This is a genomic window from Motilibacter deserti (genome assembly GCF_011250635.1).
GTDB classification, from domain to species: Bacteria; Actinomycetota; Actinomycetes; order Motilibacterales; family Motilibacteraceae; genus Motilibacter_A; species Motilibacter_A deserti.
Map to the genome: position 1 here is coordinate 92,748 of NZ_JAANNP010000001.1, position 56,799 is coordinate 149,546.

General features: G+C 73.1%; 53 protein-coding genes (1 of these 53 cut by a window edge). 19 read left to right on the plus strand and 34 right to left on the minus strand.

Annotated elements, in window-relative coordinates; all coding sequences use genetic code 11:
- Positions 1-776: GNAT family N-acetyltransferase (locus G9H71_RS00395; RefSeq protein ID WP_231133960.1), on the plus strand; the 776-nt coding region annotated here is incomplete at its 5' end.
- A gap of 30 nt (positions 777-806) precedes the next feature.
- On the opposite strand, the gene G9H71_RS00400 is transcribed toward G9H71_RS00395, so the two are convergent.
- From G9H71_RS00400 to hisI, 3 genes are all read right to left on the minus strand, one after another.
- Positions 807-1,418: a Trp biosynthesis-associated membrane protein gene (locus tag G9H71_RS00400; RefSeq protein WP_166276287.1), complete on the minus strand. Its 612-nt coding sequence runs from the start codon at positions 1,416-1,418 to the stop codon at positions 807-809.
- Positions 1,415-2,938, minus strand: coding sequence for an anthranilate synthase component I (locus G9H71_RS00405; RefSeq protein ID WP_407939663.1), 1,524 nt, complete (start codon positions 2,936-2,938; stop codon positions 1,415-1,417). The genes G9H71_RS00400 and G9H71_RS00405 overlap by 4 nt, the downstream gene beginning before the upstream one ends.
- A gap of 80 nt (positions 2,939-3,018) precedes the next feature.
- Positions 3,019-3,420 carry a phosphoribosyl-AMP cyclohydrolase gene (gene hisI, locus G9H71_RS00410; RefSeq protein WP_166278766.1) on the minus strand — a complete coding sequence of 134 codons (402 nt, stop codon included), beginning with the start codon at positions 3,418-3,420 and terminating at the stop codon, positions 3,019-3,021.
- Positions 3,421-3,687: 267 nt separating this feature from the next.
- Between hisI and G9H71_RS24305 the strand changes: the two genes are divergently transcribed.
- Both G9H71_RS24305 and G9H71_RS00420 read left to right on the plus strand, forming a co-directional pair.
- Complete coding sequence (locus G9H71_RS24305; protein WP_166276290.1) at positions 3,688-4,719, plus strand: DUF3152 domain-containing protein; 1,032 nt, start codon at positions 3,688-3,690, stop codon at positions 4,717-4,719.
- A gap of 120 nt (positions 4,720-4,839) precedes the next feature.
- Entirely contained in the window at positions 4,840-5,469 is a 630-nt protein-coding gene (locus G9H71_RS00420; protein ID WP_166276293.1) for a TIGR03085 family metal-binding protein, read from the plus strand.
- 15 nt (positions 5,470-5,484) lie between these two features.
- On the opposite strand, the gene hisF is transcribed toward G9H71_RS00420, so the two are convergent.
- From hisF to hisD, 8 genes are all read right to left on the minus strand, one after another.
- Entirely contained in the window at positions 5,485-6,258 is a 774-nt protein-coding gene (gene hisF / locus G9H71_RS00425) for an imidazole glycerol phosphate synthase subunit HisF (protein ID WP_166276296.1), read from the minus strand.
- Between the two features lie 23 nt (positions 6,259-6,281).
- Positions 6,282-8,018: a S1 family peptidase gene (locus G9H71_RS00430; protein WP_166276299.1), complete on the minus strand. Its 1,737-nt coding sequence runs from the start codon at positions 8,016-8,018 to the stop codon at positions 6,282-6,284.
- 199 nt (positions 8,019-8,217) lie between these two features.
- Positions 8,218-8,952 carry a bifunctional 1-(5-phosphoribosyl)-5-((5-phosphoribosylamino)methylideneamino)imidazole-4-carboxamide isomerase/phosphoribosylanthranilate isomerase PriA gene (gene priA, locus G9H71_RS00435; RefSeq protein WP_166276302.1) on the minus strand — a complete coding sequence of 245 codons (735 nt, stop codon included), beginning with the start codon at positions 8,950-8,952 and terminating at the stop codon, positions 8,218-8,220.
- 5 nt (positions 8,953-8,957) lie between these two features.
- Positions 8,958-9,302, minus strand: a complete 345-nt coding sequence (locus tag G9H71_RS00440) for a hypothetical protein (protein ID WP_166276305.1) — start codon at positions 9,300-9,302, stop codon at positions 8,958-8,960.
- A 130-nt stretch (positions 9,303-9,432) separates the two neighbouring features.
- Positions 9,433-10,077, minus strand: a complete 645-nt coding sequence (hisH, locus tag G9H71_RS00445) for an imidazole glycerol phosphate synthase subunit HisH (RefSeq protein ID WP_166276308.1) — start codon at positions 10,075-10,077, stop codon at positions 9,433-9,435.
- Positions 10,077-10,709: an imidazoleglycerol-phosphate dehydratase HisB gene (gene hisB / locus G9H71_RS00450; RefSeq protein ID WP_331272631.1), complete on the minus strand. Its 633-nt coding sequence runs from the start codon at positions 10,707-10,709 to the stop codon at positions 10,077-10,079. The genes hisH and hisB overlap by 1 nt, the downstream gene beginning before the upstream one ends.
- Positions 10,706-11,812, minus strand: a complete 1,107-nt coding sequence (locus G9H71_RS00455) for a histidinol-phosphate transaminase (protein ID WP_166276313.1) — start codon at positions 11,810-11,812, stop codon at positions 10,706-10,708. The genes hisB and G9H71_RS00455 overlap by 4 nt, the downstream gene beginning before the upstream one ends.
- Positions 11,809-13,107 (minus strand): histidinol dehydrogenase, encoded by a 1,299-nt coding sequence (hisD, locus tag G9H71_RS00460; RefSeq protein ID WP_407939664.1) that lies wholly within the window; start codon positions 13,105-13,107, stop codon positions 11,809-11,811. Before hisD ends, G9H71_RS00455 begins: the two co-directional genes overlap by 4 nt.
- 166 nt (positions 13,108-13,273) lie before the next feature.
- Here hisD and G9H71_RS00465 point away from each other — a divergent pair, with 166 nt between their 5' ends.
- A complete protein-coding gene (locus G9H71_RS00465) occupies positions 13,274-13,975 on the plus strand; it encodes an LON peptidase substrate-binding domain-containing protein (protein ID WP_166276319.1) in 702 nt (233 codons plus the stop codon).
- Between the two features lie 65 nt (positions 13,976-14,040).
- Positions 14,041-14,538 carry a Cys-tRNA(Pro) deacylase gene (gene ybaK, locus G9H71_RS00470; protein WP_166276322.1) on the plus strand — a complete coding sequence of 166 codons (498 nt, stop codon included), beginning with the start codon at positions 14,041-14,043 and terminating at the stop codon, positions 14,536-14,538.
- Between the two features lie 44 nt (positions 14,539-14,582).
- Here ybaK and G9H71_RS00475 read toward each other — a convergent pair whose 3' ends face one another.
- The 3 genes from G9H71_RS00475 to G9H71_RS00485 form a co-directional block, all read right to left on the minus strand.
- Complete coding sequence (locus tag G9H71_RS00475) at positions 14,583-15,140, minus strand: DUF2567 domain-containing protein (RefSeq protein ID WP_166276325.1); 558 nt, start codon at positions 15,138-15,140, stop codon at positions 14,583-14,585.
- A gap of 183 nt (positions 15,141-15,323) precedes the next feature.
- Positions 15,324-18,833, minus strand: coding sequence for a DNA polymerase III subunit alpha (gene dnaE / locus G9H71_RS00480; protein ID WP_331272632.1), 3,510 nt, complete (start codon positions 18,831-18,833; stop codon positions 15,324-15,326).
- A gap of 228 nt (positions 18,834-19,061) precedes the next feature.
- Positions 19,062-19,610 (minus strand): helix-turn-helix domain-containing protein, encoded by a 549-nt coding sequence (locus tag G9H71_RS00485; RefSeq protein WP_166276329.1) that lies wholly within the window; start codon positions 19,608-19,610, stop codon positions 19,062-19,064.
- Positions 19,611-19,823: 213 nt separating this feature from the next.
- Between G9H71_RS00485 and G9H71_RS00490 the strand changes: the two genes are divergently transcribed.
- On the plus strand, positions 19,824-21,014 hold the full coding sequence (locus G9H71_RS00490) for a benzoate/H(+) symporter BenE family transporter (RefSeq protein ID WP_407939646.1): 1,191 nt from the start codon (positions 19,824-19,826) through the stop codon (positions 21,012-21,014).
- A gap of 226 nt (positions 21,015-21,240) precedes the next feature.
- Positions 21,241-22,242, plus strand: coding sequence for a phosphotransferase (locus tag G9H71_RS00495; RefSeq protein WP_166276332.1), 1,002 nt, complete (start codon positions 21,241-21,243; stop codon positions 22,240-22,242).
- Between the two features lie 7 nt (positions 22,243-22,249).
- On the opposite strand, the gene G9H71_RS00500 is transcribed toward G9H71_RS00495, so the two are convergent.
- Both G9H71_RS00500 and G9H71_RS00505 read right to left on the minus strand, forming a co-directional pair.
- Positions 22,250-22,747: a protein-tyrosine phosphatase family protein gene (locus G9H71_RS00500; protein ID WP_166276335.1), complete on the minus strand. Its 498-nt coding sequence runs from the start codon at positions 22,745-22,747 to the stop codon at positions 22,250-22,252.
- A gap of 86 nt (positions 22,748-22,833) precedes the next feature.
- On the minus strand, positions 22,834-24,804 hold the full coding sequence (locus tag G9H71_RS00505; protein ID WP_166276338.1) for an ABC transporter ATP-binding protein: 1,971 nt from the start codon (positions 24,802-24,804) through the stop codon (positions 22,834-22,836).
- A gap of 281 nt (positions 24,805-25,085) precedes the next feature.
- Here G9H71_RS00505 and soxR point away from each other — a divergent pair, with 281 nt between their 5' ends.
- Positions 25,086-25,574 (plus strand): redox-sensitive transcriptional activator SoxR, encoded by a 489-nt coding sequence (gene soxR / locus G9H71_RS00510; RefSeq protein ID WP_331272633.1) that lies wholly within the window; start codon positions 25,086-25,088, stop codon positions 25,572-25,574.
- Between the two features lie 7 nt (positions 25,575-25,581).
- On the opposite strand, the gene G9H71_RS00515 is transcribed toward soxR, so the two are convergent.
- From G9H71_RS00515 to G9H71_RS23010, 4 genes are read right to left on the minus strand one after another with little or no spacing between them, the layout of a single operon-like run.
- The gene (locus G9H71_RS00515; RefSeq protein WP_407939647.1) at positions 25,582-26,037 is read right to left on the minus strand and encodes a GNAT family N-acetyltransferase; all 456 of its coding nucleotides are present in this window, start codon (positions 26,035-26,037) and stop codon (positions 25,582-25,584) included.
- A complete protein-coding gene (locus G9H71_RS00520) occupies positions 26,034-26,963 on the minus strand; it encodes an RluA family pseudouridine synthase (RefSeq protein WP_166276344.1) in 930 nt (309 codons plus the stop codon). The genes G9H71_RS00515 and G9H71_RS00520 overlap by 4 nt, the downstream gene beginning before the upstream one ends.
- Positions 26,956-27,525, minus strand: a complete 570-nt coding sequence (lspA, locus tag G9H71_RS00525) for a signal peptidase II (RefSeq protein WP_331272635.1) — start codon at positions 27,523-27,525, stop codon at positions 26,956-26,958. The genes G9H71_RS00520 and lspA overlap by 8 nt, the downstream gene beginning before the upstream one ends.
- Before the next feature lie 50 nt (positions 27,526-27,575).
- A complete protein-coding gene (locus G9H71_RS23010; protein WP_196791501.1) occupies positions 27,576-28,778 on the minus strand; it encodes a DUF167 family protein in 1,203 nt (400 codons plus the stop codon).
- Positions 28,779-29,112: 334 nt separating this feature from the next.
- Here G9H71_RS23010 and ileS point away from each other — a divergent pair, with 334 nt between their 5' ends.
- Positions 29,113-32,277, plus strand: coding sequence for an isoleucine--tRNA ligase (gene ileS, locus G9H71_RS00540; RefSeq protein WP_166276347.1), 3,165 nt, complete (start codon positions 29,113-29,115; stop codon positions 32,275-32,277).
- A gap of 237 nt (positions 32,278-32,514) precedes the next feature.
- On the opposite strand, the gene G9H71_RS00545 is transcribed toward ileS, so the two are convergent.
- The 5 genes from G9H71_RS00545 to ftsZ form a co-directional block, all read right to left on the minus strand.
- Positions 32,515-33,279: a DivIVA domain-containing protein gene (locus G9H71_RS00545; protein WP_166276350.1), complete on the minus strand. Its 765-nt coding sequence runs from the start codon at positions 33,277-33,279 to the stop codon at positions 32,515-32,517.
- Between the two features lie 42 nt (positions 33,280-33,321).
- Complete coding sequence (locus G9H71_RS00550) at positions 33,322-33,615, minus strand: YggT family protein (RefSeq protein ID WP_166276353.1); 294 nt, start codon at positions 33,613-33,615, stop codon at positions 33,322-33,324.
- A 5-nt stretch (positions 33,616-33,620) separates the two neighbouring features.
- A complete protein-coding gene (locus tag G9H71_RS24830; RefSeq protein ID WP_166278783.1) occupies positions 33,621-34,292 on the minus strand; it encodes a cell division protein SepF in 672 nt (223 codons plus the stop codon).
- 217 nt (positions 34,293-34,509) lie between these two features.
- Positions 34,510-35,238 (minus strand): YggS family pyridoxal phosphate-dependent enzyme, encoded by a 729-nt coding sequence (locus tag G9H71_RS00560; protein WP_166276356.1) that lies wholly within the window; start codon positions 35,236-35,238, stop codon positions 34,510-34,512.
- Positions 35,239-35,251: 13 nt separating this feature from the next.
- Complete coding sequence (gene ftsZ, locus G9H71_RS00565) at positions 35,252-36,490, minus strand: cell division protein FtsZ (protein ID WP_166276359.1); 1,239 nt, start codon at positions 36,488-36,490, stop codon at positions 35,252-35,254.
- Between the two features lie 239 nt (positions 36,491-36,729).
- On the opposite strand from ftsZ, the gene G9H71_RS00570 reads away from it, so the two are divergent.
- Both G9H71_RS00570 and G9H71_RS00575 read left to right on the plus strand, forming a co-directional pair.
- Entirely contained in the window at positions 36,730-37,167 is a 438-nt protein-coding gene (locus G9H71_RS00570; protein ID WP_166276362.1) for a nitroreductase family deazaflavin-dependent oxidoreductase, read from the plus strand.
- A 112-nt stretch (positions 37,168-37,279) separates the two neighbouring features.
- Positions 37,280-38,299 carry an LLM class flavin-dependent oxidoreductase gene (locus G9H71_RS00575; RefSeq protein ID WP_166276365.1) on the plus strand — a complete coding sequence of 340 codons (1,020 nt, stop codon included), beginning with the start codon at positions 37,280-37,282 and terminating at the stop codon, positions 38,297-38,299.
- A 151-nt stretch (positions 38,300-38,450) separates the two neighbouring features.
- On the opposite strand, the gene G9H71_RS00580 is transcribed toward G9H71_RS00575, so the two are convergent.
- Positions 38,451-39,221: a CbtA family protein gene (locus G9H71_RS00580; RefSeq protein WP_331272637.1), complete on the minus strand. Its 771-nt coding sequence runs from the start codon at positions 39,219-39,221 to the stop codon at positions 38,451-38,453.
- Between the two features lie 10 nt (positions 39,222-39,231).
- Entirely contained in the window at positions 39,232-39,462 is a 231-nt protein-coding gene (locus tag G9H71_RS00585; RefSeq protein WP_166276368.1) for a CbtB domain-containing protein, read from the minus strand.
- A 216-nt stretch (positions 39,463-39,678) separates the two neighbouring features.
- Between G9H71_RS00585 and G9H71_RS00590 the strand changes: the two genes are divergently transcribed.
- From G9H71_RS00590 to G9H71_RS00615, 6 genes are all read left to right on the plus strand, one after another.
- The gene (locus tag G9H71_RS00590) at positions 39,679-40,389 is read left to right on the plus strand and encodes a (2Fe-2S)-binding protein (RefSeq protein ID WP_166276371.1); all 711 of its coding nucleotides are present in this window, start codon (positions 39,679-39,681) and stop codon (positions 40,387-40,389) included.
- Positions 40,380-41,513 carry a winged helix DNA-binding domain-containing protein gene (locus tag G9H71_RS00595; protein ID WP_166276374.1) on the plus strand — a complete coding sequence of 378 codons (1,134 nt, stop codon included), beginning with the start codon at positions 40,380-40,382 and terminating at the stop codon, positions 41,511-41,513. Before G9H71_RS00590 ends, G9H71_RS00595 begins: the two co-directional genes overlap by 10 nt.
- A 65-nt stretch (positions 41,514-41,578) precedes the next feature.
- Complete coding sequence (locus G9H71_RS00600; RefSeq protein ID WP_166276377.1) at positions 41,579-42,274, plus strand: hypothetical protein; 696 nt, start codon at positions 41,579-41,581, stop codon at positions 42,272-42,274.
- Between the two features lie 85 nt (positions 42,275-42,359).
- Positions 42,360-44,039, plus strand: a complete 1,680-nt coding sequence (locus tag G9H71_RS00605; RefSeq protein WP_166276380.1) for an alkaline phosphatase D family protein — start codon at positions 42,360-42,362, stop codon at positions 44,037-44,039.
- A 99-nt stretch (positions 44,040-44,138) separates the two neighbouring features.
- The gene (locus tag G9H71_RS00610) at positions 44,139-45,725 is read left to right on the plus strand and encodes a methyl-accepting chemotaxis protein (RefSeq protein WP_166276383.1); all 1,587 of its coding nucleotides are present in this window, start codon (positions 44,139-44,141) and stop codon (positions 45,723-45,725) included.
- Between the two features lie 82 nt (positions 45,726-45,807).
- Complete coding sequence (locus tag G9H71_RS00615) at positions 45,808-46,119, plus strand: hypothetical protein (RefSeq protein WP_196791502.1); 312 nt, start codon at positions 45,808-45,810, stop codon at positions 46,117-46,119.
- A gap of 24 nt (positions 46,120-46,143) precedes the next feature.
- On the opposite strand, the gene G9H71_RS00620 is transcribed toward G9H71_RS00615, so the two are convergent.
- The 5 genes from G9H71_RS00620 to G9H71_RS00640 form a co-directional block, all read right to left on the minus strand.
- Positions 46,144-47,382, minus strand: a complete 1,239-nt coding sequence (locus G9H71_RS00620; RefSeq protein WP_331272638.1) for an acetamidase/formamidase family protein — start codon at positions 47,380-47,382, stop codon at positions 46,144-46,146.
- Between the two features lie 211 nt (positions 47,383-47,593).
- Complete coding sequence (gene arfA, locus G9H71_RS00625) at positions 47,594-49,129, minus strand: arabinosylfuranosidase ArfA (protein ID WP_231133962.1); 1,536 nt, start codon at positions 49,127-49,129, stop codon at positions 47,594-47,596.
- 36 nt (positions 49,130-49,165) lie between these two features.
- Positions 49,166-50,056 carry a carbohydrate ABC transporter permease gene (locus tag G9H71_RS00630; RefSeq protein ID WP_166276392.1) on the minus strand — a complete coding sequence of 297 codons (891 nt, stop codon included), beginning with the start codon at positions 50,054-50,056 and terminating at the stop codon, positions 49,166-49,168.
- Complete coding sequence (locus tag G9H71_RS00635) at positions 50,053-50,997, minus strand: carbohydrate ABC transporter permease (protein ID WP_166276395.1); 945 nt, start codon at positions 50,995-50,997, stop codon at positions 50,053-50,055. The genes G9H71_RS00630 and G9H71_RS00635 overlap by 4 nt, the downstream gene beginning before the upstream one ends.
- Before the next feature lie 77 nt (positions 50,998-51,074).
- Entirely contained in the window at positions 51,075-52,418 is a 1,344-nt protein-coding gene (locus G9H71_RS00640) for an ABC transporter substrate-binding protein (protein WP_231133963.1), read from the minus strand.
- Positions 52,419-52,753: 335 nt separating this feature from the next.
- Between G9H71_RS00640 and G9H71_RS00645 the strand changes: the two genes are divergently transcribed.
- Entirely contained in the window at positions 52,754-53,824 is a 1,071-nt protein-coding gene (locus G9H71_RS00645) for a LacI family DNA-binding transcriptional regulator (RefSeq protein WP_166276401.1), read from the plus strand.
- A 107-nt stretch (positions 53,825-53,931) separates the two neighbouring features.
- Here the strand turns inward: G9H71_RS00645 and G9H71_RS00650 are convergent, their stop codons facing one another.
- Positions 53,932-55,356: an alpha/beta hydrolase-fold protein gene (locus tag G9H71_RS00650; protein ID WP_231133964.1), complete on the minus strand. Its 1,425-nt coding sequence runs from the start codon at positions 55,354-55,356 to the stop codon at positions 53,932-53,934.
- A gap of 403 nt (positions 55,357-55,759) precedes the next feature.
- Here G9H71_RS00650 and G9H71_RS23215 point away from each other — a divergent pair, with 403 nt between their 5' ends.
- On the plus strand, positions 55,760-56,593 hold the full coding sequence (locus G9H71_RS23215; protein WP_231133965.1) for an SRPBCC domain-containing protein: 834 nt from the start codon (positions 55,760-55,762) through the stop codon (positions 56,591-56,593).
- 84 nt (positions 56,594-56,677) lie between these two features.
- Here the strand turns inward: G9H71_RS23215 and G9H71_RS00660 are convergent, their stop codons facing one another.
- Positions 56,678-56,799 carry the 3' end of a DUF808 domain-containing protein gene (locus tag G9H71_RS00660; RefSeq protein ID WP_166276406.1) on the minus strand. It continues 820 nt past the right edge of the window, so the window shows 122 of its 942 coding nt (coding positions 821-942); the start codon falls outside the window, past its right edge — the gene reads right to left on this strand; the stop codon is at positions 56,678-56,680.

Below are 56,799 nucleotides of genomic sequence, written 5' to 3' on the forward strand. Positions count from 1 at the left end.
GGAGTCGCGTGGATCTCGACGTCTCCGACATCCGCCGGGGCGAGGCCCGGTCCGTCGCCGGGGTGCTGGCTGCTGCGCTGCAGGACGACCCCGGCTGGAGCGCGGTCGTCCCGAGTGCCGCCGCCCGGCGCCGCGTCCTGCAGTCCGTCCTTCGCGCGGCCGTCGCCGACGCGGCTCGCTCCGGCCGCGTGCTCGTCGCACGCCCACGCCCGGGCGGCGGCGGGTGCGGGGGCACTCAGGGGGGCACGCAGGAGGTCACCGACAGGCGCTTCGGCGGGCGCACAGGCGACGACACCGGCGACGACACCGGCGACGGCACCGGCGACGGCACCGGTGTGCTCGGCGCGGCCGTCTGGCTGCCCCCGGGCGCGTACCCGATGACCGCTGGGCGCAAGACGTGGGCGGCGCTGCGGCTGCTTCCTGCGGGGGTGCGCGACCCCGGTGGGCTGCGGGCCGCGGCGGCCTTCGGCTCCGCGGTCGACGCGGCCTTCCCGGCCCCGGCCGAAGGACCGGTCGCCTACCTGCAGGTGCTCGGCGTCCGGCCCTCGGCGGCGCGGCGCGGCGTCGGCCGTGCGCTGCTGGCACCGCTGCTCGCGCACCCCTGCGCGGTCTACCTCGAGACCTCCGCCCCCGGCAACGTCGCGTACTACGAGCGCGCCGGCTTCGCGGTGCTCCCCGGCAGCCCTGCGCCCATCGGCGGCCGCGGTCCGGTCATGTGGCGGATGGCCCGCCCCTCGCCGTCGGAACCCCCCGCCTCGCCGACCACGAGGCGATGACGCGCTAAGCAGCGCTCGCCCGTCGCGGCGTCAGTCCGTCGGGTCCTCGCCGCGGTCGAGCGCCGCCCACGCGTCCTTGGGAGCCGCCCGGCGGCCGCCGTCGGGAGCGTCGTAGCGCGCCCCGAGGGCCGCCCACCTGCCCGACCGCGCCACGGCCACGAAACCGGCCGCGGCCAGGACGAGGCCCGCGACGACGGCCACCCACGGCCACGCGGAGAAGGCCACCCCGATCGAGGTGCCGCCGGGCAGCGACTCGGAGGCCTCGCGTGCCGCAGCGGACTCCGAGGTGCCCGCGCGGCCCGCGACGACGGCGAGGCCTGCCCCGGACAGCAGGACCAGGACGGCGACGAGGCGGCGCAGCGGCCCGCGCGCGGCGAGCAGCCCCGCTGCGCCGGCCAGCGCGACGAGCCCCAGGGCGGAAACCGCCGGCGCGAGGTCGCCCGCGGTGAGCGGGACGGGCGGAGCGGCGACCGGTGTGCCGACCGCTCGGGCGGTCGCCCAGGTGCGGCCACCGGACAGCAGGGCGACCGCGCCGGCCGCGACGACGGCGGCCAGCACCAGCCCGCGGTCCCGCGCCCCCCGTCGGGCGCCGGGCTGGGAGTCACCGACGCGCGGGCTGCGCTTGCCCTGGTCCGACGTCACGCCGGGCCGGCTGCCCGACCGCCCAGGGACGGCGCGAGCGGCCCCGCCGCCCGCAGGGTCCCCGCGGTGGCGACCGCACGCAGCACGGCCGCTGCCTTGTGCCGGCACTCGGCGTCCTCGGCCACCGGGTCGGAGTCCGCGACGATCCCGGCCCCGGCCTGGACGTAGGCGCGGCCCTCACGCAGGACGGCCGTCCTGATGGCGATGGCGGTGTCGGCGTCCCCGGCGAAGTCGAGGTAGCCCACGATGCCGCCGTAGGTCCCGCGGCGCGTGGGCTCCAGCTCCTCGATGATCTCCATCGCGCGCGGCTTCGGCGCGCCCGACAGCGTGCCCGCGGGGAAGCAGGCTGCCACGGCGTCGAACGCCGTGCGCCCCGGCGCGAGCGTGCCGACGACTGTCGAGACGATGTGCATGACGTGCGAGTAGCGCTCGATGGACATGAAGTCCACGACCTCGACGCTCCCGGCGGTGCTCACCCGCCCGACGTCGTTGCGGCCCAGGTCGACCAGCATGAGGTGCTCGGCGCGCTCCTTGGGGTCGGCGAGCAGCTCCTGCGCCAGCGCCGCGTCCTCCTCGGGCGTCCCGCCGCGGGGGCGGGTGCCGGCGATCGGGTGCAGCATCGCGCGGCCCTCGGTCACCTTGACCAGCGCCTCGGGGCTCGAGCCCACGATGTCGAACCCCTGGGGCATGCGCAGGAGGTACATGTAGGGGCTGGGGTTGGTCAGCCGGAGCACCCGGTAGACGTCGAGCGCGCTCGCCTGCGTCTCCAGCTCGAAGCGCTGCCCGACGACGATCTGGAACGCCTCGCCGGCGCGGATCGCCTCCTTGGCCGTCTCGACCGAGGCGAGGTAGTCGGCGCGGTCGGTGCGCCCGGTATAGGCCGGGTCGACGGCGGCGTCCAGGGTGGCGACGGTCGCCGGAGCGGCCTGGCCGAGCTCGCCCGTCATGCGCTCGAGCCGGGACAGCGCGTCGGCGTACGCCTCGTCCACGCGCTCGGGGCTGTCGTCCCAGTTGATCGCGTTGGCCACGAGCAGGACGGTGCCGTCGACGTGGTCGAGCACCGCGAGGTCGGTCGCGAGGAGCAGCCCGAGCTCGGGGAGCCGCAGGTCGTCCTCGGCGAGCACCGGCAGGCGCTCGAGGCGGCGTACGGCGTCGTAGCCGATGTAGCCGACGAGCCCGCCCGTCAGGGGCGGCAGCCCGGGCAGCCGGGAGGTGTGCAGCGCCTCGAGCGTGGCACGCACCGCGTCGAGCGGGTCGCCGCCCGAGGGCAGCCCGACCGGCGGCGTGCCCAGCCAGACGGCCTGCCCGTCGGACTCGGTCAGCGTCGCGGCGCTGCGCGCGCCGACGATCGAGTAGCGCGACCACACGCCCCCGTGCTCGGCGGACTCCAGGAGGAACGTCCCCGGCCGCTCCCCCGCCAGCTTGCGGTAGAGCCCGACCGGCGTCTCCCCGTCGGCGAGCAGCCGCCGGGTGACCGGGATGACCCGACGCTCGACCGCGAGCCGGCGGAACTCCTCGATCGTGGGGGCGGCGGTGCCGGCGACCCGGCCCGCAGGGCCTGCAGGGCGGCCCGTCCCGGCGGCGGCGTCGGCGACGGCGGTCACGCGGCGCCTCCCAAGAGCTCGACCGCGTCGAAGCAGGTGCGATCGCCGGTGTGGCAGGCCGCCCCCACCTGGTCCACCGAGACGAGCAGCGCGTCGCCGTCGCAGTCGAGGCGCACGCTCCTGACGTGCTGGACGTGGCCCGAGGTGTCGCCCTTCACCCAGTACTCCTGCCGGCTGCGGCTCCAGTACGTCGCGCGCCCGGTCGTCAGCGTGCGGTGCAGCGCCTCGTCGTCCATCCAGCCGACCATCAGCACCTCGCAGGTGTCCCACTGCTGGACGACGGCGGCGACGAGGCCGTCCGCGTCGCGCTTGAGGCGCGCGGCGACGGCGGGGTCGAGCTCGCTGGAGACGACCCGGCCGGAGGGCTCGAGGACGTTGGGCTCGCGGCCGGCCGGCATCGGGGCGGCGGGCACGGGGTCGGCGGCGGGTGTTCCGGGCACGTGACCATCCTGCCTCACCACGGGCGACCGGTCCGCGCACAGTCCACAGGGGGGTGATGCCCGAATACGGCTTCGCTCTACGATCACTGCGTGGCCCGCGCGCTCCGTCGCGCTCCTGCGCGGCGACGCCTCGCGAGCTCCCGTACTCCGCTCCGGCCGAGCAGCGGCCGGCACGTCGCGCGCGTCCGGGGGCCGGTCAGGGCTGCCCGGCGCGGGCTCGCGTCCGTGCTCCTGTGCCTGCTGGCCGCAGTCCTCGCGCAGACGCTGCCCCTGTCGCGCGCCGGCGCCCCGGTGGCCCCGGGGGCGGTGGGGCTCGCAGCCGCCATACCCGCGCCGACCGGGCCAGCGGCGCCCACCCCGCACGCTGAGGCCGAGCCGGCCACGCCCCGGCCCGCTGAGGCCAAGCCGGCGGCGCCCCGGCCCGCTGAGGCCGAGCCGGCCACGCCCCGGCCTGGTCAGGCCAAGCCGGCGGCGCCCCGGCCCGCTGAGGCCGAGCCAGCGGAACGGGCCGCCCCCGTTCCGGCCGTCGAGCTGACGCTCACCCGGGAGGCGCCGGTCGGGCGCCGGGTCGCCGTCTCGGGCGCGGTCGTGCCGCGGCCCCGCGCCGGCACCGCGGTCGTGCTGCAGCGTCGGGCCGCCGGGCAGTGGACGGCCGTCCAGACGTTGCGCACGGGGACGGCGGGGCGGTTCCGCACGACCGTCCGGCACACGCAGGCCGGTGTCTACGCCTACCGCGCGGCGCTCGCGCGAGGGCCTGCGTCGGCGCCCGCGCGCGTCACCGCCGTGCGCGTCCACACGTACGTGGTGCGCACCCGCGGGGACTTCCCCAGCGCGGTGCGCGAGTTCGCCGCCTCCGCCGCCGCGACCTATGCCGACCCCCGCGGATGGGCGCGCGGCTTCCACCGCTTCCGGCGAGTGGGCTCCGGGGGCGACTTCACGCTGGTGCTCGCCGCCGCGTCCGCCGTGCCGTCGTACGGCCGGGTCTGCGACGCGGCCTACAGCTGCCGCTCGGGCCGCTACGTCGTCATCAACGAGGCGCGCTGGCGCGGCGGGAGCCGCCCGTTCCCCGGCCCCCTGCGCCAGTACCGCCGCATGGTGCTGAACCACGAGACCGGGCACTGGCTCGGGCTGGGCCACGTCGGCTGCCCGCGCGCCGGTGCGCTCGCCCCCGTGATGCAGCAGCAGTCCAAGGGGCTGGCCGGCTGCCGTCCCAACGCGTGGCCACTCGACCGTGAGGTGCGCCGGGTGGCCGGCTGACCCGGAGGCGGGCGTAGGCGGGCGTGGGCGGGCCCGGGGCGGCGGGCGGGGCGTCCACGCGAGGCCGACCGGACGGTGGGCCGGGCTGCGGGCCCCTCGGGGCGCCCGTAGCGTGGCGGCATGAGCCACGCGACGGTCGAACGCCAGGCGCTGTGCGCGACGCTCGAGGCCGTCGGACCCGACGCGCCGACGTTGGACGAGGGCTGGGCCGCGCGCGACCTCGCCGCCCACCTGGTCCTTCGCGAGCGGCGGCTCGACGCGGCGATCGGCATCCTGGCCACGCCGCTCTCCGGCTGGACGCGTCGGGTCCAGGCGGGCATCGCGGCACGGCCATGGCCCGAGCTGGTTGACGCCGTACGCACCGGCCCACCCGGCTGGTCGCCGTACGCGCTGCCCGGAGTGGACGCACGGGCCAACCTCGTCGAGCTCCTCGTCCACCACGAGGACGTGCGGCGGGCGCAGGACGGGTGGCAGCCGCGTGCCCTTCCGCGCGAGCTCGAGGACGCGCTCTGGGGCCAGCTGTCGCGTACGGGACGGCTGCTCTACCGCAAGTCGCCCGCGCCCGTGCTGCTGCGTCGCGACACCGGGCAGGAGGCCACGGTGGCGAAGGGCGCCGGAGCCCCGATCGTCGTCGAAGGCCCGGTGGTCGAGCTGCTGCTCCACGCGTTCGGCCGCGGGTCGCATGCGCAGGCCTGCGTGCGCGGCGACGCGGATGCGGTCGCCCGGCTCGACGCCGGGCTGGGTGTGTGAGCTGGGAGCCGAGAGCTAGCGGACCTCGTGGCCCCGGGCCAGAAGGGCGCTCTTGACTTCACCGATCCGCAGTTGGCCGAAGTGGAAGACGCTCGCCGCCAGCACGGCGTCGGCCCCCGCCTCGACGGCGGGCGCGAAGTCGTCGAGCTTCCCCGCACCGCCACTGGCGATGACGGGGACCGTCACAGCCGCACGGACGGCGCGCAGCATCTCCAGGTCGTAGCCCTGCTGCGTGCCGTCAGCGTCGATGGAGTTGAGGAGCACCTCGCCCACGCCGAGGTCGGCGGCGCGGGCCGCCCATTCGACCGCGTCGATGCCCGTGCCCTTGCGCCCGCCGTGGGTCGTGACCTCGAAGCCGCTCGGCGTGGGGGCGACGTCGGCCGGGCAGCGGCGGGCGTCGACCGAGAGCACGAGGACCTGCGAGCCGAAGCGCTCGGCGATCTCGCGCACCAGCTCGGGCCGGGCCACGGCCGCGGTGTTGACGCCGACCTTGTCGGCCCCGGCGCGCAGCAGCTTGTCCACGTCGGCGACGGTGCGGACGCCGCCGCCGACGGTGAGCGGGATGAAGACCTGCTCCGCGGTCCGGCGGACCACGTCATAAGTCGTCTCCCGCTCACCGCTGCTGGCGGTGATGTCGAGGAACACCAGCTCGTCGGCGCCCTCGGCGTCGTAGACCTTCGCCATCTCGACCGGGTCGCCCGCGTCGCGGATCTCGGTGAACCGGACGCCCTTCACGACGCGCCCGGCGTCGACGTCGAGGCAGGGGATGACACGGACGGCGAGGCTCACGCGCCGAGCCTATGTGAGCTGGGTCAGGAGAACCGGAACGAGCCCAGCTTGACGGAAGAACCTTGCCACGAGGTAGCCGTGGCCTCGCAGACGTAGATCTTGCTCCGATCGGTCGGCGTGTAGGTGTCCGTATTGCTGAGGACCTGCGCGTTTGCCGGGATCGTTGCTGGGACGAATCCGGTCACAGCAACCCAACGGTAGGACAACGTCACGCCCTGCTCGAAGATCACAGCGTTGCAGCCCAGGCGTCCCGTGGCGGGGTCGGCGAGCCCGGTGTTGACGCTCAACCGGGGGTTGGTGATGTTCGGGAAGTACTCATAGTCGTCGCGGGTCACAGAACCCATTGCGTTCGCACTCGTCGCCCGACAGACGAGCCAGCGGCCGGCGGTGGCCTTCAATACGTCGACCGTCAGGACGAGGCTCGGGCTCGTCCCCAGCGGCCGAAGGTCGTTGACCGCGTTCAGTTCGGGGACGGAAAGCCACTGGTAGCTCGTCACGACGCCGGGCACATCAGTGGTAGGCACTGAGCACGCCGCCACGGTGTCAGGGGCAGGCAGAAGCCCACCGTCGGGTATGCCCGTGATGGTCGGGCGACTCGCGAGCACATCAGGCGCCGGCGGCACGGCGACGTCCGCGGCCGCCGTGGCGGTCCCGGCCCGCGACGTGGCCGTCACCTTGCAGGTGAGCGTGCGCCCCGCGTCCGCCTCGGTCAAGACGTGGACAGGGCCACCCTCGAGCTTGCTACTGCCGACGTACCACTCAGGAACCACGCTGCTGGTGTTGGCCGTCCAGGATCCCGCGCCGCACGTGATGGGCTGGCCGAGCGCGACGGTGCCGGACGCCGCCGGGGCGGCGGTGTTGTAGGGCAGCGCGCGGTTCTGCGTCCTGGCGAGCTTCGGGAGCGACGTGCGCGCGGCCTTCGTCCACGCGGAGTAGGCCCCGACGCTGGTGAAGACCGTGGGCGCGAGGTCGCAGCCCTTGGCCGCGCCGTAGCTCGACACGCCCACGACGAAGACGGCCTTTCCGACCTTCGTCGTGAGAGGGCCGCCGCTGTCGCCGTTGCACCCGCCCGCGAAGCGGCCGCGCCCGAGGGAGCGAGCGGCGGCGAGCTGCGTCTTCGGGCTGAAGTAGCGGAACGTGCGGTCGGCGAGGGCGTTGACCTGGCGCAGCGTCGTCGTCCGCAGCTGGCCGGTCAGCTTGCCCTTCTCGTTGTCGCCCCAGCCGTAGATGCGCAGGCCGGCCACACGTCCCGCGCGCGCCTTCGCGGCGAGCGAGGGCGAAGCGAGCCGGGCGTAGGCCCTCAGCGAGAGCGGGACCAGCGGCCGCAGCACAGCCACGTCGTTGACGGCCGTGCGGTCGCGGTAGCCGCTGTGGAAGCGGATGGCCTCGACCGGCACGAGCGTGCCCTTGCGCAGGGCATTGGCCCCGATCTCGACGTAGTAGAGCCCCTTGGCGTCGGGGACGCAGTGCGCCGCCGTGACGATCTCGGTCGGCGAAATGGCGGAGGAGCTGCACAGGGCGTCCGCCGACGTCGCACCCTTGCGCACGTGCCAGAGCGGGAGCACCCAGGGCACCGTGCTGGCCGGGCGGGCGACCACCGTGCCGTGCGTGACGGAGCGCGTCACACCGAGCTCGGGCAGTGCGGGGACGGCCGGCGCGACGGCAGTCGACGTCGCACCGGCGGTCGACGCCGCGCCGGCGGTCGAGGCAGGCCGCGACAAGGCTGCTGCGGAGGCTGCGGGCGCAACGTCGGCGGACACTGCCGGAAGGGTCGAGGCCTGCGCCGGAAGGGCACCGACGGCGGCCGTGGGAACGAGGAACAGGGCCGGCAGGACGAGCCGGGCACGCATCATGAAGTACCCCCAGGGTGAATGCGGGGTGAGCATAAGCGGCGCGTCCGACAAGGCGGCTGTGACATCCACAGCACCACCCGGGTGGTGCAGCCGCTCCCTGGCGTCCTCAGCCGGCGACGGCGAGCGCTTCCTCCAGCGTGAACGCGCCGGCGTAGAGCGCCTTTCCGACGATCGAGCCCTCGACCCCGGACGGGACCAGGGTCCGCAGGGCCCGCAGGTCGTCGAGCGTGCTCACGCCACCGGATGCGATCACCGGCTTGTCCGTGGCGGCGCACACCGAGCGGAGCAGGTCGAGGTTCGGGCCCTGCAGCGTGCCGTCCTTGTTGACGTCGGTGACGACGTAGCGGGCGCAGCCGTCGCGGTCGAGCCGCTCGAGGACCTCGAAGAGCTCGCCGCCCTCCTGCGTCCAGCCCCGCGCGGCGAGGGTCGTCCCGCGCACGTCGAGGCCCACGGCGATCAGGTCGCCGAACTCGCCGATCGCGCGGCGCACCCACTCCGGCGACTCGAGGGCCGCCGTCCCGAGGTTGACGCGGGCGCACCCGGTCGCGAGGGCCGCGCGCAGGGACTCGTCGTCACGGATCCCTCCGGACAGCTCGACCTTGGCGTCGACGCTGCGGACGACCTCTGCGAGCAGCTCGCGGTTGGAGCCGCGGCCGAAGGCGGCGTCGAGGTCGACCAGGTGGATCCACTCCGCCCCGGCGGCCTCCCACGCGCGGGCGGCGGCGAGCGGCTCGCCGTAGGACGTCTCGCTGCCCGCAGCGCCCTGGACGAGGCGGACGGCCTGGCCGTCGGCGACGTCGACGGCGGGCAGCAGGACCAGGCGGTCGGAGAGGTCGGTCACGGGAGTCAGTGCCTCCGGTCGAAGAGGAGAGTGGCCAGGACGGGAGCGGCCACGACGGCGAGCAAGAGCGCACCGGCACGCAGCAGCCAGTCGGACGTGGAGAGCCAGACGGCGCCCTGGGCGAGGACCAGCAGGGCGATCAGGCTGAGGGTCTGGACCCGGCGCCGGCGGGCACGCGGGCCGGTCGGACGGCCGACACGGGTGCGCCGCGGCAGCTTGGCCCGCGCTCGCGTGAGCGCCGTGCGCCGCTTGCGCGAGCGCGCCTCGCGCAGCTCACGCTCCCGTGTCGCGCGCGCCCGCTCGGCCTCGAGGAGGGCGCGCCGACGCGCCCGCTCACCCTTGGCCGCCACGGGCCAGAACCTTAACGGCTGCCGCAGCGCAGCCGGTCGGGCGCCAGGGGTGGCGTCACGTGCCCTGGCCCGAGCCGCCTGCCGGCACAGGGCAGGTCGCGCCCGCCCTCGGAACGAGGGCTCGCAGGGGTCAGGTGAGCGTGCGCAGCCAGTTCTCGAGCAGCGCCGCACCCGCGTCGCCGGACTTCTCGGGGTGGAACTGGGTCGCGCTGAGCGTGCCGTTCTCGACGGCGGCGAGGAACGGGTGGCCGTGCCGGGACCAGGTCAGCAGCGGGGCCGGGTACCGGTCCGAGGGCGGCATGTCCATGCCACGCACGCCGTAGGAGTGGACGAAGTAGAACCGCTCGCCCTCGAGCCCGGCGAACAGCCGGGTGCCCTCCGGCACGTCCACGGTGTTCCAGCCCATGTGCGGGAGCACGGGCGCCTCGAGCCGGTCGACGACGCCGGGCCACTCCCCGCAGCCGGCGGACTCGACGCCGTGCTCGACGCCCTTCTCGAACAGGATCTGCATGCCCACGCAGATGCCCAGCACCGGGCGGCCCCCGGCCAGCCGGCGCCCGATGACCTCGCCGCCGCGTACGGCCCGCAGCCCCTTCATGCACGCCGCGAACGCCCCGACGCCGGGCACGACGAGCCCGTCGGCGGCCTCGGCGACCGCGCGGTCGGAGGTCAGCGTGACGTCGGCCCCGACCCGCTCGAGCGCGCGCACGGCCGAGCGAAGGTTGCCCGAGCCGTAGTCGAGGACGGCGACCTTCGGCCCGTTGGACGGGGCCATCAGAGCGTGCCCTTGGTCGACGGCACGCCGACGACACGAGGGTCGTAGGCGACCGCGTCGCGCAGCGCCCGGCCCAGCGCCTTGAACTGCGCCTCGACGAGGTGGTGCGGGTCGCGGCCGGCGAGCACCCGCACGTGCAGGGCGATCGCGGCGTTGAACGAGAGGCTCTCGATGACGTGCCGGGTCAGCGAGCCGACGTAGTCGCCGCCGATGACCACATAGGCCTGCCCCTCCGGCTCCCCGGTGTGGACGCAGTAGGGGCGGCCCGCGAGGTCGACCGCGACCTGGACGAGCGTCTCGTCCAGCGGGACCAGCGCGTCGCCGAACCGCCGGATGCCGGACTTGTCGCCGAGGGCCTGGCGCAGCGCCTCGCCGAGGGCGATGGCCGTGTCCTCGACCGTGTGGTGGGCGTCGATGTGGGTGTCGCCCGAGGTCTTGACCGTCAGGTCGAGCAGCCCGTGCTTGCCGAGCTGGGCCAGCATGTGGTCGTAGAAGCCGACCCCGGTCGAGACGTCGACCGTGCCGCTGCCGTCGAGGTCGACCTCGACGAGCACCGACGACTCCTTGGTGGCCCGCTCGACCCGGCCGACCCGTCGCCGGGCTGTCCCGCTCTCCACGCTTCCTCCGCTCACTGCGTCTCCCCTGCCTCGTCCCGCGCCGCGTCAAGGGCGTCCAGGAAGGCGCTCGTCTCGTCCTCGGTCCCCGCCGTCACGCGCAGCCAGCCGCTCAGGCCCACTTCGCGCACGAGCACCCCCCGCTCCAACAGCGCCCGCCACACCCGCGCTTGTTCCGCGAAGCGGCCGAAGAGGACGAAGTTGGCGTCGCTGTCGACCACGTCGTAGCCCCGCGCCCGCAGCTCGGTGACGATCCGGTCGCGCTGGGCCTTGACCAGGTCCACGGAGGCGAGCGTGTCGTCGGCGTGCCGGAGCGCCGCGCGCGCGGCCTCCTGGGAGACCACCGACAGGTGGTACGGCAGCCGCACCAACCGCAGCGCGTCCACCACCGCGGGGTCGGCAGCGAGGTAGCCCAGGCGCCCGCCGGCGAAGGCGAAGGCCTTGGACATCGTGCGCGTCACGATGAGGCGCGGCCGTCCGGGGAGCAGCCGGAGCAGCGAGGGCGCGTGGCTGAACTCGGCGTAGGCCTCGTCGACCACCACCATGCCCGCGGTGGCGGCGTAGACCTCCTCGACGACGTCCGGGTCCAGCGCCGTGCCCGTGGGGTTGTTCGGCGAGCACAGGAAGACCACGTCGGGGGCGTGCTCGGCCACGGCCTCCACCGCGGCCGCGGGGTCGATGCGGAAGCCGGACTCCACCTCCCGGCGGGCGACGACGTAGGACGTCGACGTGCCCTCGGCGATGAGCGAGTGCATCGAGTAGGTCGGCTCGAAGCCGAGCGCCGTGCGGCCCGGCCCGCCGAACGCCTGCAGGATCTGCTGCAGGACCTCGTTGGAGCCGTTGGCGGCCCAGACCTGCTCGGCGCTCAGCTGCACCCCGCCCGAGCGGGAGAGGTAGGCCGCCAGGTCCCCGCGCAGGGCGAGCGCCTCCCGGTCCGGGTAGCGGTTGAGCGAGGACGCGGCGGCGGACACGGACGCCGCGAGGTCCGCGACGAGCGCGGCGCTCGGCGGGTAGGGGTTCTCGTTGGTGTTGAGCCGCACCGGCACGTCGAGCTGGGGCGCGCCGTACGGCGCCTTGCCGCGCAGCTCGGCGCGCAGCGGCAGCTCCTCGAGGGCGGTCACGCGTCACCCTCGGCCGGGATGCGAGCGCGGACGGCGGCGACGTGCGCGACGAGGTCCTCGGCGTTGCCGAGCGCATCGATGTGGTCGGCCACCTGCGCCAGCGCCTCCTTCGTGTAGTCCACGACGTGGATCCCGCGCAGGAACGTCTGCACGGACAGGCCAGCGTTGAAGCGCGCCGTCCCGCCGGTCGGGAGCACGTGGTTGGAGCCGGCGAGGTAGTCGCCGAGGCTCACCGGGGACCAGGGCCCGACGAAGATCGCTCCCGCGTTGGTCACCCGGGCGGCCCACGCGGACGCGTCGCGGGTGATGACCTCCAGGTGCTCGGCCGCCCACTCGTCGACCACCACGAGGCCGTGCTCCAGGTCGTCGACGAGGACGTAGGCCGACTGCCCCCGCAGCGCCTGCCCGATGCGCTCCTGGTGCTTGGTGAGCGCGAACTGCCGCTCGATCTCGGCGTCCACGGCGTCGACCAGCTCGGCGCTCGGCGTCACCAGCAGGCAGCTCGCGTTGGGGTCGTGCTCGGCCTGCGAGAGCAGGTCAGCCGCGACGAACGCCGGGTCGGCCGTGTCGTCGGCCAGGATGCCGATCTCGGTTGGGCCGGCCTCGGAGTCGATGCCGATGCGGCCGCGCAGCAGCCGCTTGGCGGCGGCGACGTAGACGTTGCCCGGCCCGGTCACCATGTCCACCGGGCGGCACTCCTCGGTGCCGTAGGCGAACATCGCGATGGCCTGCGCACCGCCCACGGCGTAGACCTCGTCGACGCCCAGCAGGGCACAGGCGGCGAGGACGCTCGGGTGCGGGAGCCCGCCGTACTCGCGCTGCGGGGGCGACGCGACCGCGAGCGAGCCGACGCCGGCCACCTGAGCAGGGACGACGTTCATGATCACCGAAGACGGATAGGCGAGGAGGCCACCGGGCGCGTAGAGCCCGACGCGGCGCACCGGCACCCAGCGCTCGGTCACCACGCCGCCGGCCGCGACCTCCACGCGCTCGTCCGGGCGCAGCTGGGCCCGGGACACGATGCGCGCACGCCGGGCCGACTCCTCGATGGCGGCCCGGAGCGCGGGGTCGAGGTCGCGGACGGCGTCGTCGAGCGCCGACTGCGGCACGCGGCAGCCCTCGAGGCTCACCCCGTCGAACCGGCTCGTGGCCTCCAGGACAGCGACCAGCCCCCGCTCCCGGACGTCCTCCACGACCGGGCGCACCACCTCGACGGCGGTCTCGACGTCGAGCGCCGGCCGCGGCAGCACGGCGGCCGCCAGGGCGGCGTCATGGGACCGGCCGCGCAGGTCCACCCGGGCGACGAAGCCCTCGCGAGTGGACGGGGCCGAGCCGGGAGTGCCGCGTTCCGGTGCAGAGGTCGAGGTCACGGACCAAGTCTAGGGACCGCGCGAGCGCGCCAGGGCCGGCGCGACCGGGCTGGGGAAGATCGGGCGGACGGCTGTGGAATACCGTTGCCACGTGCCCGAGCGGCTTCCGCTGTTCCCCCTCGGCGCCGTGCTCTTCCCCGGCGCGACGCTCGCGCTCCACGTCTTCGAGGAGCGCTACCGGGCGCTCGTCGAGCACCTGCTCGACCTGCCGGCCGACGCGCCGCGCTCCTTTGGCGTGGTCGCCATCCGGTCCGGGCGCGAGGTGGGCCAGAGCTTCACCGCCGTCGGCGAGCCCCGCGAGCACCTGCACGACGTCGGCTGCGTGGCCGAGATCCGCGACGTGGAGGCCTACTCGGACGGGCGCTACGACATCGTCACGAGCGGGACGCGCCGCTTCCGGCTGGAGAGCCTGGAGCCGCCGGGAGCGTCGGGCGGGCCGTGGACCGGCGGCGTCGTCGAGTGGCTGCCCGAGCCCGCGGACGGCGCCGACGCGGGACGCCGAGCCGTCGCCGTGGCCCGGCTGCTGGCCGAGTACGTCGCGGCGCTCCCTGCGTCGGTCGCCCGCGAGCTTCCCCTGCCGGACGGGCGCGGGGGGCTCACACCGGCTGCGCTGTCGTACGCAGTCGCGAGCTCGCTCGTCGTGCCGCAGGACGAGCGCCAGCTGCTGCTCGCGGCACCCGACACCGAGCGACGGCTCGCCCTCGAGGCCCGGCTGCTACGCCGTGAGACCGCTCTCGTGTCCGCCCTCGCGGCCGTCCCGCTGCACGCACCGGCCACGACGCTGCCGAACTGAGGCGGGAGCACGGCAGGCCGAAACCGCGCGCGCCGGGCGGGAGTGGCTCGGTAGCCTCCCGCCCCGTGGCGAAGCGTGCGGGTGGGAAGGCGGCCGGTGGCACTCCGGCGACGGTGGCGCTGACGGCGGCGGGGGTGGCCTTCGTCGCCCGGCCCTACGACCACGACCCCTCCGCCAAGTCCTACGGGCTCGAAGCCGCGCAAGCGCTCGGGGTGGAGCCCGCGCGGGTCTTCAAGACCCTGCTCGCCGACGTCGACGGCACGCTCGCCGTCGGCGTGGTGCCGGTGAGTGCCCAGCTCGATCTGAAGGCCCTGGCCGGCGTGCTCGGGGCGAAGAAGGCGAGCATGGCCGACCCGGCCGCGGCCGAGCGGTCGACGGGGTACGTCGTCGGCGGCATCAGCCCGATCGGCCAGCGCAAGCAGCTGGCCACCGTGGTCGACGAGAGCGCGCTGGCGCACGGGACAGTGCTGGTGTCCGGGGGCCGTCGCGGGTTCGACATCGAGCTGGCGCCCGCCGACCTCGTGCGGGTCACCGGCGCGCGAACGGGTGCGATCGCGCGCTGAAGTGCGTTGGCGACCGCCGCCCGGACGAGGTGAGCCGCGCGCAGTCAGGTGCCGCTCGGGCGCTCGCCCACGCGGCGCCGGCCATGGCGGCCGGGCTCGTGCGGGCCGGCGGCCCGGGCTCTGCCGTCGCCCGCCGGGGGGTCGTCGACGCCGAAGCCGGCCGTGAGCGCGAAGAAGATGACCGTGGCCGCGATCGGCCAGCACAGCAGCACGCCGTAGGCGTGCAGGTCGAGCGCGGCGATGACCCGCTCCCCGACCGCATGCCCGTCGGCCGACAGCTCCCCCGGCCCGAGCCGCGAGCCCGCCTGCCACGCGACCGCCGAGCCGAGCAGGCCGCCCAGGACCAGCCCGAGCAGCGCGTACGAGCCCGTGCGGCCGAACCGGACGAAGGCGAGCAGGGCACAGAGCACTCCGGCCACGATCGCGACGCAGGCGAACCAGGCCTCCGCGCCGAAGACGGCAGGGGTGGGGTCCGGGACGATGCCGTCGGCCGTCACGGTGCCTTCGACCTGCGGCGCCACCCACTGCCAGGCAGCTCCGGCGAGGAGGCCGACGAGCGCGGAGCCGAGGGCGACGACAGCGGCCGCCCGCAGCCCGGCCACCCAGCCGAAGCGTGCAGCGAAGCCGCGCGGGCTCACTCTGCTTGCGCGCTGCAGGCGCGGCTGGCGTCGGTCACGTCGAAAGACATTACGACGAGGTCACGAGTGGCGCGGGCCACACCGCTCTGTCCACCCATCCGAGTGGCCGGGAGCCCGGCTGTGAACCGCGACCGGGCTCCGGGAAGGTCAGCCGAGGCAGGCCGGGCCGAGCAGCGCCTTGAGGTCGCCGAACAGGGCAGGCGTCGGAGTGACCCGCAGCCCGTCGTCGATGCGCAGGACGGTGGTCTTGCCGCGGCCGCGCAGCGCGAGGTGCACCTCGGTGATGCCCGGATGCGCGGCCAGCACCTCGCGGAGCCGCTCGACCACGGGCGGGGTGCACCGCTGCGTCGGCAGCGAGATGCGCACCGGGCCTCCGGTCGCACCCTCGGTCAGGTCGGGGACCTGCAGGTCCATCGCGATCAGCTTGGGGACGTCCTCGCGCTTGTCCAGCCGCCCCTTCACGACCACGACGGCGTCCTCGGCCAGCGACATCGCCACCAGCTGGTAGGTCGCCGGGAAGAAGAGGCACTCGATCGCGCCCTCGAGGTCCTCGATCGTCGCGATGGCCCACGGGTTGCCCTGCTTGGTGAGCTTGCGCTGCAGCCCCGACACGAGCCCACCGATCGTCACGACCTGGCCGTCGGGACGGTCCTCGTCGGCCATGAGGGCCGAGATCGTGCAGTCGCTCTGGGCGGCGAGGACGTGCTCGACGCCGAGCAGCGGGTGGTCGCTGACGTAGAGGCCGAGCATCTCCCGCTCGTAGGCCAGCAGGACGGACTTGTCCCACTCCCCCACGCCGAACTGCACCGCGCCGAGCGTGGCACCCGGGCCGTCCCCGTCGTCGCCCATCGCGCCGAACAGCGAGTCCTGCCCGATCGCCTCGTTGCGCTTGACGTCGACGTGCAGGTCGACGAGCTCCTCGTGCTTGTCCAGCAGCGCGCGCCGCGTCACCCCGAGCGAGTCGAAGGCGCCGGCCTTGGTCAGCGACTCGATGACCCGCTTGTTGCAGACGACGAGCGGGACTTTGGCGAAGAAGTCCTCGACGTCGGTGTAGAGGCTCTTCTCCACGCGGGTCGCGCAGATGGCCTCGACGACGTTGGCCCCGACGTTGCGGATCGCGGTCAGCCCGAAGCGGATGTCCGAGCCGCGCGGGGTGAAGTTCGCGTCGGACTCGTTGACGTCCGGCGGAAGCACCTTGATGCCCATGCGGCGGCATTCGTTGAGGTAGAGCGCCGACTTGTCCTTGTCGTCGCGCACGCTCGTCAGCAGCGCGGCCATGTATTCGGCCGGGTAGTTCGCCTTCAGGAACGCCGTCCAGTAGGAGACGAGGCCGTAGGCGGCGGAGTGCGCTTTGTTGAAGGCGTAGTCGGAGAACGGGAGGAGGATGTCCCAGAGCGTCTTGATCGCGGCCTCGGAATAGCCCCGCTCCTTCATCCCGCCCGCGAAGTTGACGTACTCCTTGTCCAGGACCTCGCGCTTCTTCTTGCCCATCGCGCGGCGCAGCAGGTCTGCTTGTCCGAGCGAGTAGCCGGCGAGCTTCTGCGCGATCGCCATGACCTGCTCTTGGTAGACGATCAGGCCGAACGTCCCGCCGAGGATGTCGGCGAGCGGCTCCTCGAGCTCGGGGTGGATCGGGATGACCGGCTTGCGCTTGTTCTTGCGGTCGGCGTAGTCGTTGTGCGCGTTGGCGCCCATCGGGCCGGGGCGGTAGAGCGCGCCGACGGCGGAGATGTCCTCGAAGTTGTCCGGGCGCATGGAGCGCAGCAGCGCGCGCATCGGGCCGCCGTCGAACTGGAAGACGCCGAGCGTGTCGCCGCGCGAGAGCAGCTCGTAGGTCGCCGGGTCGTCGAGGGTGAGCGCCTCGAGGTCGGGGACCTCCTTGCCGTTGACGGCGATGTTCTTCAGGCAGTCGTCGATGATCGTGAGGTTGCGCAGCCCGAGGAAGTCCATCTTGAGCAGGCCGAGCGTCTCGCAGGTCGGGTAGTCGAACTGCGTGATGATCGCGCCGTCCTGCTCGCGCTTCATGATCGGGATGTGATCGATGAGCGGCTCGCTGGACATGATGACGGCGCAGGCGTGCACGCCCCACTGGCGCTTCAGCCCCTCGAGCCCCATCGCCGTGTCGACGACCTTCTTGACCTCGACGTCGGCCTCGTAGAGCGAGCGGAACTCTCCCGCCTCGGAATAGCGCTTGTGCGAGGAGTCGAAGATCCCCTTGAGCGGGATGTCCTTGCCCATCACCGCCGGCGGCATCGCCTTGGTGATGCGGTCGCCCATGGCGAACGGGTGGCCGAGGACGCGCGCGGAGTCCTTGATGGCCTGCTTGGCCTTGATGGTGCCGTAGGTGACGACCTGGGAGACCCGGTCCACGCCGTACTTCTCGGTGACGTACTGGATGACCTCGCCGCGCCGACGCTCGTCGAAGTCGATGTCGACGTCGGGCATCGAGACGCGCTCGGGGTTGAGGAACCGCTCGAAGAGCAGCCCGTGCTGGAGCGGGTCCAGGTCCGTGATGCCCATGACGTACGCCGCCAGCGAGCCCGCCGCCGAGCCGCGGCCCGGGCCGACGCGGATGCCCTGGGACTTGGCCCACCCGATGAAGTCGGCGACGACGAGGAAGTAGCCCGGGAAGCCCATCTGCAGGATGACGCCGACCTCGTAGTCGGCCTGCTTGCGCACGTGGTCCGGGACGCCGCCCGGGTAGCGCCGGAGGAGGCCGCGCTCGACCTCCTTGACGAACCAGGTGTGCTCGGACTCGCCCTCGGGGACGGGGAAGCGCGGGGCGAGGTTGGCGCCCTCGGTGAACTCGACGTTGCAGCGCTCGGCGACGAGCAGCGTGTTGTCGCAGGCCTCGGGGAACTGGGACCACAGCGAGCGCATCTCGTGCGCGGGCTTGAGGTAGAAGTCCTGTGCGTCGAACTTGAACCGGTTGGGGTCGGCGAAGGTCGACCCGGACTGGACGCACAGCAGGATCTCGTGCGCCGTGGCGTCCTTGGCGTAGGTGTAGTGCAGGTCGTTGGTGGCCAGCAGTGGCAGCTGCAGGTCCTTGGCGAGGCGGAACAGGTCCTCGTGGGCCCGCTTCTCGATGCCGATGCCGTGGTCCATCAGCTCGCAGTAGAAGTTCTCGCGGCCGAAGATGTCGCGGAACTCCCCCGCGGCCTCGCGGGCCAGGTCGTACTGCCCCAGGCGGAGCCGGGTCTGGATCTCCCCCGACGGGCAGCCGGTAGTGGCGATGAGCCCCTTGCCGTACTGCGAGAGCAGCTCGCGGTCCATGCGCGGCTTGTAGAAGAAGCCCTCGAGGCTGGCCCGAGACGAGAGCCGGAAGAGGTTGTGCATCCCCTCCGTCGTCTCGGCGAGCAGCGTCATGTGGGTGTAGGCGCCGGAGCCGGAGACGTCGTCCTCACCGCCGTTGCCCCACCGCGCGCGCGTGCGGTCACTGCGGTGGATGTGCCCCGGCGCGAGGTAGGCCTCGGTGCCGATGATCGGCTTGACGCCGTGCGACTTGGCCTTTTTGTAGAAGTCGTAGGCGCCGAAGACGTTGCCGTGGTCGGTCATCGCGACCGCCGGCATGCCCATCCGGGACGCCTCCGCGAAGAGGTCGTCCAGCCGGGCCGCACCGTCGAGCATGGAGTACTCCGTGTGCACGTGCAGGTGCACGAAGCTCGACTCGTTGCCTCCGTCTGACACTGGCTCGCGCCCCCTGTGCTGCTCCCTGACCTGCCCGACGAGAGTAGGCGAGACCACTGACACGACACGCGGAGCGAGCGTGGCTCTCGTCGTGTCGGGGCCGGGCGGCCGCTTCCTGAGGACGAAGCGACGGGGAAGGCGGCGGCCAGCTGCCGGACGAGCTGCCAGCCCGGGCGCCGGGCGGCGGGTGGCTCTGCTTCAGGTCGGCTGCCGGATCACGAGCGCGGCCTCGACCGGCTCGTCCCCGACGGCCGCGTACGTGTGCGGCCGGTCCGTCGCGAGCGCGACGAAGCCGCCTGCCGCCACCTCGACCTCGGCGCCGGGCGGCCCCACCCGCAACGTGCCACGGAACACGAGCAGGTGCTCCGCGGTCCCCCGCGGATGCGCCGGCGAGCTCTGGACCGCCCCCGGCCGGACGTCGAGCCGGTAGAGCTCGGTCGTCATCCCCGGGTCCGCGAAGGAGCGCAGGAGTGTCCCGGTGACGGCGTCACCGGCCACGCTCGGGGCGGGATCGGAGGAGCCCGGCCCGGCCAGGAGCGCGCCGAGCGGGACGCCGAGCTGGGCCGCCACCGCGTACAACGTCTCCAGCCGGGCGTTGCGCGTGCCCGCTTCGAGCCCCGACAGCGTCGCCTTGCCGATCCCCGCGTCCGCGGCCAGCCGGGAGAGGCTGAGCCCTCGCTCGGTGCGCAACGCGCGGATGCGGGCGCCGACCGCAGTCGGCGAGGCACTCTTCGCCGGCTCGTCCATCGCCCCATCATCTACCCTCGTTCCGTATTCGGAACACAGGAGGCGGGCATGGCCGAGCGGCACGAGGGCACCTCCGCCTCTGCGAGCGGCATGCCCGGCGAGGCGAGTGCCGCCGGGAGCAGGCACTCAGGGGGTCGCGACGGCAGGGCCGGCCGCGCCGGTCACCGAGGTCACACCGGCCATACCGTCCTTGCCGGGCTGATCGCCGCCGTCGTGGGGTTCACCAGCTCGTTCGCCGTCGTGCTGACCGGGCTGCGCGCCGTCGGCGCGAGCGAGGCGCAGGCCGCCTCCGGGCTCGCCGCGCTCTGCCTCGGCATGGGCCTGTCGGCGCTGCTGCTCAGCGTCCGGCTGCGGATGCCGATCAGCGTCGCCTGGTCCACCCCGGGGGCCGCGCTCCTCGCCTCGACCGGCGCCCCCTCGGGGGGCTTCCCGGCGGCGGTGGCGGCCTTCCTGGTCACCGGCGCCCTCCTCGTCCTCGCGGGGCTCTGGCGCCCGCTCGGGCGGGCGATCGCCGCGATCCCGCCCGCGCTGGCCAACGCCATGCTCGCCGGCGTCCTGCTCTCGCTGTGCCTGGCCCCGGCCCGGGCGGCGGTGGAGATCCCGCGCCTGGCGCTGCCGGTCGTCGCCGTGTGGCTGGCGCTCACCCGCTGGGCCCCGCGGTGGGCGGTGCCCGGGGCGCTCGCGGCGGCGGCCGTCGGCGTCGCCCTCGAGTCCGCGGGAGGGCTCGGCGACACGCTGTCCGGTACGCCGTTGCTCGCCACACCGGAGGCCGTCGCGCCGAGCTTCGACGTCGCGGCCGTCGTGGGCCTGGCGTTGCCGCTGTTCCTCGTGACGATGGCGTCGCAGAACATTCCGGGGATGGGCGTCCTCGCCTCCTACGGCTACCGGCCGCCGCTGCGCCCGCTGCTCGGGGTCACGGGGGCTGCAACCGTCGCGGCGGCGCCCTTCGGCGGCCACGCCGTCAACCTGGCGGCGCTCACGGCCGCTCTCGCCGCCGGCCCCGGCGCCGCTCCCGACCCGGAGCGGCGGTGGGTCGCGGGCGCGACGAGCGGTGCTGCGTACGTCGTGCTGGGCCTGCTGGGAGGGCTCGTCACGGCGCTGGCCGGCCTGGCCCCGCTGCTGCTCCTGCAGGCGGTCGCCGGCCTGGCCCTGCTCGGCGCGCTGGCCTCCGCGCTCAAGGCTGCGACGGACGACCCGGCGATGCGTGAGGCCGCGGTCGTCACCCTCGTGGTCACCGTGTCCGGGGCCCAGGTGGCCGGGGTCGGCTCGGCATTCTGGGGGCTCGCCGCCGGCTGGGTGGTGCTCGGCGTGGGCAGGCTGCCCGGGCTGCGCCCCGCCCGCCCGGCCCCCGTCGTGGCCGAGGCGCCGGATGGCCGGGACGACCGAGCGCGCGAGCACCCCTGAGGGGCCCTGAGCGGGCCCCTGGGGGCGGGCGGGACGCGGCGTTCACCCGAACGGCACTGCACCTTCGCCAAGTGCGCCCCCGAGCGGCCGGTGTGCCGTACATTCCCTCCACCGGCGAGGAACAGCGGCTGATTCAGCGGCCACGAGGAGCGACTCCAGCGAGAGCGCAGCAGCGCCCAGGCCCACCGGTGCTGGCACCTGTCGTTCCTCGTTCCCGGAGCACCGCATGCGCTCTCGCGTCCTTCCACGCACCCCTGACGCCGCCGACGACGACCCCGACGGGGCCGTCGTGCCCGTCCACCGCGCAACGGCGCCCTCCGTCGCAGGAACCGCGCGCGTCGTACCCGTCGCCTCCGCGCTCGTGCCTGCCCAGCGGGCTGCTCCTGAGCCGGCCTTCGGGCTCGAGCAGGTCCTGGCCGCAGCACGGGCAGCGGCCGCGCCGCTGGGCCTGTCCCCCGCTTCGGTCCGCGCCGCACGGGTGGTGCAGGTCGTGTCCACCGCGGTGCTCGAGGTGGACGGCCTGGCGGTGAAGGTCTACCCGGCCGGGAGCGATGCCGTGCGGCTCTCCGCGCAGGCCGCAGCCCTGGACGCGGCCGCGTCCCTGTGGGTACGCCCGGTCGCGCCGCCGGTCGTCACGCGGCACGGCGTGGTCGTCGGGTATCCCTGGGTGCCCGCCGGCGCGCCCGTGGGCTGGCCCGAGGTGGGGTCGCTGCTGCGGTCCTGGCACGCGGCGGCCGTGCCGACGGACGAGCTGCCGGCATGGACGCCGCTGCGCCGCCTGCCCGGCCAGGTCGCGGCCTACGCGGCGCTGCCGGCCGCGGACCCGGGCCTGGTCCGGGTGGCACTCGCGGCGCGCGAGCGGCTCCTGACGGAGGTGTCCGGCCTGTCGAGCGGACTGGGCGTCGGCGCGATCCACGGCGACGTGTCACCCTCGAACGTCTTGCGCCGCGACGGGCGGCCCGTGCTGATCGACAGCGACTTCGTCGCCGTCGGCCCCAAGGAGTACGACCTCGTCCCCGCCGCCCAGCGTCGGGAGCGCGGTGAGCTCGACGAGGCGGAGTACCTCGACTTCTGCGCCGCCTACGGCTACGACGTGCGCTCCTGGCCGGGCCTGGGCCTCGTCGAGGAGATCTGCGGGCTCGGCGCCGTCACCTTCCGGGTCTGGTGCGCGGCGCAGCGCGGCGAGGACGTCTCGTGGCTGGGGACAGCGCTCTCCCGCTACGTGTGAGCCCTTGTCAGCCCGCGACGAGCTCGGGCGCCGGCAGCTCTTCGACGTAGGCCGCGAACGTCGCGTTGTTGACGGCCCGCGTGCGGATGGAGCGGACGTGCGCGAGCGCGGTGCGGCCGTCGACCCCGAGCAGCTCCCGGACGGCGAGGGCCACGACGAGGCCGGAGCGGTTCTTGCCGAAGCCGCAGTGCACGAGGACCTGCCGCCCGGCACGGACCGCATCGACGGTGAGAGACACGAGCGCGTCGAGCTGCTCCGCGTCGGGCACCTGCGCGGCGTCGGTCAGCGGGTCCTTGACGTAGCGCAGGCCGGCCACCCGCTCGGCGGGGTGGACGTGGTCCGCGTCGTTGACGTCGACGATCACCTCTATCCCGGCGCGGGTGGCCCACGCCCAGTCCAGCGGCATGCCCGCCTGCCACAGCCCGGGCAGGATCAGCGTGGGCGGCTGCACCGGCGGCTGGGCCGGCGCGGAGGCGGGCTGGGCTGTCGTCGAGAGGGGCGTCACGTGCACTGATCTTCCCCACGCCGGTGGGCTGAAGCGAGCCGACCGGGTTGTCCCCGCCACATGGTCAGCAGGTGTTCGCCGGGCGTTCAGCCACCGCCTTGCACAGGCACGACCGCCTCCGTCCGCACCCCGCTCCCCCGCACTGCATGCTCGGACGCGAGGCCCGCAGGTTTGGTGCCCGAAGCCTCCGCCCGCTCCGGGGCGGCGAACTGCGTGCGGTAGAGCTCCTCGTAGCGGCCACCGGCGGCGAGCAGCTCCTCGTGCGTGCCGCGCTCCACCACACGCCCTGCCTCGACGACGAGGATGAGGTCGGCGGCGCGGACGGTCGAGAGCCGGTGCGCGATGACGATCGCCGTGCGGCCGGCGAGGGCCTCACCCAGCGCCTGCTGCACGGCGGCCTCGGAGGTCGAGTCCAGGTGAGCGGTCGCCTCGTCGAGGATGACCACGCGGGGGCGGGCGAGCAGGAGCCGGGCGATGGTGAGCCGCTGGCGCTCGCCGCCGGACAAGCGGTAGCCGCGCTCGCCGACGACCGTGTCGAGGCCGTCGGGGAGCGCTGCGACGAGGTCGGTCAGCCGCGCCCGCCGGAGCACTTCGTCCAGCTCGGCGTCCGTGGCCTCAGGGCGTGCGAGCACGAGGTTGGCCCGGATCGTGTCGTGGAAGAGGTGGCCGTCCTGGGTGACCATGCCGAGCGCGTCGCGGATCGAGGCGAAGGAGAGGTCGCGCACATCGACGCCGGACAGCCGGACCGCCCCGGCGTCGACGTCGTAGAGCCGCGGCAGCAGGCTGGCGATGGTGGACTTGCCGGCGCCGGAGGAGCCGACGAGCGCGACCATCTGGCCCGGCTCAGCGCGGAACGACACGCCGTGCAGCACCTCCACCCCGCCCCGGGTGTCGAGCTTTGCGACCTCCTCAAGCGAGGCGAGCGAGACCTTGTCCGCCGCCGGGTAGGCGAAGCGGACGTCCTCGAACTCGACGGACACCGGCCCGTCGGGCACCTGCAGCGGGTCCGGCCGCTCCCGGATGAGCGGCTCGAGGTCGAGGACCTCGAACACCCGCTCGAAGCTGACCAGCGCGGTCATGACCTCGACCCGCGCGCTCGCCAGCGCGGTCAGCGGGGCGTAGAGCCGGGTGAGCAGCAGGGCGAGCGTGACGACCGCGCCCGCGTCGAGGCTGCCGCGCAGGGCGTAGAACCCGCCGAGCCCGTAGACCAGGGCCAGCGCGAGGGCCGAGACGAGGGTCAGCGCGGTGACGAAGACCGTCTGGACCATGGCGGTGCGCACGCCGATGTCCCGCACCCGGGCGGCCCGGCCCGCGAACTCGGCCGACTCGTGGGCCGGGCGGCCGAAGAGCTTGACGAGCGTGGCGCCGGGCGCGGAGAAGCGCTCCGTCATCTGCGTGCCCATGGCAGCGTTGTGGTTCGCCGCCTCCCGCTCGAGCGAGGCCATCCGCGTGCCCATGCGACGGGCCGGCACGACGAAGACCGGCAGCAGCACCAGCGCGAGGAGCGTGACCTGCCAGGACAGGCTGAGCATGACGGCCAGCGTCAGGACGAGCGCCACGAGGTTGCCGACGACCCCGGAGAGGGTGTCGCTGAAGGCGCGTTGGGCGCCGATGACGTCGTTGTTGAGCCGGCTGACCAGCGCGCCGGTGCGCGTCCGGGTGAAGAAGGCGACCGGCATCTGCTGCACGTGGTCGAAGACCGTGCGGCGCAGGTCGAGGATCAGCCCCTCGCCGATGCGGGCGGACAGCCAGCGGTTGAGCAGGCCGAGCCCTGCCTCCACGATCGCGAGCCCGGCGATGATCAGGGCGAGCGTGACGACCGTCGACGTCTCGTCCCCGTCGACGATGGCGTCCACCACGCGCCCGGCAAGCACCGGAGTGGCCACCGCGAGCACGGCGAGCACGACGCTGAGCAGCAGGAACTGCACGAGCATCCGCCGGTGGGGGCGCGCGAACGCCAGGATCCGCCGCAGCGTGGCCCGCGAGAACGGGCGTCGCTCTTCCTCCGCGTTCATCGCGTGGTACATCGACATCCACGCGGTGACTTCCATGTCCATCAGGTGCGTCCTCGCTGTCGTCGGACGTTCGTCACGCTAGCCCCGGCCACTGACAGCCCGCCATGCGCGCGCTGCCAGAGGTAGACGGCGGAACGGCCTCGGACTCGTCGCTGCGCACCCCGAACAGCTGGAGCCCCATCAGCCAGGTGGCGCTGCCGGTGACCCATGCGGCCTCCCGCGGCGACCGCTCGGCCTGGTCGTCCTCTCCTCGTCCACTCACGGGTCGCGACGCTAGGACCTCAACTATGGTTGAGGTCAACCGACAGCGGCGGAGGCGGGCAGTGGCCGAGGACGGACGGACGGGCACCCTCGGCATCGGCGACGTGGCCCGCCGCAGCGGCGTCGCGGTGTCCACCCTGCACTTCTACGAGCGCAAGGGCCTGCTCAGCAGCACGCGCACCGGTGGCAACCAGCGACGCTACGAGCGGGACGTGCTGCGCCGGGTGTCGTTCATCCGGCTCGCACAGAAGGTGGGGATCTCGCTGCAGGAGATCGGGGAGGCCCTCTCGGCGCTGCCGGAGGGCCGCACGCCCACCGTCGCGGACTGGGCGCGGCTGTCCCGCCAGTGGCACGACGACCTGCAGGAGCGGATCGACGGGCTGACCCACCTGCGCGACGACCTGCTCGGGTGCATCGGCTGCGGATGCCTCTCGCTGCGCAGCTGCGCCCTGCTCAACCCGGGCGACGAGCTCGGCCGGCACGGGCCCGGCGCCCGGCGCTGGGTCGAGGACGAGCCGGGGGCACGCCGGCCGGCCGCGGACGAGCGCTGACGCTCCGTCAGGGGCCGAGCTCCTTGGCCATGTCCCGGTGCGGGATGCCGGCGTCGTCGTAGACCGGGCCGTACGCGGTGTAGCCCAGCCGCTCGTAGAACCCCATTGCCTGCAGCTGCGCGGACAGGACGACCCGCCGGAGCCCCAGGGCCCGCGACTCCGTCTCGACCGCGTCGACCAGCACGCGCCCGACGCCGCCGGTGCGCGCCGACGCCCTGACGGCGAGGCGCCCCAGGTGCGCCTCGCCCGGCGGGTCCTCGTACATCCGCACCGTGCCCACGACCTCGCCGTCGCGTACGGCGAGGAAGTGCACCGACGTGTCGTCCCGGTCGTCGCGCTCGAGCTCGATCGGGACCTGCTGCTCGTCGACGAAGACCTCGACGCGCACGGCGAAGGCCCGGTCGAAGCCCTCCGGCGAGGTGACCCGCTCGATCTGCACAGCGGCCGGTGTCACCGACGTCACCCCTCCTCCCGCAGGATCTCCAGCGCCTGCGCCAGGTCGGGCGGAGGCGGCGAGGTGAAGGTGACGCGCTCGCCCGTCGACGGGTGGTCGAACGCCAGGGTCTGGGCGTGGAGCCACTGCCGCGTGAGCCCCAGCCGCTGGGCGAGCACGGGGTCGGCGCCGTAGGTCAGGTCGCCCACGCAGGGATGGCGCAGCGCGGACATGTGGACGCGGATCTGGTGCGTCCGCCCGGTCTCGAGGTGGATGTCGAGCAGCGTCGCGGCCCGGAAGGCCTCCACCGTCTCGTAGTGCGTCACGCTCTCCCGGCCGCCGGCGACCACCGCCCACTTCCAGTCGGAGGAGGGGTGGCGGTCGATCGGGGCGTCGACGGTGCCCCGCGACGGGTCCGGATGGCCCTGCACCAGCGCGCCGTAGACCTTGTCCACCGTGCGCTCCTTGAACGCCAGCTTGAGCAGCGTGTAGGCGCGCTCGGACTTGGCCACGACCATGAGGCCGGTGGTGCCGACGTCGAGCCGGTGCACGACGCCCTGGCGCTCCGCGGCGCCCGAGGTCGAGATGCGGAAGCCCGCGGCCGCGAGCCCGCCGATCACCGTCGTGCCGTTCCAGCCCGGGCTCGGGTGGGCCGCGACCCCCACCGGCTTGTCCACCACGACGATGTCGTCGTCGTCGTAGACGATTCCCATGCCCTCGACGTGCTCGGGCACCAGCTCGACGGGCGCAGGCGGGGGCGGCAGCTCGACCTCGAGCTCGGACCCGGTCACGAGCCGCTGGGACTTGTACGCGGGGGTGCCGTCGACGCGGACCAGCCCCTCCGCGACGAGCTCGGCCGCACGGGTACGCGAGAGTCCGAAGAGCCGGGCGAGCGCGGCGTCCAGCCGCTCGCCCTCGAGCCCCTCCGGGACCGGCAGCGAGCGGATGTCAGGCATCACGCCGCTCCCGGAGCTCGGCGGCCGAGACGTCCTGCTGCTCCTCGCGCCCGGGATCGGCGAGGGCCTCCGCGTCGTCGCCGTGCGCGTCGTCGCCGTGCGCGGGCCCGGTCGGCTGCACGCCGCGCAGCGACAGCAGCACCAGCAGCGCCGCCGCGCAGCAGATCGCCATGTCGGCAACGTTGAACACGGGCCAGTTCGGCAGCTCGAGGAAGTCCACGACGTGGCCGCGGAAGAGGCCCGGCGCGCGCAGCACCCGGTCAGTCAGGTTGCCGAGGGCGCCGCCGAGCAGCAGGCCGAGCGCGACAGCCCACGCGGTGCTGTGCAGGGTGCGGGCCATGCGGATGATCACGACCGCCACGACCGCGGCGACCACCGTGAACAGGACCGTGGCGCCCCCGGCGATCCCGAAGGCCGCTCCGGGGTTGAGCACGAGCCGCAGCTGCAGGACGCCGTCGAGCACCTCGACGGGCTCTTTGCCCTCCAGCGCGGACTTGGCGACGACCTTGGTCACCTGGTCGACGGCGTAGACGACGAGCGCGACGAGGCCGAGCGCGAGCACGGCGGGACGACGACCGCGCCCGCGAGCGGGCGACGGGGGGCTCTGGTGGCTCAGCGACGCTCCTCGCGCTGCTTGCACGACACGCACAGCGTCGCGCGGGGGAAGGCCTGCAGCCGGGCCTTCCCGATCGGCTGGCCACAACTCTCGCACGTGCCGTAGCTGCCGTCGTCGATGCGGGCCAGCGCGCGCTCTACCTGGAGCAGCATCCCGCGCGAGTTGTTGGCCAGCGAGAGCTCGTGCTCCCGCTCGAAGGTCTTGTTGCCGGCGTCGGCCTGGTCGTCGCCCGCCCCGTCGCCGGAGTCGCGCAGCAGGTCGGCGATCTCGGTCTCGGTCTCGGCGACCTCGCGGCGCAGCCGCTCGGCCTCGGCCTGCAGCTCCTGGCAGACCTCGCGCAGCTCGTCCGGGGTCCAGGGGTCCTCGCCGGCGCGGACGGGCAGCGAGGCGGCGGTGTCGGCGAGCGGAGCCGCCCGATCGTCTCCGGGTGCCGCTTGCTCGGGGATCGACGTCGCCACGGGTGCCTCCGGGTCGGGTGCGGTGGCCACGCCGGCCGGGGCGGCCGCGGGCTCGGGAGTCTCGACGACGGAGGCCCTGGCGGACGCCCGCTTGCCCGCGGGCTTGGCGGCCGGCTCGGCCGCGCTGTCGGCCTTGGCCTTGCGGGTCACCGTGGGCGCTGCGGGCGCCGCCGCGGCAGCCGTCTTGGCGGCGCGCTTGCGGGGGGCCGGGGGGCCGTCTCCCGAGGCCGCCGGTGCGGTCTCGGCGGTCTGAGAAGCCCGGCTGCTCGTGCCGCGGGTCGTGGCCATCGTCGGATCCCCCTCCCCAGCGCTCGGACAGTCTGCCGAGGATATGCACCCCCGGGTCGTGCGGACAACGACGAAGCCGCGCCGGAAGTGCCCGGGCGCGCACGTGGGCCCGCCGGAGGTGCTCCGGCGCGGGGCCGGCTCATCCCGGGCCGGGCGCTCCCGCGAGCAGCCGGGACACCCGTTCGGCCAGGTCGGCGCGGCCTCCCCGTCGATCTCCACGACCTTGTCGCGGCTGGTCGCGCCGGCCACGAGGCGCACGTGGCGCCGCCGGGCGCCGAGCGCGTCGGCCAGCGCCCGCAGGGCCGCCTCGGTGGCCCGCCCGTCGACCGCGGGGGCGGTCACCGCGACCACGAGCGCCTCCCCGCGTACGCCTCCGACGGCCGTGCGGGACGCACCCGGCCGGACCCGCAGGGCGACGCGCACCGGCGCCGCGCCACTGCTCCCCGCGCTCATCGCCGCCTCCCCTCGCCCCTCGTTCCCGGCGCTACGCTAGGACCGGCGTTCGAGAAGGTGACGACGGGGACGAGTAGCCCCGCACGCAGCCAGGAGCGACCCGGGGACGGTGCGAGCCCGGGGGCGTGCGCGGCGGTGAAGATCACCCCCGAGCCGCCGGAACAAGCCGCCGGAGCGTTCCGCGCGACGGTGGCGTAGACCCGGCCGGCGCCGTGCAGAGAGGGACGCTCCCGTGGAGCGGCCAAGGAGGGTGGTACCGCGGGGCCCGGCCAGACCGGCAGCCTCGTCCCTCCGTCGAGCGAGACGACGCAGACGACGGAGGAGCACGCACCCCGTGAGCCCTGACACCCGCACCTACAACCCGCTGCCGCCGCAGGTCGACCTGCCGGCGCTCGACCGCGACGTGCTGGACGTGTGGCGGTCGGAGAAGACCTTCGCCCGCAGCCTGGAGCAGTCCGAGGGGCAGCCGTCGTGGGTGTTCTACGAGGGCCCGCCGACCGCCAACGGCATGCCGGGCACCCACCACGTCGAGGCTCGCGTCTTCAAGGACGTCTTCCCGCGGTTCCGCACCATGAGCGGCTTCAGCGTGCCGCGCAAGGCGGGCTGGGACTGCCACGGCCTGCCGGTCGAGCTGGCGGTCGAGAAGGAGCTCGGCTTCTCCGGCAAGAAGGACATCGAGTCCTACGGCGTGGCCGAGTTCAACCAGCGCTGCCGCGCCAGCGTCGAGCGGCACGTCGACGCGTTCGAGGCCATGACCGAGCGGATGGGCTACTGGGTCGACATGTCCCAGGCCTACCGCACGATGGACCCGGAGTACGTCGACTCGGTCTGGTGGGCGCTGCAGCGCATCGCCGAGAAGGGCCTGCTGGTCGAGGACTACCGCATCGCGCCCTACTGCCCCCGGGACCAGACGACGCTCTCGGACCACGAGCTCGGCCAGCCCGGTGGCTACGAGGACATCGTCGACCCGTCGGTGTTCGTGCGCTTCCCGCTCACGTCCGGCCCCGAGGCCGGCCGGGCGGCACTGCTGGTCTGGACGACCACGCCGTGGACGCTCGTGTCCAACACCGCGGTCGCCGCGCATCCCGAGGTCGAATACGTCGTCGCCACCGACGGCGCGGAGCGGCTGATCGTCGCCCGGCCGCTGCTCGAGCAGGCCCTCGGCGAGGGCTGGACGGTCGACGCGACGTACACGGGGGCGCAGATGGAGCGCTGGCGCTACCAGCGCCCGCTCGACCTGCTCGCGTGGCCCGAAGGGGCCGACGGCCACTTCGTCGTGCTGGGCGACTACGTGACGACCGAGAACGGGACCGGCCTTGTCCACCAGGCGCCGGCGTACGGCGCGGACGACATGGCCGTGTGCCGCCGCTACGGCATGCCCGTCGTCACGCCCATCCGGCGCGACGGCACCTTCGACGCCGACCTGCCCGTCGTCGGCGGCAAGCTCTTCAAGACGGCCGACCCGGACCTGATCGTCGAGCTCGAGAAGCGCGGCGTGCTGTTCAAGCACGTGCCGTACGAGCACGCCTACCCGCACTGCTGGCGCTGCCACAGCGCGCTGATCTACATGGCGATGCCGTCGTGGTACATCCGCACGACCGAGCGCAAGGACCAGCTCATCGCGGAGAACGAGAAGACGCGCTGGTTCCCGGACGCGGTCAAGTGGGGCCGCTACGGCGACTGGCTCAAGAACAACGTCGACTGGGCGCTGTCCCGAAGCCGGTATTGGGGAACCCCATTGCCGGCATGGCGCTGCACTGAAGCGCACATCACCGTTGTCGGGTCGCGCAAGGAGCTCGGCGAGCTCGCCGGGCGCGACCTGTCAGGCCTCGACCCGCACCGGCCGTTCGTCGACGAGATCACGCTCGCGTGCCCGACGTGCGGCGCCGAGGCGACGCGCGTGCCCGAGGTGATCGACGGCTGGTTCGACTCCGGCGCGATGCCGTTCGCGCAGTGGGGATACCCGCACGTGGCCGGCAGCGTCGAGCAGTTCGAGCGGGCCTACCCGGCGCAGTTCATCGCCGAGGCGCAGGACCAGACGCGCGGCTGGTTCTACACGCTCATGGCCGTCAACACGCTCGTGTTCGACCGCTCGTCCTACGAGAACGTCCTCTGCCTCGGCCTGATCCTCGCCGAGGACGGCCGCAAGATGAGCAAGCACCTGGGCAACGTGCTCGCCCCGGTGCCGCTCATGGACGAGCACGGCGCCGACGCGCTGCGCTGGTTCATGTTCGCCGGCGGCTCGCCCTGGGGCGCGCGCCGCGTGGGCCACACCGGCCTGCAGGAGGTCGTGCGCAAGGTCCTGCTGACCTACTGGAACACCGCGTCGTTCCTCTCGCTCTACGGCCGGACCGCGGGCTATGACCCGGCGGCCACGCCCGCTCCCCCGCTGGCCGAGCGCTCCGTGCTGGACCGCTGGGCGCTCTCCGAGGCGCACCGCGTGGCGCTGGCCGTGACCGAGGCCATGGAGGAGTTCGACGCCCAGCGCGTCGGCACCCTGCTCTCGCGCTACATCGACGACCTGTCCAACTGGTACGTCCGCCGGTCGCGCCGCCGCTTCTGGGACGGCGACCCTGCGGCGCTGGCGACGCTGCACGAGTGCCTCTACGTGCTGACGCTGCTGCTCGCGCCCGTCGTGCCGTTCGTCACCGAGCGGGTCTGGCGCGACCTGTTCGCGGCGACCTCCTCCGAGCTGCCGTCCTCGGTCCACCTCGCGGCCTGGCCGACGGTCGACGGGGCGCTCGTCGACGACACCCTCGCCGAGCAGATGACGCTCGTCCGGCGGGTCGTCGAGCTGGGCCGCTCGGCGCGCACCGAGCACAAGGTCCGCACCCGGCAGCCGCTGGCAGAGGTCGCCGTGCTGTCCAAGGACTGGGCGGCGCTTCCGGAGGAGCTGCGGGCGATCGCCCGCGAGGAGCTCAACGTCGAGCGCGAGGGCGTCCTCGCCGAGGACGCCGCGCTGGTCACGCGCACCGCCAAGCCCAACTTCCGCGCGCTGGGCAAGCGCTTCGCCAAGCGCACCCCGCTGGTGGCCGCGGCCGTCACGGCCGCGGACGTGAGCGCGCTGCTCGCGGAGTCGGCGGTGCAGGTCGAGGGCGAGCGGGTCGCGCTGGAGCCCGACGAGTTCACGGTGACCGAGACGCCGAAGCAGGGCTGGGCCGTCGCGAGCGAGCCGGGCCTGACCGTCGCGCTCGACCTGGAGCTGACGCCGGAGCTCGTCCGGGCCGGCCTCGCCCGGGAGGCGGTCCGGCTCGTGCAGGACGCCCGCAAGGCCAGCGGCTTCGAGGTCAGTGACCGGATCGCGCTGTGGTGGCAGGCCGAGGGCGAGCTCGCCGTGGCGCTTCAGGAGCACGGCGGGGCCGTGTCGGCGGAGGTGCTGGCGACGGAGTACGCCGCCGGCGAGCCGGAGCAGCACGGCGACGCGAGCGGGGATGGCGCCGAAGCCCACCGATTCAGTGACGAGGCGCTCGGGCTGACCTTCTGGGTCGCCAAGCGCTGACGCCCGGGAAGGGAGCGAGCCGGGGCCGCCGCGGGTGGCACCCGCTCGCTCCCGCCGGCGGCAGGGCGTGGCTCCCGCTGGCGGCAGGGCGCGGCTCCCGCTGGCGGGACCGCGTAGCTCCCGCTGGCGGGGGCGAGCGCAGACGGGAACGGCGGGCCGGCCCCGAGGGGCCGCCCGCCGTCGTCGTCCGTGCCGGCGCCGCGCGCCGGGTCTGGCTAGCTCTTGGCTAGCTCTTGGCTAGCTCTTGTCCATGCTGAACCCGCTGTCGTCCGCGCGGTGGCCACCGCCGCCGACGGGAGCGAACCCGCGGCCCTCGCCGCTGTCGCTGCCCCCACGGGAGTCGAGCTCCTGCAGCTGGCCGCTGATGAACGACTTGAGCCGCGCGCGGTAGTCACGCTCGAAGGAGCGCAGGTCGTCGACCTTGCGCTCGAGCACCGAGCGCTCGGTCTCGAGCGTGCCGAGCACCTGGCGCTGGCGCTCCTCCGCCTCGCGGATCAGCGCCTCGGCCCGGGTGCGGGCCTCGCTGACGATGCGGTCGGCCTGGGTCCGCGCCTCGGCGACGTGCTCGTCCGCGGTGCGCTGCGCCAGCGCGAGGATGCCGGCGGCCTGCTCCGGCGCAGCCGGGGCGGGCGCGGGCGGCGCGGGGGCGGGCTCGGGCTGGGCGGGCACAGGGGCCGGCGCGACGGCGTGCTGGCCGGTGGGGACGGCGACCGGGTGCGGCCCGGTCGGCACGGCCACGGGGTGAGGGCCGGTCGGCACCACCACGGGGTGCGCCCCGGTGGTGGGAGCTCCCTCGCCGCGGGCGAGCCGGGCCTGGGCCTCGGAGAGCGCGCGCTGGCACTGCGAGAGCTTGCCGCGCAGCTCGTCGTTCTCGCGGGTCAGCCGCGTGAGCTCGGCCTCGACCTCGTCGAGGAAGTCATCGACCTCGGCCTCGTCGTAGCCACGTCCGAGGCGCGTGCTCGTGAACTGCTTGTTGGCGACGTCCTCGGGACTGAGAGGCATGTGGTGCTCCTCGACGGGTCGGTGGGTGGTCAGGAAGGAACATCAGACGATGAACACAGCCCGGACCACACTAGCCAAGACCTGTACGAACACGATCAGCACGAGGAACGACAGGTCGAGCGAGACGTTACCCAAGCGCAGGGGCGGGATCACCTGCCGGAGGGCACGCAGTGGCGGGTCGGTGACGGAGTAGATGGCTTCGGCCACCACGAGCACGACTCCGCGCGGCCGCCAGGAGCGGGCGAAGAGCTGGACGTAGTCGAGGACGAGCCGGGCGATCAGGATGAATGTGTAGATCGTCAGCAGGACGTAGACGATCTCCCCGAAGGTACGCACAGGCCCTAACTCTGGTTGAAGAAGCCGTTCTCGGCCATCCGGGCCCGCTCCTCGGCGCTGACCGAGACGTTGGCGGGCGAAAGCAGGAACACCTTGTTCGTCACACGCTCGATGGTGCCACGGAGGCCGAAGATGAGCCCCGCCGCGAAGTCGACGAGCCGCTTGGCGTCGGCGTCGTCCATGTCCGTGAGGTTCATGATCACGGGGACACCGCCGCGGAAGCTCTCACCGATCTGCTTCGCGTCGTTGTAGGAGCGCGGGTGGATCGTGGTGATGCGGTCCAGCGCCACGGGCTGCGGAGCGGGCGCCGGCGCGGTGCGCGCCACCGTCGCGAGCGAGCCCTCGGTGCCGTGGGACAGCGAGCCGTGCGAGAGCGAGCCGTGCGCATGCGCGCCACGCCCCGCCGGCTCGCGCAGGCGTACGTCCCGGGCGGGCATCTCGGAGACGCCGCCCTCGGAGTGCAGGCCCTCGCTGTGCAGCGAGCGGGCCGCCCGCGGCCGGGGTGCCGGCTCGTAGGACTCGGCGCGCTTGTGCTCGGGCTCGGCGTCGTAGTCCGCACCGTAGGCGGCGTCGTAGCCGCGCTCGTCGCCGTCGTAGTCGTCGTAGCGGTCGTAGCGATCCGCCTCGTCCTCGACGAGGCCGAGGTAGACCGCCATCCTGCGCATCCCGCCGGCCATGTTCGCGCTGCCTCCGGTCACTTCGCACTAGTTCGAGCACAGTTGCGGCACCTGGCCTCCCGGGCGGGAGGCCTGTCTGCCTCGGTCCAGCGAGAGCCGGTCCTGCTGGGCCGGGCTCGCTGGAGCCGGTCCTGCAGAGTCGGTCCCGCCGGTTGAGCGGTCCTGCTGCTGCCCGCCGCCACGAGGCGCGGCGGGATCGTGCTGCTGGAGTCGGACGTTACCGGAGCGGGGGCCTCATCCCGAGGATCGCGCTCCCGACGCGCAGGTGTGTCGCGCCGGCGTGCACGGCGGCCTCCAGGTCGCCGCTCATCCCCGCGCTGATCCAGCTCGCGTCGGGGTGACCCTTGCGGAGCCGGTCACTCACCGTTGCCAGTTGGGCGAAGGCCGCGGCCGCGTCCCCGCCCCGGGGGGCGACGGCCATCACTCCGCGCAACCGGAGGCTCCCGCTGCCGGCCACTGCGTCCGCGATCTCGTCGACCTGGCTCGGGAACGCTCCCCCGCGGGGGCCCAGGGCTCCGGCGAGAGCGTCGGGGGCCGATGCGAGGGGTGGGTCGAGGCTCACCTGCACCAGGCAGTCGAGCCGGCGGCCGCCCTGCTCGGCCCCCCGCCGCAGAGCCGTCACGAGCCGCAGCCGGTCGACGGAGTGGACGACGTCGGCCCACCGCGCCACGGCTGCCGCCTTGTTGGTCTGCAGCTGGCCGATGTAGTGCCAGCGCAGCCCGAGCCCGGCGCACTCGGCGGCCTTGGGGCCCGCCTCCTGCTCGCGGTTCTCGGCCACGTCGGCCACCCCGAGCTCGGCCAGCAGCCGGACGTCGGAGGCGGGATGGGTCTTCGTCACGGCGATCACCGTCACCTCGGCCCGGTCGCGGCCCGCCTCCCGGCAGGCCGCGACCACCCGTTCCTCGACCGCGGCGAGGCGCTCGCCGAGCTCGTCGCGGCGGCTCACTCCGGTCCTCGGACTACTTGAGGAAGTCGGGCACGTCGAGGTCGTCGTTGGCGTCGTCGAACACGATCGTGCGCGGGCGCGCGACCGGCCGGGCACCGACGGGCTCGGGGCGCTGGGCCGGAGCCGGCACCGGCCGCGCCACGGGCGCCGGCTCGGGGGCGCGTACCGGACGAGCCGCCGCGTCGCCACCCTGGCCCGCACCCAGCCCGGGCGGGAGCGGGACGGCAGCGGGAGGAGCGGCGACCGTGCCCGGGGCCCGGCGGGCCTGCTGCTGCTCCTGCTGGCCCTGCCCGCGCCGTCGCGGCTGGCCGCCGTCGAAGCCGGCCGCGATGACCGTGACCCGCACCTCGTCGCCCAGCGCGTCGTCGATGACCGCACCGAAGATGATGTTGGCCTCACCGTGCGCGGCCTCGGCGACCAGCTGCGCCGCCTCGTTGATCTCGAAGAGGCCCAGGTCCGAGCCGCCGGCGATCGAGAGGAGCACGCCGTGCGCGCCCTCGACGGAGGCCTCGAGCAGCGGCGAGGCGATCGCCTGCTGCGCGGCGACGACCGCGCGGTCCTCACCACGGGCCGAGCCGATGCCCATGAGGGCCGAGCCGGCCCCGGACATCACGCTCTTGACGTCGGCGAAGTCGAGGTTGATCAGGCCGGGCGTCGTGATGAGGTCGGTGATGCCGGACACGCCCTGCAGCAGGACCTGGTCGGCCTGCTTGAACGCGTCGAGCATGGAGATCTGCCGGTCGGAGATCGAGAGCAGCCGGTCGTTCGGGATGACGATCAGCGTGTCGACCTCGTTGCGCAGCTCCTCGATGCCGCTCTCCGCGCTGGTCGCCCGGCGGCGGCCCTCGAAGGTGAACGGCCGCGTCACGACGCCGATGGTGAGCGCGCCGAGCGAGCGGGCGATGCGCGCGACGACGGGGGCGCCACCGGTGCCGGTGCCGCCGCCCTCGCCGGCGGTGACGAAGACCATGTCGGCGCCCTTGAGCACCTCTTCGATCTCTTCCTTGTGGTCCTCGGCCGCCTTGCGGCCGACCTGGGGCTCGGCCCCGGCCCCGAGGCCACGCGTGAGCTCGCGGCCCACGTCGAGCTTGACGTCGGCGTCGCTCATCAGCAGCGCCTGCGCGTCCGTGTTGATGGCGATGAACTCAACGCCCTTGAGGCCGACCTCGATCATCCGGTTGACGGCATTGACGCCGCCGCCGCCGATGCCGACGACCTTGATGACCGCCAGGTAGTTCTGCGGTGCTGCCACGTCGGTTGCCCTTCGGGTCTGGGCCGTGCGGCCCGTCCGGTACTTGAGGTCGAGGACGGGGCCGCGGCCCGGGAGCTCCCGGACCCTCAACCCTCACCCTCAAGTGGAGCTTCATAGTTATGTCAACCGCTCCATGGCCGGAAAAGCTAGCCGCGAGAGGAGGAGAAACCGGGGAGGCGCGCGGCGTGTCGCGCAACCTGCCCCGATCCCCCTCGCTCGCAGGCGCCAGACTGGGCGGCATGCCTCTGGACGGAACGTACGAGCCGAGCCCCGAGGCCTGGGTCCGCGACCAGGTCGAGCTGTACGAGCGCACCGGCGGTGCGGAGGGGAACACCTTGCGCGGCGTGCCGGTCGTGGTCATCACCTCGCGCGGCGCCAGGTCCGGCAAGCTGCGCAAGAACCCGGTGATGCGCGTCGAGCACGAGGGCCGCTACGCCGCCGTGGCTTCGAAGGGCGGCAGCCCAGAGCACCCGACCTGGTACCACAACATCGTCAGCGAGCCCCTGGTCGAGCTGCAGGACGGGCCAACTCCGCGTGACATGCGCGCTCGCGTGCTCGAGGGCGCAGAGCGGGCGCAGTGGTGGGAGCGCGCGGTCGCGGTCTGGCCGGACTACGCCGACTACCAGAAGAAGACCGACCGGCAGATCCCGGTCTTCCTGCTCGAGCCGGTCGAGTGAGCCAGCCCGCGCCGCCGGCCCCGCCACGGCCCGACGGGGCACGCGGAATGGCGACAGCCTGACATCCTGTTGGGTAGTTGCAGACACAACGACCGACGGCAGAAGGTGCGACATGGAACTGGGCATCACGACGTTCGCCGAGACGTACGCCGACCCGGCCACCGGGCGCACGGTGAGCCACCGCGAGCGGCTCGCGGAGGTGCTCGAGGAGATCGAGCTCGCCGAGCAGGTGGGCCTGCAGGTGTACGGCGTCGGCGAGCACCACCGAGCCGACTTCGCCGCGTCGGCGCCGGGGATGGTGCTCGCTGCGGCTGCGGCGCGTACCCGCACGATCCGGCTGACCAGCGCCGTGACCGTGCTCAGCTCCGCGGACCCGGTGCGGGTCTTCCAGGAGTTCGCGACCCTGGACCTGCTGTCGAACGGGCGCGCCGAGCTCATGGCCGGCCGCGGGTCCTTCATCGAGTCCTTCCCGCTGTTCGGGTACAGCCTGTCCGACTACGACGAGCTCTTCGCCGAGAAGCTCGAGCTGCTGCTCGCCGTGCGCGACCACGAGCGGGTCACGTGGTCGGGGCGGTTCCGGCCCGCCCTCGAGGACCAGCCGGTCCTCCCCCGGCCGGTGCAGCAGCCGCTTCCGGTCTGGGTCGCGGTCGGCGGCACCCCGGAGTCGGTGATCCGGGCCGGCCTGCTCGGCCTGCCCATGGCCCTGGCCATCATCGGCGGCCAGCCGGCGCGCTTCGCCCCGCTGGCGGACCTGCACCGGCGCGCGATCGCGCAGGGCGGGCACTCCCCCGCCCCGGTCGCCGTGCACGCCCACGGCTACCTCGCGGCGACGAGCCAGCAGGCCGAGCAGGACTACTACCCGTCGTACGCCGCGGCGATGAGCAAGCTCGGGCGCGAGCGCGGCTGGGGCGCCATGACGCCGGAGCAGTTCCGCGGCCTCGCGGCGCCGGACGGGTCGCTCGTCATCGGGAGCCCGGCGCAGGTGGCCGAGAAGATCCTGGCGATGCGCGAGTCGCTGGGGATCGAGCGGTTCATGCTGCACGTCAGCGTGGGGACGCTGCCGCACAAGGACGTCCTGCGGGCGATCGAGCTCCTGGGCACCGAGGTGGCCCCGCTGGTCGCCGCCGGCTGACGGGGCGCTGGTGTGCCTGCTCGGCCAGCAGGCGTACTCCGCACGGTCATCGCGGCCGAGCTGGGCATCGAGGGGCCCGACGCCTCGTGAGGGCCCTGCTTCCAGGCCCGGCGCGGCTACGGCCGGGCCTGGAAGCGACGGGCGGGTTCCGCTAGGCCAGCGCGTTCGACGGGGTCTGAGCGCGGCGCGGCTCCAGCAGCCGCTCCGCGAGCGCCCCGAAGACGAGGGCGAGCGTGCTCCACAGCGCGGCCTGGACCCCGAGCGAGGCCAGTCGGAACTTCCACAGCAGGTCGGCCGAGTAGCCGGCGGGGATCTCGTCGACGCCCGGCATGGCCCACATCGCGACGCCGGCCGCGACGACGAACGCGAGCCCGGCGGCGGGTACGGCGGTCCAGGCCCCGTGCGGCGCGAGCGCCCGCCCGACGATGAGGGCGACGCCCGCGGCTGCCAGGGAGAGCAGGAGCATGGCCAGCCACAGAGAGGTCCGCCGGCCGATGGTCTCTCCGTCGCCCACGCCCGGCGGGTTGCCCGGGTACTTGAGGAACGGCACCAGGATCACCGCCGCGAAGGCCGCCAACCCGAGCACCCCCGAGGTCGCGCGGGCATGCGCCTGCCCGACCCGGCCGTACACGAAGGCGAACGCGAGCGCGAAGATCCCGCCCACCGCGACGCCGTAGACCCCGACCCCGGTGGCGAGGCCGATCGTCGACTGGACGCCCCGGCTGACGAGCTCGTCCTCCTCCTCGGCGTGCGCAGCCCCGGCCGGCTCGGCGCCGTGGCTGTGCCCGCCGGACGCCTCCTCGAGCGCGATCGCGTCGCGGACCTGCGGCTCGCCGAAGACGGACGCGACGATCAGCGCGGCGAGGCCGGCCACGAGGCCGGCGAGCATGCCGCGGACGAGCAGGTTGCGTACGACATCCACGGCTCGCGCCTCAGTGGCAGGGGAAGCCGAGCAGATGGCGACCGTCGTGCACGAACTCGTGCAGCGTGGCACCGGAGAAGACCGACGTCGCGCCTTGCTCGGCACCCACGAAGTAGAGGGCGATCAGGGCCAGCAGGCCGAGGAAGAAGGCCCAGGGCAGCACCGCCCGCACCGGGATGGCGACGGGGGTGGGGCGGTCGACCGGAGTGCTGGGCGACTGCGTGGCGGAGATGGAGCTCATGGAACCTCCTCGGGAATTCGCGTCCCGCTCAGAGTTCGAGTGACGGCAGAGGGTCTGGCTCCCGCGCTCCCGGCCTCCCGTCAGGGCGACCGTGGGCGCGGTAACAGTGGCGCGACCGCTGCCGGGCTCTCACCGGCTTCCTCATGCCGTCACAATGGCTGGCGCAGTCTAGGGGAAGCGAGCGCCGTCCTGGCAACGCACGTACCGGCCGAGACCGTGGCCCGGAGCCTGACGGGGCTGGGCCCGTTCGTCGAGCTCGCCACCGGCCCGGCCGACGACGGCTGGCTGCCGGTCGCCCGGCTCGTCGGTGACCCCGGCGTGCTCCGCGAGCGCGTACGCGGCGGCCGCGCCGCGCTCGCCACCATGGCGGGCGCTCCGCCCGGCGCGGTGGAGGAGCGCGTGGTGACGTCGGTCGTCATGCTGGGCGTCGCCGCCCGGCTGGCCGCCCCCGCGGTCGCGGTCGCCACCGTCTGCGACGCCGTGCTCCCGGTCGCCGCCCTGCGGTGGCGGGACGGTCCGCCCGGCCCCGTGCCCCTGCTCCTGCCCGTCTCGGTCGGCGTTCCGACGGGCGGCTCGCTCGGGGTCGCGCTCGTGGACGACGTGCTGGCACCGCTCGTCGAGACCGCGTCCACCCTCGCGCCGCTGGCCCCGCCCCTGCTGTGGGGGAACGTGGCTTCCGCAGTCGCGGGAGCCGCCGGGGCGCTCGCGCGCGCCCGTCCCGACCTGCGGGAGCGGGCGTACGCGGTGGCCGACGAGCTGCTCGCGCACCCGCCTCTCGCGCGGTCCGGGAGGTTCGACACGCGACGCGCCTTCTCCCGCCGCACCTGCTGCCTCTACTACCGGCTTCCCGGCGGTGGGACGTGCGGCGACTGCCCGCTCCCCCCGCCCGGCCTGAGCCCTTCTGCCACGATGCCGGGATGCCGCTGACGGCGCGACAGCTCAACCGGGCCACGCTCGCCCGCCAGCTGCTGCTGGACCGCGCACCGCTCGACGTCGTCGCGGCCGTCCGGCAGGTCGTCGGGCTGCAGGCGCAGGAGCCGGCCTCGCCCTACGTCGCGCTCTGGAACCGCGTGGCCGGCTTCGACCCGGCCGAGCTCGACGCCGCCTTCGCGCAAGCGCGGCTGGTCAAGTCGTCGCTGATGCGCGTCACCCTGCACGCGGTGGCGGCCGAGGACCGGCCCGGCTTCCACGCCGCCATGCTGCCGACGCTGCGCGCGCCACGGCTGGGGGACACGCGGTTCACCTCGAGCGGGCTGTCGGTCGAGGACGCCGACGCGCTCGTCCCGCCGTTGCTCGGCTTCCTCTCCGCACCGCGGTCCGGCGCGGAGGTCGAGGCCTGGCTCGCGGACCGGCTCGGCCGCGACCCCGGCCCCGGGGTGTGGTGGGCGCTGCGGACGTACGCGCCGCTGCGCCACTTCCCCACCGGCGGCCCGTGGTCGTTCGGCCCCCGCAACGCGTACGTCGCGGCGGGCGACGTGCCGGAGCACTCCGAGCGGGACGCGGGGCTGGCTGTGCTCGTGCGCCGCTATCTGGAGGCGTTCGGCCCCGCGACCGTGCCGGACGTCGCCGGCTTCTGCCTGGTGCAGCGGACGCGGGCCCGGAAGGCGGTCGCGGACCTGGGCGAGCAGGTGGTGCGCCTGACCGGGCCCGACGGGGTGGAGCTGCTCGACGTGCCGGGCACGCCGCTGCCCGACGACGACGCCCCGGCGCCCGCACGGCTGCTGGGGATGTGGGACAGCGTGCTACTCGCCTACGCCGACCGGAGCCGGGTCGTGCCGCCGGCGTACCGCAAGCTCGTGACGCGCACCAACGGCGACGTGCTGCCGACCCTGCTGGTCGACGGCCACGTCGCCGGGGTCTGGCGCCCCTTAGAGGACGGGATCGAGGCGACCGCGTTCCACGCACTGCCGGAGGAGGCGTGGGCGGAGCTGGAGGCCGAGGCGCGCAGCCTGCTGCAGATGGTCTGCGACCGCGACCCTGCGGTCTACCGGCGGTACGCCCGCTGGTGGGCCGCGCTGCCGGCGGCGGAGGTGCGGATCCTCGGCGGCTGACACGGCTGCGGGTGAAGAGACGGCGATCGCGCTTCTCGTCGTGGAGCGACGCCTAGGGTGTGCGCGTGAGCCAGGTGGTGCAGTCGCGCGCGGCCGGCACGCGGACGAGGCAAGCCGTCGGGATGGACAGCTTCCGCCTCGCCCTGGCAGCTGCGTACGCCGTCCTGCTCGCGGTCCTCCCGTTCGTCGTCGAGTCCGACGCCTCGTTGAGCAGGCTGCGCGCGCAGGTCCTCAGCGGAGCGGTCGACGAGGTGGAGGTCGTCGGCGGGCCCGGGACCAGGAGCGGGTGGGGCTCTCAGGAGGTCCGGTGGCGGGACGGCCTGCTGCAGCGGGTGACGACCGTCGAGCTGCGACCGTCCGACGTGTCCGCCGAACCGCGCGACGGCGTGGTCCATGAGGACGTGGCAGCGTTGCTCCGTCACGATAACCCCTCCGTCGTGGTGAGTCGCAGCAACGATCCCGGCTGGGAGCCCGAGGTGTTCGGCCAGGCGGCTCCGGGCTGGGTCGCGGCACTGCTGTTCATCGTCGCCATCGCCTCGCTAGGCCTACTGATCCTGGGTCCTCCACCGTGGCGTGGGACGCGCTGGGCCTGGTTCTGGCTGGGGGTCTGGATCCCGCCGGTGGGAACGCTCGCCTTCCTGCTCCTGTCCGGCCCGGCCCCCCTCGTCTCACGGCGGCCGACGCGGCGGAGGTTGACGGGGCTCTGGGGCTTCCTCCTCGGCGCCGCGCTCGCCGCGGCCCTGCCGTCGCCGTGGTGGTGAGCAGCGCTCCGCCAGGACACCGCTGCGTCCCTCGTCTACCAGGACGAACGACGCCACGGCCTTGATCCCCGGGGTAGCGTGACGTGTGGACCCTGCCAGCACGCCTCTCGCCGAGCCCGAGCCCCGACTCCGGGTCGGGCCGCTGCTGCGCTGGGCGGACGACACGCGCGCGACGGTCTGGGTCGAGACGGACCGGCCCGGGACGGTCTCGGTCCTGGACGCCGAGGCCGAGACGTGGTCGGTGCACGGGCACCACTTCGCGGTCGTGGTCGTCGAGGGGCTCGCGCCCGACTCCGAGACCGCCTACGACGTCCGGCTCGACGGCCGGGTCGTCTGGCCGCTGCCCGGGGACCGGCGGCCCGCGCCGGTGATCAGGACGACGGGGCCGCGCACGCAGGAGGCCTTCTCGCTCTCCTTCGGCTCGTGCCGGGCGCTCGCGCCCTACGACGAGCGGGGCTTCCACGGCCACGGCGCCGACGCGCTGGTCGCGCTCGCCGAAGGCGTCCTCGCCGGGCGGACGTCGCTGCCCGACCTGCTCGTCCTGCTCGGTGACCAGGTCTACGCCGACGAGCCGGACGCGGAGATGGTCGAGCGGCTGCGGCAGCGGCCCGGCGTGGCCCCGGACGTGGCCGACGAGATCAACAGCTTCGACGAATACACCTGGCTCTACGAGAAGACGTGGAGCCACCCGTCCCTGCGCTGGCTGCTGTCGACGGTGCCGAGCGCGATGATCCTCGACGACCACGACCTGCGCGACGACTGGAACACGTCGGAGGCCTGGCGCCGGCACATGACGGCGAAGCCGTGGTGGAGGGACCGCGTCGTCGGCGCGTTCGGCTCGTACTGGGTCTATCAGCACCTCGGCAACCTCTCCCCCGACGAGCTCGCCGCGAGCCCGGTCCTGCGGGCGATCCGAGAGGCGCCCACCGAGGCCGAGCGCGAGCAGGTGCTCGACGCGATGGCCTGGCGCTCGGACGAGGACCCCGGGGCCCACCGCTGGAGCCACGTCCGCCAGATGGGCGGCACGCGCCTGGTGATGATCGACTCGCGCTGCTCCCGCTCGCTATCGTCCGGTCGCCGCGGGATGGTCGACGACAACGAGTGGCAGTGGCTCCAGCAGCACCTGACCGGGGACGTCGACCACCTGCTCGTGGGCACCTCCCTGCCCTGGCTGCTGACCCCGTCGGTGCACGAGCTGGAGGGGTGGAACGAGGCGACTGCGGGCGGGGCGTGGGGCAAGGCCTTCTCGCGGCTGGCGGAGAAGATCCGGTGGGCCGTCGACCTCGAGCACTGGGCGGCGTTCCGCAGCAGCTTCGACAGCCTCACGCAGGCGCTCGGCGACGTGGCGTCCGGCCGGCGGGGGAAGGCGCCGGCGAGCGTTCTCGTCCTCTCCGGAGACGTGCACCTGTCGTACGCCGCCCGCGCCCGGATCGCCGGCGCGAGCGCAGACGCCTCGCCGGTCTGGCAGCTGGTGATGTCGCCCTTCCGCAACCCGTTGTCGCGCTCGATCAGGGCCGCCAACCGCGTCCTCATGACCCCGCCCGCGCGGGCGGCCGTGACGTGGCTGGCGCGGCGCGCGGGCGTGCCGGCGCCGGGGGCGCGCTGGGGCCTGGACCACGGGCCGTGGTTCGACAACGGCGTCTCCACGTTGACGGTCCGCGGGCGCGACGTCCGGCTGCGCACCGAGCTCGCCGAGCTCGCCGCCGGCGACGTGCAGGTGCTGCGGACCGTGCTCGACGAGAGCCTGACGGCGCCTGGGCGCTGAGCCCGCGCGGACCGGTTGCTCAAGGCAGGCTGCCCGGAGGCCGACGACTCGTCCGAACCGTGCGTGGCGCCCGCCGCGCCCGTGAAAGGACGATCGCCCATGCCTTCCCTCCGCTGGATCCGCGACCGCGGGGTCCGGACGAAGATCCTTGCCTCCCTCGGGCTGCTCGCGGTCGTCGCGACGGTCGTCGCCGTCGTGGGCGTCGCGCAGATCCGCACCCTGCGCGACGACAACGCGGCGATGAACACCCAGACGATCCAGCCGCTCGTCGCGCTCGGCGACCTCCAGCGCGACCTGCAGAGCTGGCGGGCGCGCGTGACGGAGTACAGCAGCGCGCTCGCGGACCGGCGCCGGGAGATCCGCGACGAGAACGCCGAGCTGCAGCAGAAGGTCGAGCAGCGGGCGACGGACTACCTGCCGCTCGCCGCGGACCCGTCCGCGGTGCAGAAGCTGCAGGAGCTGCTGGGGACGTACGCCCAGCTGACCGAGGAGGCGCTCTTCCCCGCCGTCGACGGCGGGGACGTGGCCGGCGCGGTCACGATCTTCCAGGAGAAGGTGCGCCCGGTCACCTCCGACCTGCTCGACGCCTACAAGGCCGAGGCGGACGCGCAGGCGGCAAAGGCGGCCACGGCGGCGGAGCAGGCGGACTCCGGCGCGGCCGGCGCCATCCGGCTGGTCGTCGTCGTGTTCGTCGTCGGGCTGCTGCTCGCGCTCGGGCTCGGTGTCTGGGTCGCCGGCGGCATCGTGCGCAGCGTGGGCCGGGTGCGCGAGGCGCTCTGCGCGATGGCGCGCGGTGACCTGACGGTCCAGGCGTCCGTGGAGGGCAAGGACGAGCTGGGGCAGATGGCCGAGGCGCTGGCCCAGGCCCGCGAAGGCGTACGCGGCCTGCTCGTCGCGGTCCGCGACTCCGCCGTCGGCATGGAGCGCAGCTCGCGCGAGCTCACCGACGCCGCGGTGCAGGTGGCGGCCAGCGCCGCCGAGTCCTCCGGCCAGGCCGACGTGGTGGCGAACGCGTCCAGCGCGGTCTCCTCCAGCGTGCAGACGCTGGCGTCGGGCAGCGAGCAGATGGGCGCGTCCATCCGCGAGATCAGCGAGAACGCGAACCAGGCCGCGCACGTCGCCGCCCAGGCGGTGGGCGTCGCGGACGCCACGAACGAGACCGTCACCGCGCTCGGCGAGTCGAGCCGGCAGATCGGCGAGGTCGTCCGGGTCATCACCTCGATCGCGGAGCAGACCAAGCTGCTGGCGCTGAACGCGACGATCGAGGCTGCCCGCGCGGGCGAGGCGGGCAAGGGCTTCGCCGTCGTCGCGAACGAGGTCAAGGAGCTCGCGTCCGAGACCGGCCGCGCCACCGGTGACATCGCCGCCCGCGTAGAGGCCATCCAGGCCGACACCGGCAGCGTCGTCTCCGCGATCGCCGAGATCGCCGGCGTCATCTCCCAGATCAACGACTTCACCACGACGATCGCCTCTGCCGTCGAGGAGCAGACGGCGACCACCGCGGAGATGTCGCGCAACGCCGTCCAGGTGGCTTCGGGCTCGGAGGAGATCGCGGGCACCATCGCCGGCGTCGCGCAGAGCGCGCACAGCACGACCGCCACGGTCGGTGACGTGCAGGAGGCCGCCGGCGGCCTGTCGCGGATGTCCGCCGAGCTGCAGGCGCAGCTGGACCGCTTCACGTACTGACGCTCCGCCCCGCGTGCCACGAGGCCTCCGCACCGTCCGGTGCGGAGGCCTCGTCGCGTCCACGGGCGTGCAAGAGTGGCGCATGACCGCTTCGACGTGCACCTGCAGCGACGGCTCCTGCGCGGGGCACAACGGCTCGCGACTCTCGATCGGCTCGACGAACTCCGTGCTGTCGATCGGCTCCGCCGACTCGGTCCTCTCGATCGGCTCGGTCGGCTCTGTGCTCTCCGTCGGATCGAGCGGGTCGGTGCTCTCCCTCGGGTCCGCCGGCTCCGCCCTCTCGGTCCTGTCCGTCGGGTCGGTCCTGTCCGTGCTGTCGGCGCTGTCGGTCGGCTCGGTCGGGTCGGCGCTGGCGGTGGGCGGGCGGTGGGCGAAGCTGTCGCGCAGGCACTGAGGCTCGACGACAGCGGCATCGCCCCTAGAACACGCTCTTCGGGATGTGGCCGGTGACGACCTGGGTGCGGTCCACGACCTCGGCCGCGTGGTAGTTCACGGCGATCGACGCGAAGGAGTAGGCCTTCGCGGCCGTCATCCCCTGCGTCGTCACCAGGAAGTCGACCGTCTTCTCGACCGCCATGCGCATGGCACGGTCGAGGTCCCAGTGGATCCCCATCATGATCCAGAAGTCGCGGTTCTCGGCCCAGGGCAGCTCGGTCTCGACGTTCTTCATCACTCGGATGCGGAAGTTCCCGACGCAGGAGTGCTCGACCGCGGTGCCGCTGACCTCGCCGTCGCCCTGGGCGCTGTGCGGGTCGCCGATGAAGATCTGCCCGCCGGGCTGGAAGACCGGGAGGTACAGGGTCGAGCCCGAGGTGAGGTCGCGGACGTCCATGTTGCCGCCGAAGGTCCAGGGCGGGGTCGAGTTCTGCACGCCGGTAGCGGGCGGCGGAGCGTCCTCGGTGTTGCCGATGAAGACTCCGCTCTGGGGGGCGACGGCGACGATGCCCGGGAACGGCGCCGCTGGGATCTTGAGCTTGTCGGAGAAGTGCACGGTCTGGTGGCCCTCGCGCCCGGTGACCTCGTACATGTGCGTGCGCACGTCGGGCCACACCCCTGCCGGCATGTTCGGCGGGATGACTGCAGGAATGTCGAGGCCGACGTCGCCCTGGCGCCAGCCGGGGTAGAAGTCGGCCATCACCCCGCCGGTCGGGGCGGTGTTGTTGAAGCCGAACGGTGCGCGGGTCTCCATCTTCTCGATGTCGATGACGAGGGTGTCCCCCGGCTCTGCGCCCTTGACGTAGATGGGGCCGGTGAGCACGTGGCCGCCGTACTGCTTGCCTGCGGCGGTGCGCGCGGCTCGGGTCTCCCAGAACGCGATCGCGTCGGGCAGCACCGCCTCGGGCCCGGCTCCGAAGGCAGCGAAGTAGTCGTTGGGATGCACCGCCTGGGTCGCCCCCTGGTGCGAGAGCATGTCGACGCGCACCCTGTCGCCGGACTTGATCGTGGCGGCCGGGGTCGCGTTGATCGGGAAGCCGCCCCAGTGCAGGTTGTCCGGGGTCGCCTTGACGTGCACGTCGTACTTGCTGCTCGCCGCTCGGCGGACGCCCTTGCTCTCCAGGGCCGACGCCTGTCCAGGCAGGCTTGCCGCGAGCGGCACCGAGAGGCCGGCAGCCAGGAGGCTGCGTCGGCTCACCGAGCTCCAGTGGTTGGCGGACACGATGGACTCCTTCGTCGGAACGGCCACGGGGATGTTGCTGCGGGTGGCCGGGCTGAGTCGCACGGTCTCGGCGACGACGCCAACGATCGAGCGGAGTTGTTCGCGTGACGTAACGCGCAGGCAAACAGCGCGTTCCAGCAGTCGCGGATCGACGCAGGTGACGTGGCCGCGGCCCGGGTCCGACTGCCGTATCCGCCGGCGCGGGATCAGCTCACCGGGTGGCCACCCCGCCGGGCGGAGCCTCCAGGGTCACCGCCGTCCAGGAGACGGCCGGCAGCGTCAGCCGCATGACCGAGCCGTCGAGACGAGCAGTCGCGTTGTCCTGGACACCGACCCTTTCCTGGTCGTCACGCAGGTTGGCGGCGTGCACGTCCGCGTCGTGCAGGCTCTGCGCCCGCACGATGCGCACGTCGCCCAGGTGCGACACTTCGACGTCCACCGCGACCTCGTCGGTGAGGCTCCGGTTCACCAGGAACACCGCCGTGGAGCCGGACTCCGCCTCGTGCGTGGCCACGGCGTCCACCACGGGCACGTCCCCGTAGCGCTCGGTGCGGTAGGTGGGGCAGTCGAGCTTGAGCTCCAGGGTCGTGCCGCGAGCCAGGGACGAGGCCTGGGCGAAGGGGAAGAACGTCGTCTGTCGCCAGGCGTCGCCACCCGGCTCGGTCATGATCGGCGCGATGACGTTCACCAGCTGCGCGAGATTGGCCGACTTCACGCGGTCGGCGTGCCTCAGCAGCGAGATCAGCAGGCTCCCGAAGACCACCGCGTCCATGACGGTGTACGCGTGCTCGAGGAGGCGTGGGGCGACGGGCCAGGTGCCGGCGTCGGTGATGCGCTCGACGTCGGTGTAGCGGGACAGGTACCACACGTTCCACTCGTCGAAGGCGATGTACATCGTCTTCGCACTGCGCTTGAGCGCTTTGACGTGGTCAGCGGTCGCGGCGACGGTCTCGATGAAGAGGTCCATCTCCACGGCGGAGGCGAGGTAGCTCCCGTAGTCGCCGTCGTAGGGCTCGAAATAGGCGTGGCAGGAGATGAAGTCGACGACGTCGTAGGTCTCCTCGAGCACCACGCGCTCCCACTCCCCGAACGTCGGCATACCGGCGCCGGAGCTGCCACAGACGACGAGCTCGAGGCCGGGGTCGATCTGCCGCATGGCGCGAGCCGTCTTCGACGCAAGCTCGGCGTAGCTCTCCGCGGTGCCGTATCCCAGCTGCCAGGGGTGGTCCATCTCGTTCCCCAGGCACCACATGCGGATCGCATGCGGCTCGACCGAGCCGTGCTCCGCCCGCAGGTCCGACAGCGCCGTCCCGGATCGGATGTTCGCGTACTCCAGGACGTCGAGGGCTTCCTGCACCCCGCGCGTGCCGAGGTTGACGGCATAGACCATCTCGCTCCCGACCTTCTGCAGCCACGTCGCGAACTCGTTCAGGCCGATCTCGTTGGTCTCGGTCGAGTGCCAGGCCAGGTCGAGCCGGCGTGGTCGCCGGTCCCTCGGCCCGACCCCGTCCTCCCACCGGTAGCCCGAGACGAAGCTGCCGCCGGGGTAGCGGATGGCGGTGACGCCGAGCTCACGGACGAGGGCCACGACGTCCTTGCGGTAGCCGTCCTCGTCGGCGGTGGGGTGGGTGGGCTCGTAGATGCCGTCGTACACCGCCCGGCCGAGGTGCTCCACGAAGGAGCCGAAGAGACGTGCGTTGATCTCCCCGACGACGAAGTGCGGGTCGATGGTCAGGTGTGCGCGCATCAAGAGTCCTCGGTTGACTAGTCGAATGGCGGACTTCTACTTCAGGCTTCCCAAGGACAGGCCGCCCTGCCAATAGCGCTGAAGGGTGAGGAACGCGACGATCAAGGGCACGACCGAGATGAGCGAGCCGAGGATGATGATGCTCCACAGGCTCTGCCCGCCTGCGGCGCCGTAGGTCGAGGCCGTCGACTGCCAGAGCCCGATCCCGACGGTGACCGGGAAGAGCCGGTTGTCGGACAACATGGCCAGGGGCAGGAAGTAGTTGTTCCAGGAGGCCACGATCGACAGCAGCAGCACGGTGATGATGGCCGGCCGCATCAGTGGGAGCGCTATCCGCAGGAACGTCCTGAACTCCCCTGCGCCGTCCACTCGCGCGGCGTCCAGCAGCTCGTCGGGCACCGCGTCCCGCGCGTAGACGTGCATCAGGTAGACCCCGAACGGGTTCAGCCAGGTGGGGAGGATCACCGCCCAGACCGTGTTCGTCAGGTCGATCTTCGCGAACAGGATGAAGGTCGGGATGACCAGCGCGGTCGTGGGCACCATCACGGCGCCGAGCAGGATGGCGAACGCGAGCCGACGGCCCGCGAAACGGTACTTGGCGAAGCCGTAGCCCGCGAGCACGGCCAGGACCGTCGCGCCGACTCCACCGGCGACGGCGTAGAGCGCCGAGTTGAGCAGCCACCGCCGGTAGATCCCACCCCCGTAGGTGAACAACTGTCGGAAGTTCTCCCCGTAGTCGATGTCGTCGGAGAACCAGAGCGCATTGCCGCCACCGAACAGCCCGGCCGAGCTCTTGGAGCTGTTGACGATCAGCCACCAGAACGGCACCAGGAAGTAGACGACGAGGAAGGCCAGAAGGACGTGCAGCGGGAGGTACCGCGGTCTCCTGGGGGTGCGTGAACCCCGCTGAGTGACGCCGCTGCTCATGAGAGGAAGCTCCCTCGCTTGCGGGTGGCAAACAGGAAGAGGTAGACGCAGACGAACACGACGGCGCCGAGCGAGAAGGAGATCGCCGAGCCGTAGTTGTAGTTGGCCAGGTTGAAGGCCTGCTCGTAGGCGTACATGTTCGGGGTGAAGTCCTCCGGGAGGGCGCCGGCGGCGAGCGGCTGGAGGATCTTGGGCTCGTTGAAGAACTGCAGGGTCCCGATGAGCGCGAACACCAGGATCAGCAGCAGGGCAGGGGCCACGAGCGGGATCTTGATCCGCAGCGCGATCTGCCATTGGGACGCCCCGTCCATGCGCGCGGCCTCGTACAAGGAGGGATCGATGCCCTGGAGGGCGGCGAACAGGATGATCATGTAGTAGCCGGCCCACTGCCAGGTCACGACGTTGAACAGTCCCCAGAAGATGAGCTTCGAGCCCAGGAAGTCCGGCGCATCGGCCCCGACCAGAGAGGAGATGTCGGCGAGCGGGCCGAAGTTCTTGCTGTAGAGGAATCCCCACATCAATGCTCCGATGACCGCCGGGATTGCATACGGCATGAAGATCATCAGTCGTGAGAATCTGGCGAAACGATTGACCATCAGGTCGAGCATGAGCGCGACAGCGAGCGAGATGGCCATCTGGACCGGGATGAGGACGAGCGAGAAGCGGATGACGAACGAGACGCCTTCGCGGAACGAGGGGTCGTTGAAGGCTTTGACGTAGTTGTCGAACCAGACGAGCCGGGTGCCGCCGATCAGCGCCCTGCGGAAGAGGCTCAGGTAGAGGGCGTACCCGAGGGGCAGGATCAGCATCGTCACGAAGACGATCCCGAACGGCGCGACGAACAGCCAGCCGGCGAGGTTCTTGCGCCTGGCGGGGGCACGGCGGCGCGCGGCACGCACCGGGTGCGCGGTGCTCGTGGAGGGGGTGAGCGAGAGGGTCATCGTGATCTCCAGGTCTGGCAGATACGACGGCTGGCCGACCCGTGGCTCTCGGACCGGCCAGCCGTGGGGTCACCTCGTCACTGCACGGTGAAGCCTTGCTCCTTGGCGTAGCCCTCGACGTCCTTCTGCAGCGCGTCCGCAGCCTCGGAACCGCTCGCCTTGCCCTCGTTGATGGCGGCGATCTGCTTGGTGAAGGCGGTGTAGAAGTACTGGCCGATCGGGGTGTAGGTCATGCCCTGGTAGCCGTTCGCCGCAGGCACGTAGACCTCCTTGTTCGCCTGCTGGCCGTTGAAGAACGGGACCTTGTAGTCAATGAAGGCCGGGTCGTTCAGCACCTTGAGGCTCAGCGGGAAGATGATCTGGTTCTTCCAGCCCTCCTCGAGGGACGCGTCGTCGGCGTACACCCCGAAAGCGACCTTGGCCGCCAGCTCGGGGTTGTCGGCCTGCTTGGTCACGGAGAACGCCGAGCCGCCCCAGTTGACCTGCACCGGGTTGCTGGGGTCCCACTGCGGCAGCGGAGCCGTCGCCCACACGCCCTTGTCGTCGCCCGTGCCGACGCCGGCGCCCTGGAGGTATCCGGGAGCCCATGCGGCGGAGAGGTACGTCGCGTAGTCGCCGCCGATGACCCCGGAGATGTACTCGGGCGTGAACTGGTCCTGCTTGCCGACCAGGCCCTTGGACGTCAGGCCGGCCCAGTAGTCCAGCACCTGCTTGACAGCCTCGCTGTCGAGGTCGATGCCGATCGTGCCGCCGTCCGAGGGCGAGTAGTTGAATGGCTGAGCACCGTTCTGGTACAGCAGGGCCGTCACGTAGGCCGGCTGGTTGGCCGGGAAGTCACCGAAGAGCGGGCCACCGGCGTCCTTGACCTTCTGGGCCGCGGCTTCGTACTCGTCCCAGGTCTTGGGCGGCGTGATCCCGTACTTGTCGAAGACGTCCTTGCGGTAGATCATCCCCATCGGGCCGCCGTCCACGGGGGCGCCGAAGACGCCGTCACCCACCGAGACGTCCTTCCATGCGCCGTCGCTGAAGTTGGCCTTGACGTCCTCGTAGCCGAGGCCTTTGAGGTCGACCAGCGCGTCCTGGACCTGGAAGGTCGGGATCCGGTCGGCCTCGAGCATGACGACGTCGGGAGCCCCCGATCCCGCGGAGACGGCCGTCTGGAACTTCTCGTACTCGTCCGGGCCGGCCCCTGCGTTCGTCCAGCAGATCTGGACGTCGTCATTCTGGCTGTTGAAGTTGTCGACGACCTTCTCCATGTTCGGGTACCACGCCCACATGGTGACGACCGGAGCCTGCTCGTTGCGGACCTTGTTCGTGCAGTTGGCCGCCTTGCCGCCGCCGCCCCCACCGGCGCCGGCACTGGCCGTGCCGGCCCCATCGGCAGCGGAGTCGTCATCGCCACCTCCGCACCCCGAGAGCATGGCAACGAGCGCGAAGCACGCTGCGGCTGAAGCAGCAATGGCTGATCTCGTCTTCATTGGGCCTTCCCTTCCGGTGCGGGACGTCTTCGTCGATGCAGGCGGACCGCTGCGATCGAGCCGGACGACCTTCACCCGCCCGACGAGACCTGCAGTTGCGCAGCATTTTCAACGTTGTAGAAGGGAACTGTCAAGAGCTCGATATATGATAGTTATCGACGTCGCGCCGACGCTTCGGAAGAAGGCGCGGTCATGCGTTCGGGATGCCGCGCACCAACGGTCGGGCCGGTAGGATCCGACAATAACGCGGCGAGCATCAGGAAAAGCAGGGAGGGCCGATGGGCGCGACCATGCACGACGTCGCACTGATTGCGGGCGTCTCGGTCAAGACGGTCTCGAACGTCATCAACGACTACCCGCACGTGCGGCCGGTGACCCGCAACCGCGTGCTCGCGGCGATCGCGGAGCTGGGCTACCGGCCCAACCTCACCGCCCGAGGGCTGCGCTCGGGCAAGACCGGCATCATCGGCCTCGCGGTGCCGGAGTTGCGGGAGAACTACTTCGCCGAGCTCGCCGACTCCGTCATCCGGGCGGCCGAGAAGCACGGGCTCGGCGTGCTCGTCGAGCAGACCAACGGGGACCGCGACACCGAGCGGCTGGTGATCTCCGGGGCCCGGATGCACTTCACCGACGGGATCCTGTTCAGCCCCGTCGGCATGGGCCAGGCGGACGCCCCCCTGCTCGACGTCCCCTTCCCGCTCGTGCTGCTGGGCGAGCGGATCTTCAACGGCCCCACGGACCACGTCACCATGCACAACGTGTCCTCGGCCGTCGCCACGGTCGAGCACCTGCTGTCGATCGGCCGCCGGCGCATCGCCCTGGTGGGGGCGGAGGGGGACGACGACTCCGACGCCAGCTCGTGGAGCCTGCGGACCCGCGGGTACCGCCGCGCCCTCGACCAGGCCGGGATCCCCGGCAACGAGCGCCTCGTCCGGCGCACCTCGCACTGGAACCGCGCGGGAGGCGCGGCGGCCATCCACGAGATGGTCGCCGAGGGCCAGGAGTTCGACGCCGTGTTCGCCCTCAACGACGCCCTCGCCCTCGGCGTGCTGCGCGGGCTCCAGGAGGTGGGGCTGCGGGTGCCGGAGGACGTCGCCGTGGTGGGCTTCGACAACGTCGACGAGAGCCAGTACGCCGTCCCCTCCCTCACCACGGTCGACCCCGGCCGCGAGGAGATCGCGGCGACGGCCGTCGAGCTGTTGGTCGAGCGGATCAACGAGAAGGGTGTGAAGGCCCCGCCCCGGACCGTCAAGGCGGACTTTCACATCGTGTCCCGCGAGTCGACCGGCGCCGGGCCGGTCCCGTCTCCGCTCGTAGCTGCCACACCCCGGGTCGAGCTGCCCACCTGAGCTTCGCCGCCTCTCGCCGACGCTCCCGCTGGTGTCCGGTCGTGCCGGAGCCGGGGCGTGCCGCCGGCGGGGACGAGCCCGCCGGCGGCACGCGTTGCTCGGGACGGTCAGAGCCAGAAGGACAGACTGGAGATCATCTTCTGCGCGCCCGCCATGAGGGCGGCGGCCTGCGCGTCGGTCAGCTGGCGGCCGTCGTGGAGCGCGTCCACCTCGTCGACGAAGCCCTGCAGGAGCGCGACCGTCTGCTCGGACTTATCGCGGGAGAGGGCCTGGTCCACCTTGCGCAGCTGCGTGCTGAGGTCCCGCTTCTCGCGCCGGTCCAGGCCCGTGGCGCCGACGGCCGTGTCCAGCGCGGCGATCTTGTCGGCCATGAAGGCATGGGGCTGCCAGAGGTAGTCGCGGGCGAAGATGGTGAACAGCTGGTTCCAGGCGTTGAAGTCGTGGGCGCCGGCGACCACTTCGTTCTCCACGAAAGCGGTAGCGTCCAAGGCGGTCACGGTGTTGGCGTTGGGCAGGCCAAAGTCCCAGCGCCCGCCGCCGTAGAGGATGTAGGGCTTGTCCACGTCCGGCGTCGTGGCCCGCACGGACGCACCGCCGCTCCACGGGCCCCAATAGCCGAACTTCGTGGCGTCGAAGTTGATGAGGTTCTGCGTGACGGCGGAGCCGGCCGACAGGCCCGCGAAGGCACGGTCGATGGCGCGCGTCGAGACGTTGTAGTTGCTCTCGACGAAGGGGATCACGACGTTGCGCAGGTTCGGGTAGCCCTGGTTGGCCGCGCCCAGGTAGTTGGTGTTGGTGGTGATGACGACGGCTTCCTCGGTGGCGCGGTCCGCCAGCAGGTTGTCCATGATCGTCGGGACGTCGCCCATGGTCATCCAGTCGGACTGGTCCTGGCCGCCGCCGTGCTGCATGTAGATCGTCTTGTACGGCTTGCCCCGCTGGGCGCGGTAATCCGGCGGGAGGTAGACGCCGATCGTGCGGGTGGCCGTCCCGATCTGCAGGGGGACGTAGCTCCAACTGCCGTGCTTGATGTCCGGTCGAGGGTTCTCGATCGTCCGCGCGGCGAGCGGCGCATAGTTCTGCTTCACCGGGTCGTACGGCACGTTCACCATGTTGAAGGCGCGTCGAGCGGTGCCGGTGAGCCCGTCGGGGGCGAAGCGGGGCGAGTTGGCCGGGTCGGCCACCCACAGGCTCGTGTCGTTGTTGACGTAGAACCAGTACTGGTTGGCGCCCGCAGCCAACGGCACCTCCGTCACCCAGTAGCCGTCGCCGGCATTGGTCATCTGCACGTTGTAGGCGCCGCCGCCCCTCATGAGCCCGGGCTTGTACTGCTGCGGCTGATAGACCGTCGGGTCGCTCGGGTCGGCCCAGTTCCTCAGCAGGATGTCGGCCACGAAGCGCACGCTCGTGGCGGTCGGGTTGTAGTAGACGAAGCGAGCGGTGTAGCCGGTCGGCGAACTCGGGTCCGCGAACACCCTCGGGCCCGGCGTCTCCGCCGCCTCAGCCGACATCGTCGACTGACTGAGGCCCATCGCGGCGCTCATCGCCAGTGCTGCAACCAGCGCGGAGAGCCGCCGGAGACGCCCACCTGTCCGCTGTCCCGTCACTTGCAACACAGTCACCACTCCTTCGGCTGGAACGACGTCGAGCGCCGGGGCGGCGGCCCGCGGTCGCCAACGTAGTCCGGGTTTACAACGTCGTAAAGAGTCTTTTACGACGTTGTAAAAGATCTTGTCCCATAGCGCTATCGGCGCAGCAGTGAAGAGCGACAGAAGGCGCTGCGCCGTGCGGGCCGCGGCGTCGCCTCACACCCGAGGGCGCAATCGTTGCCGCCCGCAGCGAGCGTGCCGACGGGCCGACGCAATGCAGCCGGGATGCTGTCCGAGAGCGCCTTTGTCCCGTCGGCCTTGACGGCTGGGCTGCCATGATCGGCACATGCCCCGAGTCGACAGCGCCTCCCGCATGATCCATGCCCCCCAACACGACGTGTACGCCGCGCTGGTGGATCCCGCGCTCCTCGTCCGATGGCTGCCACCGCACGGCATGACCGGTCGCTTCGAGCACTTCGACGCACGGGCGGGCGGCTCGTACCGGCTCGTCCTCACCTATTCGACGACCCCGTCGACGGGCGGAAAGACGACGTCCGACTCCGACGTCGTGCACGCCCGCTTCCTCGCGCTCGAGCCCCCCGAGCGTGTCGTCCAGGCCGTCGACTTCGAGTCAGCGGACGAAGCGTTCGCCGGCACCATGCGCATGACGTGGGAGCTGCGCGCGAGCAGCGGGGCGACCCTCGTGGCGATCCGCGCCGAGGACGTGCCTGCCGGCATCACCCCCGAGGACCACGCCGCAGGCATGCAGGCCTCGCTCGCGAACCTCGCCCGCCTGCTGGAGGAGCAGGCCCCCGCGAGGCTGGCCGTCGCCGACAAGCGCAACGTGCACGACGTCCTCGACGGCGTGGCAGAGCTGTGGTCCCCGCACGTCGTGGGCGAGGTCAACGACTACGACGTCAAGGCCGCGAACGTGGAGGGCGACTACGCCGAGCACGTCCACGAGGACACCGACGAGGTCTTCCTGGTGCTGACCGGGCGGCTGCACCTGGACCTGCCGGACCGCACGGTCAGCCTCGGCCCCATGGACGTCTTCACCGTGCCCCGGGGCGTACGCCACCGGCCCCGCGCGGAGCCGGGCACCCGCATCGTGAACGTCGAGCCACGCGGCACGACGCAGGACGGGACCGCGACGGGCACCACCGGCCATCGGCTCGGCTGACCACCTCAGCGCAGGCCGGCGTCGTCGACCCTGCGCCGTGCGGGGCGGCGGCCCGTTGCGTGAGATCCTCGAGCGTCGGCGAGGCTAGTGCGACAACCCCGCCTGCCGCCGGTGGACCGTGAGCGTCACGACCGTCGCGACCACCGCGCCGACGACGAGCCCGACGACCGCGCTGGCCAGGGTGTTCGCCAGCCAGCCCACGACCG

What these genes read in the sequence shown, in the direction of transcription:
- hisI (WP_166278766.1), bottom strand. Translation starts at nt 3,420, where the DNA reads ATGCCGGCCGGCCGCGAGCCCAACGTCCTCGAGCCCTCCGGCCGGGTC.
- hisH (WP_166276308.1), bottom strand. Translation starts at nt 10,077, where the DNA reads ATGGCCCCGTCCAACGGGCCGAAGGTCGCCGTCCTCGACTACGGCTCG.
- G9H71_RS00585 (WP_166276368.1), bottom strand. Translation starts at nt 39,462, where the DNA reads ATGAGCTCCATCTCCGCCACGCAGTCGCCCAGCACTCCGGTCGACCGC.
- G9H71_RS23215 (WP_231133965.1), top strand. Translation starts at nt 55,760, where the DNA reads ATGCCCCGAGTCGACAGCGCCTCCCGCATGATCCATGCCCCCCAACAC.
- G9H71_RS00420 (WP_166276293.1), top strand. Translation starts at nt 4,840, where the DNA reads ATGAGCCACGCGACGGTCGAACGCCAGGCGCTGTGCGCGACGCTCGAG.
- G9H71_RS00610 (WP_166276383.1), top strand. Translation starts at nt 44,139, where the DNA reads ATGCCTTCCCTCCGCTGGATCCGCGACCGCGGGGTCCGGACGAAGATC.
- G9H71_RS24830 (WP_166278783.1), bottom strand. Translation starts at nt 34,292, where the DNA reads ATGGCCGGCGGGATGCGCAGGATGGCGGTCTACCTCGGCCTCGTCGAG.
- G9H71_RS23010 (WP_196791501.1), bottom strand. Translation starts at nt 28,778, where the DNA reads ATGAGCGCGGGGAGCAGTGGCGCGGCGCCGGTGCGCGTCGCCCTGCGG.
- G9H71_RS00640 (WP_231133963.1), bottom strand. Translation starts at nt 52,418, where the DNA reads ATGCTCTCGGGGTGCGGAGGTGGCGATGACGACTCCGCTGCCGATGGG.
- G9H71_RS00630 (WP_166276392.1), bottom strand. Translation starts at nt 50,056, where the DNA reads ATGAGCAGCGGCGTCACTCAGCGGGGTTCACGCACCCCCAGGAGACCG.
- G9H71_RS00520 (WP_166276344.1), bottom strand. Translation starts at nt 26,963, where the DNA reads ATGCCTGACATCCGCTCGCTGCCGGTCCCGGAGGGGCTCGAGGGCGAG.
- G9H71_RS00635 (WP_166276395.1), bottom strand. Translation starts at nt 50,997, where the DNA reads ATGACCCTCTCGCTCACCCCCTCCACGAGCACCGCGCACCCGGTGCGT.
- G9H71_RS00495 (WP_166276332.1), top strand. Translation starts at nt 21,241, where the DNA reads ATGCGCTCTCGCGTCCTTCCACGCACCCCTGACGCCGCCGACGACGAC.
- G9H71_RS00615 (WP_196791502.1), top strand. Translation starts at nt 45,808, where the DNA reads ATGACCGCTTCGACGTGCACCTGCAGCGACGGCTCCTGCGCGGGGCAC.
- G9H71_RS00575 (WP_166276365.1), top strand. Translation starts at nt 37,280, where the DNA reads ATGGAACTGGGCATCACGACGTTCGCCGAGACGTACGCCGACCCGGCC.
- G9H71_RS00545 (WP_166276350.1), bottom strand. Translation starts at nt 33,279, where the DNA reads ATGCCTCTCAGTCCCGAGGACGTCGCCAACAAGCAGTTCACGAGCACG.
- G9H71_RS00505 (WP_166276338.1), bottom strand. Translation starts at nt 24,804, where the DNA reads ATGGACATGGAAGTCACCGCGTGGATGTCGATGTACCACGCGATGAAC.
- arfA (WP_231133962.1), bottom strand. Translation starts at nt 49,129, where the DNA reads ATGCGCGCACACCTGACCATCGACCCGCACTTCGTCGTCGGGGAGATC.
- G9H71_RS00570 (WP_166276362.1), top strand. Translation starts at nt 36,730, where the DNA reads ATGCCTCTGGACGGAACGTACGAGCCGAGCCCCGAGGCCTGGGTCCGC.
- G9H71_RS00650 (WP_231133964.1), bottom strand. Translation starts at nt 55,356, where the DNA reads ATGGGCCTCAGTCAGTCGACGATGTCGGCTGAGGCGGCGGAGACGCCG.
- G9H71_RS00645 (WP_166276401.1), top strand. Translation starts at nt 52,754, where the DNA reads ATGGGCGCGACCATGCACGACGTCGCACTGATTGCGGGCGTCTCGGTC.
- G9H71_RS00595 (WP_166276374.1), top strand. Translation starts at nt 40,380, where the DNA reads ATGCCGCTGACGGCGCGACAGCTCAACCGGGCCACGCTCGCCCGCCAG.
- G9H71_RS00485 (WP_166276329.1), bottom strand. Translation starts at nt 19,610, where the DNA reads ATGGACGAGCCGGCGAAGAGTGCCTCGCCGACTGCGGTCGGCGCCCGC.